The 57,671-nt window shown below is 44.9% G+C and carries 58 protein-coding genes, 2 pseudogenes and 1 riboswitch (1 of these 61 running past the window's edge); of the genes and pseudogenes, 11 read left to right on the top strand and 49 right to left on the bottom strand.

Annotated features, from left to right (window positions below; all coding sequences use genetic code 11):
* The 6 genes from A7D23_RS04395 to A7D23_RS04370 form a co-directional block, all read right to left on the bottom strand.
* Nucleotides 1-1,150: the 5' portion of a diaminopimelate decarboxylase gene (locus A7D23_RS04395; protein WP_068883340.1), read on the bottom strand. Its footprint begins 104 nt before the window's first position; the window shows 1,150 of its 1,254 coding nt (coding positions 1-1,150); the start codon lies at nt 1,148-1,150; its stop codon lies off the left edge, out of view.
* Between the two features lie 166 nt (nt 1,151-1,316).
* A riboswitch (Lysine riboswitch) is annotated at nt 1,317-1,487 on the bottom strand.
* Between the two features lie 80 nt (nt 1,488-1,567).
* Entirely contained in the window at nt 1,568-2,104 is a 537-nt protein-coding gene (gene scpB, locus A7D23_RS04390; RefSeq protein ID WP_019225540.1) for an SMC-Scp complex subunit ScpB, read from the bottom strand.
* Nucleotides 2,101-2,877 carry a segregation/condensation protein A gene (locus A7D23_RS04385; RefSeq protein ID WP_019225541.1) on the bottom strand — a complete coding sequence of 259 codons (777 nt, stop codon included), beginning with the start codon at nt 2,875-2,877 and terminating at the stop codon, nt 2,101-2,103. The genes scpB and A7D23_RS04385 overlap by 4 nt, the downstream gene beginning before the upstream one ends.
* Nucleotides 2,877-3,851, bottom strand: coding sequence for a tryptophan--tRNA ligase (trpS, locus tag A7D23_RS04380; RefSeq protein WP_019225542.1), 975 nt, complete (start codon nt 3,849-3,851; stop codon nt 2,877-2,879). The genes A7D23_RS04385 and trpS overlap by 1 nt, the downstream gene beginning before the upstream one ends.
* Nucleotides 3,852-3,895: 44 nt before the next feature.
* Nucleotides 3,896-6,499, bottom strand: coding sequence for a CBS domain-containing protein (locus tag A7D23_RS04375; protein WP_019225543.1), 2,604 nt, complete (start codon nt 6,497-6,499; stop codon nt 3,896-3,898).
* A 30-nt stretch (nt 6,500-6,529) separates the two neighbouring features.
* Complete coding sequence (locus A7D23_RS04370) at nt 6,530-6,877, bottom strand: hypothetical protein (protein ID WP_019225544.1); 348 nt, start codon at nt 6,875-6,877, stop codon at nt 6,530-6,532.
* Nucleotides 6,878-7,088: 211 nt separating this feature from the next.
* Between A7D23_RS04370 and A7D23_RS04365 the strand changes: the two genes are divergently transcribed.
* The gene (locus A7D23_RS04365; RefSeq protein ID WP_019225545.1) at nt 7,089-8,423 is read left to right on the top strand and encodes an ArsB/NhaD family transporter; all 1,335 of its coding nucleotides are present in this window, start codon (nt 7,089-7,091) and stop codon (nt 8,421-8,423) included.
* 126 nt (nt 8,424-8,549) lie between these two features.
* Here A7D23_RS04365 and A7D23_RS04360 read toward each other — a convergent pair whose 3' ends face one another.
* A complete protein-coding gene (locus A7D23_RS04360; RefSeq protein WP_019225546.1) occupies nt 8,550-9,878 on the bottom strand; it encodes an MFS transporter in 1,329 nt (442 codons plus the stop codon).
* A gap of 606 nt (nt 9,879-10,484) precedes the next feature.
* Between A7D23_RS04360 and A7D23_RS04355 the strand changes: the two genes are divergently transcribed.
* Nucleotides 10,485-11,408 carry a DUF3102 domain-containing protein gene (locus tag A7D23_RS04355; protein WP_038603193.1) on the top strand — a complete coding sequence of 308 codons (924 nt, stop codon included), beginning with the start codon at nt 10,485-10,487 and terminating at the stop codon, nt 11,406-11,408.
* Nucleotides 11,409-11,643: 235 nt separating this feature from the next.
* Here A7D23_RS04355 and A7D23_RS04350 read toward each other — a convergent pair whose 3' ends face one another.
* The 9 genes from A7D23_RS04350 to A7D23_RS04310 form a co-directional block, all read right to left on the bottom strand.
* The gene (locus A7D23_RS04350) at nt 11,644-12,210 is read right to left on the bottom strand and encodes a YdcF family protein (RefSeq protein ID WP_025205531.1); all 567 of its coding nucleotides are present in this window, start codon (nt 12,208-12,210) and stop codon (nt 11,644-11,646) included.
* 425 nt (nt 12,211-12,635) lie between these two features.
* On the bottom strand, nt 12,636-13,442 hold the full coding sequence (locus A7D23_RS04345; protein ID WP_025205523.1) for a dihydropteroate synthase: 807 nt from the start codon (nt 13,440-13,442) through the stop codon (nt 12,636-12,638).
* A 42-nt stretch (nt 13,443-13,484) separates the two neighbouring features.
* Entirely contained in the window at nt 13,485-14,603 is a 1,119-nt protein-coding gene (locus tag A7D23_RS04340; protein ID WP_025205521.1) for a uroporphyrinogen decarboxylase family protein, read from the bottom strand.
* 1 nt (nt 14,604) lies between these two features.
* Nucleotides 14,605-15,225 (bottom strand): cobalamin-dependent protein, encoded by a 621-nt coding sequence (locus A7D23_RS04335; RefSeq protein WP_025205519.1) that lies wholly within the window; start codon nt 15,223-15,225, stop codon nt 14,605-14,607.
* A gap of 53 nt (nt 15,226-15,278) precedes the next feature.
* Entirely contained in the window at nt 15,279-15,734 is a 456-nt protein-coding gene (locus tag A7D23_RS04330; RefSeq protein ID WP_019225551.1) for a hypothetical protein, read from the bottom strand.
* 4 nt (nt 15,735-15,738) lie between these two features.
* Nucleotides 15,739-16,347 carry a GTP-binding protein gene (locus A7D23_RS04325; protein WP_025205517.1) on the bottom strand — a complete coding sequence of 203 codons (609 nt, stop codon included), beginning with the start codon at nt 16,345-16,347 and terminating at the stop codon, nt 15,739-15,741.
* 111 nt (nt 16,348-16,458) lie between these two features.
* Nucleotides 16,459-17,199 carry a GntR family transcriptional regulator gene (locus A7D23_RS04320; RefSeq protein WP_019225553.1) on the bottom strand — a complete coding sequence of 247 codons (741 nt, stop codon included), beginning with the start codon at nt 17,197-17,199 and terminating at the stop codon, nt 16,459-16,461.
* A gap of 27 nt (nt 17,200-17,226) precedes the next feature.
* Nucleotides 17,227-17,865, bottom strand: coding sequence for a cobalamin-dependent protein (locus A7D23_RS04315; protein WP_019225554.1), 639 nt, complete (start codon nt 17,863-17,865; stop codon nt 17,227-17,229).
* A gap of 288 nt (nt 17,866-18,153) precedes the next feature.
* Nucleotides 18,154-18,426 (bottom strand): DUF4229 domain-containing protein, encoded by a 273-nt coding sequence (locus A7D23_RS04310; protein WP_025205516.1) that lies wholly within the window; start codon nt 18,424-18,426, stop codon nt 18,154-18,156.
* Nucleotides 18,427-18,597: 171 nt separating this feature from the next.
* Between A7D23_RS04310 and A7D23_RS04305 the strand changes: the two genes are divergently transcribed.
* Nucleotides 18,598-19,023, top strand: coding sequence for a hypothetical protein (locus tag A7D23_RS04305; protein WP_025205514.1), 426 nt, complete (start codon nt 18,598-18,600; stop codon nt 19,021-19,023).
* 96 nt (nt 19,024-19,119) lie between these two features.
* On the opposite strand, the gene A7D23_RS04300 is transcribed toward A7D23_RS04305, so the two are convergent.
* The 4 genes from A7D23_RS04300 to spoVAC are packed head-to-tail and all read right to left on the bottom strand — an operon-like array spanning nt 19,120 to nt 22,529.
* Nucleotides 19,120-20,643 carry a spore germination protein gene (locus tag A7D23_RS04300; RefSeq protein WP_025205513.1) on the bottom strand — a complete coding sequence of 508 codons (1,524 nt, stop codon included), beginning with the start codon at nt 20,641-20,643 and terminating at the stop codon, nt 19,120-19,122.
* Between the two features lie 4 nt (nt 20,644-20,647).
* Nucleotides 20,648-21,010: a stage V sporulation protein AE gene (spoVAE, locus tag A7D23_RS04295; protein ID WP_025205511.1), complete on the bottom strand. Its 363-nt coding sequence runs from the start codon at nt 21,008-21,010 to the stop codon at nt 20,648-20,650.
* Between the two features lie 13 nt (nt 21,011-21,023).
* Nucleotides 21,024-22,034, bottom strand: a complete 1,011-nt coding sequence (gene spoVAD / locus A7D23_RS04290; protein WP_025205510.1) for a stage V sporulation protein AD — start codon at nt 22,032-22,034, stop codon at nt 21,024-21,026.
* Nucleotides 22,035-22,058: 24 nt separating this feature from the next.
* The gene (spoVAC, locus tag A7D23_RS04285; protein WP_025205509.1) at nt 22,059-22,529 is read right to left on the bottom strand and encodes a stage V sporulation protein AC; all 471 of its coding nucleotides are present in this window, start codon (nt 22,527-22,529) and stop codon (nt 22,059-22,061) included.
* A 191-nt stretch (nt 22,530-22,720) separates the two neighbouring features.
* On the opposite strand from spoVAC, the gene A7D23_RS04280 reads away from it, so the two are divergent.
* The 3 genes from A7D23_RS04280 to sigF are packed head-to-tail and all read left to right on the top strand — an operon-like array spanning nt 22,721 to nt 24,303.
* Complete coding sequence (locus A7D23_RS04280) at nt 22,721-23,038, top strand: anti-sigma factor antagonist (RefSeq protein WP_019225561.1); 318 nt, start codon at nt 22,721-22,723, stop codon at nt 23,036-23,038.
* A gap of 30 nt (nt 23,039-23,068) precedes the next feature.
* Nucleotides 23,069-23,506 carry an anti-sigma F factor gene (gene spoIIAB / locus A7D23_RS04275; protein ID WP_015042555.1) on the top strand — a complete coding sequence of 146 codons (438 nt, stop codon included), beginning with the start codon at nt 23,069-23,071 and terminating at the stop codon, nt 23,504-23,506.
* A gap of 14 nt (nt 23,507-23,520) precedes the next feature.
* Nucleotides 23,521-24,303, top strand: a complete 783-nt coding sequence (gene sigF / locus A7D23_RS04270) for an RNA polymerase sporulation sigma factor SigF (RefSeq protein ID WP_019225562.1) — start codon at nt 23,521-23,523, stop codon at nt 24,301-24,303.
* Between the two features lie 79 nt (nt 24,304-24,382).
* On the opposite strand, the gene A7D23_RS04265 is transcribed toward sigF, so the two are convergent.
* The 5 genes from A7D23_RS04265 to A7D23_RS04240 all read right to left on the bottom strand — a co-directional run bounded on the left by A7D23_RS04265 (nt 24,383) and on the right by A7D23_RS04240 (nt 28,882).
* Complete coding sequence (locus A7D23_RS04265; protein ID WP_019225563.1) at nt 24,383-25,555, bottom strand: D-alanyl-D-alanine carboxypeptidase family protein; 1,173 nt, start codon at nt 25,553-25,555, stop codon at nt 24,383-24,385.
* A 92-nt stretch (nt 25,556-25,647) separates the two neighbouring features.
* On the bottom strand, nt 25,648-26,136 hold the full coding sequence (locus tag A7D23_RS04260; RefSeq protein ID WP_019225564.1) for a CoA-binding protein: 489 nt from the start codon (nt 26,134-26,136) through the stop codon (nt 25,648-25,650).
* A gap of 422 nt (nt 26,137-26,558) precedes the next feature.
* Nucleotides 26,559-27,026 (bottom strand): hypothetical protein, encoded by a 468-nt coding sequence (locus A7D23_RS04255; RefSeq protein ID WP_025205506.1) that lies wholly within the window; start codon nt 27,024-27,026, stop codon nt 26,559-26,561.
* Nucleotides 27,027-27,630: 604 nt separating this feature from the next.
* On the bottom strand, nt 27,631-27,849 hold the full coding sequence (locus tag A7D23_RS04245) for a hypothetical protein (protein WP_025205503.1): 219 nt from the start codon (nt 27,847-27,849) through the stop codon (nt 27,631-27,633).
* Between the two features lie 640 nt (nt 27,850-28,489).
* A complete protein-coding gene (locus A7D23_RS04240) occupies nt 28,490-28,882 on the bottom strand; it encodes a pyridoxamine 5'-phosphate oxidase family protein (RefSeq protein WP_025205501.1) in 393 nt (130 codons plus the stop codon).
* A gap of 157 nt (nt 28,883-29,039) precedes the next feature.
* On the opposite strand from A7D23_RS04240, the gene A7D23_RS04235 reads away from it, so the two are divergent.
* Nucleotides 29,040-29,381, top strand: a complete 342-nt coding sequence (locus tag A7D23_RS04235; protein WP_025205499.1) for a helix-turn-helix domain-containing protein — start codon at nt 29,040-29,042, stop codon at nt 29,379-29,381.
* A 691-nt stretch (nt 29,382-30,072) separates the two neighbouring features.
* Here the strand turns inward: A7D23_RS04235 and A7D23_RS04230 are convergent.
* A complete protein-coding gene (locus tag A7D23_RS04230) occupies nt 30,073-30,540 on the bottom strand; it encodes a hypothetical protein (protein WP_025205498.1) in 468 nt (155 codons plus the stop codon).
* An 8-nt stretch (nt 30,541-30,548) separates the two neighbouring features.
* Nucleotides 30,549-31,601 (bottom strand): CHAP domain-containing protein, encoded by a 1,053-nt coding sequence (locus A7D23_RS04225; RefSeq protein WP_025205496.1) that lies wholly within the window; start codon nt 31,599-31,601, stop codon nt 30,549-30,551.
* 21 nt (nt 31,602-31,622) lie between these two features.
* On the opposite strand from A7D23_RS04225, the pseudogene A7D23_RS04220 reads away from it, so the two are divergent.
* Nucleotides 31,623-32,192: pseudogene (locus tag A7D23_RS04220) on the top strand (tyrosine-type recombinase/integrase).
* Between the two features lie 109 nt (nt 32,193-32,301).
* Here A7D23_RS04220 and A7D23_RS04215 read toward each other — a convergent pair.
* The 6 genes from A7D23_RS04215 to A7D23_RS04190 form a co-directional block, all read right to left on the bottom strand.
* Nucleotides 32,302-33,603 (bottom strand): pyrimidine-nucleoside phosphorylase, encoded by a 1,302-nt coding sequence (locus A7D23_RS04215; protein ID WP_025205494.1) that lies wholly within the window; start codon nt 33,601-33,603, stop codon nt 32,302-32,304.
* A 582-nt stretch (nt 33,604-34,185) separates the two neighbouring features.
* The gene (locus A7D23_RS04210) at nt 34,186-35,019 is read right to left on the bottom strand and encodes a purine-nucleoside phosphorylase (protein ID WP_025205493.1); all 834 of its coding nucleotides are present in this window, start codon (nt 35,017-35,019) and stop codon (nt 34,186-34,188) included.
* The gene (locus A7D23_RS04205; protein ID WP_019225569.1) at nt 35,012-36,196 is read right to left on the bottom strand and encodes a phosphopentomutase; all 1,185 of its coding nucleotides are present in this window, start codon (nt 36,194-36,196) and stop codon (nt 35,012-35,014) included. The genes A7D23_RS04210 and A7D23_RS04205 overlap by 8 nt, the downstream gene beginning before the upstream one ends.
* Nucleotides 36,165-37,136 (bottom strand): site-specific tyrosine recombinase XerD, encoded by a 972-nt coding sequence (gene xerD / locus A7D23_RS04200; RefSeq protein WP_019225570.1) that lies wholly within the window; start codon nt 37,134-37,136, stop codon nt 36,165-36,167. The genes A7D23_RS04205 and xerD overlap by 32 nt, the downstream gene beginning before the upstream one ends.
* 101 nt (nt 37,137-37,237) lie before the next feature.
* Nucleotides 37,238-37,837: a stage II sporulation protein M gene (spoIIM, locus tag A7D23_RS04195; RefSeq protein WP_019225571.1), complete on the bottom strand. Its 600-nt coding sequence runs from the start codon at nt 37,835-37,837 to the stop codon at nt 37,238-37,240.
* A gap of 78 nt (nt 37,838-37,915) precedes the next feature.
* On the bottom strand, nt 37,916-38,440 hold the full coding sequence (locus A7D23_RS04190) for an NUDIX hydrolase (RefSeq protein ID WP_025205492.1): 525 nt from the start codon (nt 38,438-38,440) through the stop codon (nt 37,916-37,918).
* A gap of 137 nt (nt 38,441-38,577) precedes the next feature.
* Here A7D23_RS04190 and A7D23_RS04185 point away from each other — a divergent pair, with 137 nt between their 5' ends.
* Nucleotides 38,578-39,144 carry a hypothetical protein gene (locus tag A7D23_RS04185; RefSeq protein ID WP_019225573.1) on the top strand — a complete coding sequence of 189 codons (567 nt, stop codon included), beginning with the start codon at nt 38,578-38,580 and terminating at the stop codon, nt 39,142-39,144.
* Nucleotides 39,145-39,245: 101 nt separating this feature from the next.
* Here A7D23_RS04185 and spo0A read toward each other — a convergent pair whose 3' ends face one another.
* Both spo0A and spoIVB read right to left on the bottom strand, forming a co-directional pair.
* Nucleotides 39,246-40,055 (bottom strand): sporulation transcription factor Spo0A, encoded by an 810-nt coding sequence (gene spo0A / locus A7D23_RS04180; protein ID WP_034362028.1) that lies wholly within the window; start codon nt 40,053-40,055, stop codon nt 39,246-39,248.
* 216 nt (nt 40,056-40,271) lie between these two features.
* Nucleotides 40,272-41,372, bottom strand: a pseudogene (gene spoIVB / locus A7D23_RS04175) (SpoIVB peptidase); the annotation flags it as partial.
* A 231-nt stretch (nt 41,373-41,603) separates the two neighbouring features.
* Between spoIVB and A7D23_RS04170 the strand changes: the two are divergent.
* Nucleotides 41,604-42,623 (top strand): lysylphosphatidylglycerol synthase transmembrane domain-containing protein, encoded by a 1,020-nt coding sequence (locus tag A7D23_RS04170; protein WP_019225574.1) that lies wholly within the window; start codon nt 41,604-41,606, stop codon nt 42,621-42,623.
* A gap of 80 nt (nt 42,624-42,703) precedes the next feature.
* On the opposite strand, the gene recN is transcribed toward A7D23_RS04170, so the two are convergent.
* The 11 genes from recN to xseA form a co-directional block, all read right to left on the bottom strand.
* Nucleotides 42,704-44,374: a DNA repair protein RecN gene (gene recN / locus A7D23_RS04165; protein ID WP_019225575.1), complete on the bottom strand. Its 1,671-nt coding sequence runs from the start codon at nt 44,372-44,374 to the stop codon at nt 42,704-42,706.
* 52 nt (nt 44,375-44,426) lie between these two features.
* Nucleotides 44,427-44,876 (bottom strand): arginine repressor, encoded by a 450-nt coding sequence (gene argR / locus A7D23_RS04160; RefSeq protein ID WP_019225576.1) that lies wholly within the window; start codon nt 44,874-44,876, stop codon nt 44,427-44,429.
* Nucleotides 44,873-45,511, bottom strand: a complete 639-nt coding sequence (locus A7D23_RS04155) for a class I SAM-dependent methyltransferase (protein WP_242871495.1) — start codon at nt 45,509-45,511, stop codon at nt 44,873-44,875. The genes argR and A7D23_RS04155 overlap by 4 nt, the downstream gene beginning before the upstream one ends.
* Nucleotides 45,471-46,289, bottom strand: a complete 819-nt coding sequence (locus A7D23_RS04150; protein ID WP_019225578.1) for an NAD(+)/NADH kinase — start codon at nt 46,287-46,289, stop codon at nt 45,471-45,473. The genes A7D23_RS04155 and A7D23_RS04150 overlap by 41 nt, the downstream gene beginning before the upstream one ends.
* A gap of 4 nt (nt 46,290-46,293) precedes the next feature.
* Nucleotides 46,294-47,112 (bottom strand): TlyA family RNA methyltransferase, encoded by an 819-nt coding sequence (locus A7D23_RS04145; protein WP_025205487.1) that lies wholly within the window; start codon nt 47,110-47,112, stop codon nt 46,294-46,296.
* Between the two features lie 59 nt (nt 47,113-47,171).
* Entirely contained in the window at nt 47,172-49,046 is a 1,875-nt protein-coding gene (gene dxs / locus A7D23_RS04140) for a 1-deoxy-D-xylulose-5-phosphate synthase (protein WP_019225580.1), read from the bottom strand.
* 1 nt (nt 49,047) lies between these two features.
* Nucleotides 49,048-49,626, bottom strand: a complete 579-nt coding sequence (locus tag A7D23_RS04135) for a hypothetical protein (protein ID WP_019225581.1) — start codon at nt 49,624-49,626, stop codon at nt 49,048-49,050.
* 76 nt (nt 49,627-49,702) lie between these two features.
* A complete protein-coding gene (locus tag A7D23_RS04130) occupies nt 49,703-50,161 on the bottom strand; it encodes a divergent PAP2 family protein (protein WP_015042532.1) in 459 nt (152 codons plus the stop codon).
* Between the two features lie 87 nt (nt 50,162-50,248).
* Nucleotides 50,249-51,115 carry a polyprenyl synthetase family protein gene (locus tag A7D23_RS04125; RefSeq protein WP_019225582.1) on the bottom strand — a complete coding sequence of 289 codons (867 nt, stop codon included), beginning with the start codon at nt 51,113-51,115 and terminating at the stop codon, nt 50,249-50,251.
* A 15-nt stretch (nt 51,116-51,130) separates the two neighbouring features.
* Nucleotides 51,131-51,367 carry an exodeoxyribonuclease VII small subunit gene (xseB, locus tag A7D23_RS04120; RefSeq protein WP_019225583.1) on the bottom strand — a complete coding sequence of 79 codons (237 nt, stop codon included), beginning with the start codon at nt 51,365-51,367 and terminating at the stop codon, nt 51,131-51,133.
* Nucleotides 51,364-52,611, bottom strand: a complete 1,248-nt coding sequence (gene xseA, locus A7D23_RS04115) for an exodeoxyribonuclease VII large subunit (RefSeq protein ID WP_019225584.1) — start codon at nt 52,609-52,611, stop codon at nt 51,364-51,366. The genes xseB and xseA overlap by 4 nt, the downstream gene beginning before the upstream one ends.
* 179 nt (nt 52,612-52,790) lie before the next feature.
* Here xseA and A7D23_RS04110 point away from each other — a divergent pair, with 179 nt between their 5' ends.
* Nucleotides 52,791-53,309 carry a DUF2148 domain-containing protein gene (locus A7D23_RS04110; RefSeq protein WP_019225585.1) on the top strand — a complete coding sequence of 173 codons (519 nt, stop codon included), beginning with the start codon at nt 52,791-52,793 and terminating at the stop codon, nt 53,307-53,309.
* 155 nt (nt 53,310-53,464) lie between these two features.
* On the opposite strand, the gene A7D23_RS04105 is transcribed toward A7D23_RS04110, so the two are convergent.
* The 3 genes from A7D23_RS04105 to A7D23_RS04095 form a co-directional block, all read right to left on the bottom strand.
* A complete protein-coding gene (locus A7D23_RS04105; RefSeq protein WP_025205486.1) occupies nt 53,465-54,418 on the bottom strand; it encodes a magnesium transporter CorA family protein in 954 nt (317 codons plus the stop codon).
* Between the two features lie 627 nt (nt 54,419-55,045).
* Nucleotides 55,046-56,434, bottom strand: coding sequence for an NADPH-dependent glutamate synthase (gene gltA / locus A7D23_RS04100; protein WP_019225587.1), 1,389 nt, complete (start codon nt 56,432-56,434; stop codon nt 55,046-55,048).
* Nucleotides 56,435-56,436: 2 nt separating this feature from the next.
* Complete coding sequence (locus A7D23_RS04095; protein ID WP_015042523.1) at nt 56,437-57,279, bottom strand: sulfide/dihydroorotate dehydrogenase-like FAD/NAD-binding protein; 843 nt, start codon at nt 57,277-57,279, stop codon at nt 56,437-56,439.
* Nucleotides 57,280-57,671: the final 392 nt, after the last annotated feature.

Genomic DNA, 57,671 nt, shown 5'->3' with positions numbered 1-57,671 from the left:
ATCTGAGCTTGCCGTTATAATTGAATCCCATGGCATGTCCATGGGCACCCGTATCATGAATGACCACAAGATCCCCGATATCCATTTTGGGCAAAATCCTGTCTACCGCAAATTTATCGTTGTTCTCACAAAGCCCTCCGGTCACATCATACTGATGGTCCGGTATCAACTGTTCTTTCCCAACAACCGTGATATGATGATAAGCCCCGTAAATCCCCGGACGCATCAGATCAGCCATGCTGGCATCGAGTCCGATGTAGTTCTTGTAGATTTCTTTTTTATGAAGCACTCTGGCGACCACATAACCGTAAGGTCCTGTAATCATCCGTCCGCACTCCATGGCGACCTTCAACGGGTCCAGTCCTGCCGGAACAAGCAGTTGTTCGTAAACCTGTTTGATCCGTTTCCCGACATATTCCAGATTTACAGGATCCTGACCCAGCCGGTACGGAATTCCGATCCCACCGCCAAGGTTAATGATCTCAATCCGGATACCGAGCTTTTCTTTCAGTTCCACCGCCAGTTCAAACATCATCCGGGCCGTCTCGACAAAAAACTCCGGATCAAGTTCATTGGAAATTACCATGGTATGAATACCGAATCTTTTGGCACCGAGACTTCTCACTTTGGCATACGCTTCAAAAAGCTGCTCTCTTGTCAGTCCGTATTTGGCATCTTCGGGTTTTCCGATAATCGTATTGCCCTCGCGCAGCGGACCGGGGTTATAGCGGAAAGAGATCATTTCAGGGATTCCGGCTTCTCTGTCCAGAAAATCGATATGGGTGATATCGTCCAGATTGATGATCGCTCCGAGGTCCCTGGCCTTGCAGAATTCGGCTGCCGGCGTATCATTTGAGGAGAATACGATGTTTTCTCCTTTCAACCCGGCCTTCTCGGCCAAAATAAGTTCTGGAAGAGAACTGCAGTCTGCGCCTGTTCCCTCTTCGGCCAGAATTTTTAAAATATACGGATTTGGTGTTGCTTTTACCGCAAAATACTCCTTAAATCCTGGATTCCAGGCAAAGGCAGCCTGAAGCCTGCGTACGTTCTCCCGAATTGCTTTTTCATCGTAAATATGAAAAGGCGTTCCATACTCCTGGGCAATTCTTTCAATTTCCTGACTGGAAAAAGGCAATGATTTATTCGACATGGTCGCATCCTCCTATTAAGGTAAATTGGCGGCAGCCTAAGCTGAAATTCGATGTATCAGAAAGCGCTTACCGTATTTTCAAATACACGAAAAAAGTTTACGGATACTACCCGTAAACCTGAAAAATCCTATTTTCCCGGCATATCAAACGCCGGTAATTTGAAAGGTTCCGAATAGCGCTTCATTCCGTTTCAGAATGACAGTTTTATACTCTTTCAGTATAAACCCAGCCCGACTCTTGGCCATCATCCGGCTTCGGCAGTGTTTCCTTTCTTTATTCGTCATCGACTGGCATCTCGGAATCATTACTCTTAAGCACTGCGCCTCTATCCCTAAAAATATTCAATTTGCCCAATTATTTTAGCACATCCGACAGAAAAGGACAACTTCCGATAAGAATAATTCCTGTCTGATCGATTAAGCTTCCTCTTCCTCTTCTGCCGTATGCTCCAGCGGCGGGAGATCCTGAATAGATTTCAGGCCAAAGTGGATAAGGAAATCTTCGGTTGTCCCGTAAAGGATCGGCCGTCCCGGACCATCCTTCCGTCCCAAGTCTTTGACCAGCCCTCTTTCAACCAGCGTGGCCAGCGCCCGGTCGGATTGGACGCCGCGGATGAAATCAATTTCGCCGCGGGTAATCGGCTGTTTGTAAGCAATAATCGACAGGACTTCCAACGCTGCATTCGATAGTATCTGAGAAGGATGTTTGTACAAGACTTCGATGTAACCGGCAAGTTCAGGCTTCGTTCCGAGCCGGAAACCCTGTTCCAGCTCAATAAGCACCAAACCGCTCGCGGGATCTTCATATCTGTCTTTTAGTGCCTGCAGAAATTCAGGCACATGATCGGCCGGTATCTCCAGTATCTCTGCAATTTTCGTCATGCTCAGCGGTTCCTTGGCCACAAAAAGCAAAGCTTCCAGGGCAGCAATTTCCGTATCCTGAAACAGCATCATCCCGATTCCTCATTTCGAAAGTCCCAAGCTTTTTCGGTTGGAACCAAAAATATTTCATTGGCCTCCTTGCTTTGCTCCGCCCTGACCTTTCCTTCTTTGAGCAGCTCAAGCAAAGCGATAAAGGCTACCACAATTTCTACCCTCGATCCGTATCTTAGAAGCTGACTGAACTTCAGCCCTTTGGGATGTAGGATCATTCTGCGCATGATGTCGCTCGTCATCATCTCCACAGGGATTTCTTCGACCTGTACATACTGGATATCCTCACCTTTTTCAACCCGCTCCAGAACAGCTTGGAACGCCTTGAACAAATCCTCCATGACAATGCCCTGCAAAGGGTTCGGCGGCGGGATTCTGGAAAGGATCTCTTCAAGATCGATTTCCCGGAAATACCTGCTGCCCAGTGTTTCGTCCCTCGAACTCAAAAACGAGGCAATGTTTTTAAAAGCCCTGTAGGTGACAAGCCTTTCCACAAGGTCTTGTTTCATCTCTTCTTCCAGCAGCAGTTCCTCTTCGGTCTTTTGCGGTTTTGGCAGCAGCTGCCGTGATTTCAGATACAACAGATGGGCCGCCAGCACCAGAAATTCCGAAGTCACTTCCATATCCAGCGCTTCTAATCTGCGGACAGTAGCGATGAATTGATCGGCAATGAGCGCGATCGGAATATCATAAATATCAACTTTATGCTCCTGGATCAGATGAAGGAGTAAATCCAAAGGGCCTTGAAAATTAGGGATTTCAACATAAGGGGCACGTTTTAGAGCATCATCCATCAGATCCCCAGCGCTGACCGGACTTCCGCCATGGTTGCTGCAGCGGTAATCCTGGCTTTTTCGGCGCCCTCCTGCAGTACTTTTTCAACCTTGCCGTCTTCATCCCAGAATAATCTTCTTTCCCGATAGGGGGCAAGCACTTTATCGATGTTTTCAGCCAGATACTTCTTACAGGCGACGCAGCCGATTTTGCCGGCGCAGCATTCTTCTTCGACCCGCTTTATATCCGGCGTATAAATATGATGAAACTTGGAAACCACACAGACTTCCGGATGTCCCGGGTCGTCCTTGCGGAGGCGCTCGGGATCCGTGATCATCTGTTTGACCCTGATATTGATTTCTTCCGTTGAGGCTGTAAGCGAGATTGCGTTGTTATAGCTTTTGCTCATTTTTCGACCGTCAACACCCGGCAGCAGCGGCACTTTGCCGATAAGGGCCTGCGGTTCGGGAAAAACGTTCCCATACAGGTAATTAAAACGGCGTCCGACTTCCCGGCAAAGTTCGATATGCGGGATTTGGTCTTCTCCTACCGGGACGGCTTTGGCCTTGTAGACGAGAATATCCGCCGCCTGCAGTAAAGGATAACCGAGAAAACCATACGTATGCAGGTCTTTGCCTTCGTTTCCGAGCTGCTGGAGCTGATCCTTATACGTCGGCACTCTTTCCAGCCACGAAATCGGCGTAAACATGGAGAACAAAAGGTGAAGTTCCGCATGTTCTTTGACCTGGGATTGAATGAACACCGCGCTCTTTTCAGGATCTATTCCGACACTCAGCCAGTCCAGAGCCATTTCTCTGATTAAAGCCTTAAGGTCAAGCTTATCTTCATAACCAGTGGTCAGCGCATGCCAGTCGACAATGCCAAAATAGCATTCATATTCATCCTGGAGCGCAGCCCAGTTCTGCAGAACGCTTAAATGTCCTATGTGCAGCGAACCTGTCGGCCGCATACCGCTAAAAATTCTGTTTCTCAAAGTCATTTCTCCCTTCAGAATTTTACAATTCATAAAGATCTATTTTATATTGGTTTATTATCTATGCAATCAGCTCTATCATTCTTTTCGAGCAGGATTTCGAGATACCTTTTTTCTTCATCCGGAGTCCGGATTTTTCCTTCGAGCCAGGCCAGCCGAATTTGTTTCAGGATGCTGCCGATTTCCGGTCCTTCCCTGACGCCTGATTGCCGCAGATCTTTTCCGGTTGTTTTCATCTGGATTCCCTCGCGCAGCAAACGGTATTTTTTCAGAGGGTCCGTATAGGCATCATCACTGCCAAGAATATTAAACAACAATAACGGAACTCCTGCAAGTAATTCATCAAGGTTTTTCAGATCGCTAAGATCTTCCAGTTTCAAGGCTTGCTTCAGCCGCAGGTATTCCAGCGTAATCCTTTTGAGAGATTTAGGTAAGGTCAGTCTGTCCAAAACAGCGGAAATCTCATTACTGTCCAGATTTTTCAGGCTGATGAGCCATCGTTCAGTCAATGACCTTTGCTCACCGACGGACTCCGCCTCCTCAAAATTCCAGGCATAATCTGCTTTAAACCAGGCTTTGAAAATACCGTTCCGTATTAATTCGCGGCCCATGCGCTGAAACTTGGCTTCCTTATAGATCAGGATCAGTTCTTCCGTAAAGCGTTCCGCACTGATTTTGGCAAAAACGTCCTCTTTTAAGGCGATTGGTATCGCATCCACCGTCACCTTGGCAAGTTTGAACGCATACCGAACGGCAAACTTTATCGCTCTGAGCATCCGGGTAGGATCGTCAATAAAGCTGAGGTTATGCAAGAAACGAATTTCCTTTTGCTGCAGGTCACGAAAACCGCCATAATAATCAATGATATCGCCAAAGTTGTCTTCGTTCAAACATAAAGCCATGGCATTAATGGTGAAATCTCTCCGGAGCAAATCCTCTCTGAGGGTTGACTCCTCCACAACCGGCAAAGCTCCGGGAAAATCATAATCCTCCCGGCGGGTTGAAGCAATGTCCAAATGTGTGCCGTTGCAGAAAATCAGACTGGCCGTGCCAAAGGATGCATGCAAGACCAATTTGTCGCAAGTCAGTTTTTTACTCAGAATCCTGCCCAGCTCAATCCCGTTGCCTTCGACAACTATATCCAGATCATTGTTCGGCATATTCATTAGTAAATCCCTGACAAAACCGCCAACCAGATAGACCTGGTTCCCCATTTCCGAAGCGGCTTCCCGAATTACCGCCAGATCATCCTGAATGTACTGGGGAAGCCCTGTAATATGCCGCAGGATCTCTTCCCGTCTGGCTATGCTTCTGTCTCTGGCAAGCTCATTTAAGGTCGGTACGACGCTGCCATAAATGAGCCGCATCACATCGGATCTCGACACAATGCCGGTAAGGATCTCGTTTTCCACCACCGGGATTCTGCCGATATCATGTAAAACCATCAGCTTCTGGACTTCTTCCCAACTTAAATCCGGCTGGACCGTGATCACGTCCCGGGTCATAAACCCCTTCACCGGAGCGTGCTGCAGCCCGTGTTTCAAGGCCTTGTCCACGTCCCTGCGCGAGATAATCCCGACAAGTTTTTCATCCTGGACAACAGGCAGACCGGTATGCCCGTACTTTAGAAGCATCTTGCCTACCTCTTCGATCGAGGTATCCGGGAAAACCGTTTTAACAGGATAACTCATGATGTCGCGTATCGTCGTTGGTTTCTCTGCCCTCAGCTTGATCTCTTCTCGTAACAGCCTGATGATGCTGTCTATATTGCCATTTTTGATTACGGCTGAAGCGGCTTTTTCATGGCCTCCGCCGCCAAAAGCCTGAACAATTTCATTGAGTGGCAGGCTGCTGCCTCCTCTTGCTCTGCCGACAAGATAGACCCGGTCTTCCATCTTCACGACGAGGAAAAAGATCTCCGCATTCTCAAATTCACCGATCCGGTGCGCAAGCAAAGCCAGCCCTGAAAAATACTCCCTGCTTTCGGCATAAGAGATAAAAACCGGCATTTCATTATATTTTTCGATCACGCCGTTATCCAGTAACTGCTGGAATAAGTCCTTTTGCTCCGAGGTAAGCGGTCTCTGCAGATACTCCGCCATAACGGCAAGCTCAGCCCCTTCTTCCACAAGATAGGCGGCTGCCAGCAGATCCCTCGGTGTTGTGTTTGCAAAAAGCAGGCTTCCGGTGTCATCATAAATTCCCAGAGCCATTAACGTCGCATCGAAACTGGTCAGGTTTATGCCTCTTTGCTGAATCTGTTCGACCAGAATCGTCGTACAGGCTCCGACCATTTCAATAATCTGGTTCTGACCATCCGGTTCGACGACAGGATGATGGTCAATGATCTCAATTGGGATGGTCCGAAGCCTGTCCATAAGCTTTTTATTGCCGATGGACCGTTCGATTTCCTGTGTATCCACGAGAATGATCTTTTCTACCTTGTCCACGTCAATATCTTTGAAGCGGTAGTAAGGCAATTGTTCTTTGGCCAGCGATAAAAATTCCTGTACATAAGAACTGTATTTGCCGTCGATTACCAATACGGCTTCCGGACATAGCTTTTGGGCTGCGGCCATCGCTGCAAGCGCATCAAAATCAAGAAATTGATGTGATAGGATAATGATCATCGCTGATTCTCCATCCATGCCCTTTTCGCCGATAAATCCAGAACGTCTTTACTGCTCAGCATCCTTATTTATCTCACCCATTGCCACGTCAATTTCATTCTGCGTCATACCTTCTTTTTTCAGCCGATGATCAATCGCATCGACCCAGAACCCGCATTTGGCAGCCATTTTTTTGAAAGCTTTACCGTTCACTTTACTTCTCTGGGCACGAGATTCGGCATTGCCCTGAATGATACTGCAGATATACCTGGCTTGGAAACAGGCAGCCTGGTCCATCTCGCTATATGTTTTGTTCAGCTGTTCAATCACACCGGTATAATACGTCTTGAATTCTTCAAATGCAATCTCCGTCTCCATTTGAAGGTATTCCTTCAATTTGGCCATTTTTTCGTCCATTGTACCCTCCTGTATCTCCTCTTCAGATAGAAACGATCTTTTTGATCTTGATTTTAATCTCTATCTATCTTAATTCCTATCCTATTATATAAGAAAATAAAGAATTTGGAAAATAAAAATATATTGAACCTGTTAGCCGGATACTTGTTGATTAATTTGCCAGGAGTGCCATAATGTATTAGGAAAAAGTTTACTGTCGAAGCCGTACCCTATGTATACCGATGCAGAAAAGACGAAGGAAAAAGACGAAGGAGGCCTTTCAGCAATGGAATTCACACCTGCCATGACACTGTCTGTCATTATCTTTGCAGCTGCCTATCTGCTCATCGTTACTGAAAAGATCGACAGAGTGATCATCGCGCTCGGCGGCGGCGTTCTGATGGCGCTTACGGGGCTATTAGACCATGAGAATCCTTACGAAGCCATCGACTTTAATACACTTGCCCTGCTGATCAGCATGATGGTGATCGTTATGATCACCCAGCGCACCGGTGTGTTCGAATTTCTGGCCATTAAAGTTGTCAAGCTGGCCAAAGGAGAACCCTGGAAAGTGTTGGTGTACCTTTCCTTCATTACAGCGATTGCTTCAGCCTTTCTGGACAATGTAACCACAATTCTGTTGATTCTCCCGATCACGCTGGATGTAACAAAAGACCTTAAGATAAAGCCCATCCCGTTCGTCATCAGCCAGATCTTTGCTTCGAATATCGGCGGCACGGCGACCCTGATCGGCGATCCGCCAAATATCATGATCGGGACGAAAACAGGCTTAAGCTTTATGGATTTTGTTATTAATGTTGCGCCAATCATTGTTCCTATCCTGTTCGTCACCATTGGAGCATTTCTGCTGGTCTATAAAAAATATCTCCATACAAAAGAAGAGAATAAAAAAAAGGTCCTGCTGCTCAACGAATATGAAGCAATCAAGGATAAAAAGCTCCTTACTAAATGCCTAATCGTACTGGGCCTGACCATCCTGGGCTTTATCTTGCATAGCGTTTTAAATTATCCGTCTTCGGTCGTAGCAATGACCGGAGCAGTCCTTCTTCTGCTGATTTCCGGAGTCAACCCGGAGAGAGTATTTAAAGAAGTCGAGTGGAAAACGATCTTCTTCTTTGCCGGTCTTTTTATGCTGGTGGACGGTCTGGAACGGGCCGGAGTTTTGGAGGTGCTTGCGAAAAGTATTGTTCAGCAAACCAACGGTGATATGTTTTTACTCGGAATGGCCGTTCTCTGGGTTTCCGCGATCGCTTCGGCCTTTGTTGACAACATCCCGTTTACCGCGACCATGATCCCGCTGATTCAGGAAGTCGGCGTGCTGACCGGAATGGACATTACACCGTTATGGTGGGCGCTCTCACTGGGGGCCTGTCTGGGCGGAAACGGCACCATTATCGGGGCAAGCGCCAATGTCGTGGCTTCCGGTATGGCCGAGGAAGCGGGATACAAAATAACCTTCGGCCAGTACTTTAAAGTCTGCTTCCCCATAATGCTGATCACCGTCGCCATCAGTACGGTTTACCTTGTTCTGCGCTATTTGATTTAGTTTAATACAAGATGCCTCTCAACAATTATTACCCTGTATCCCTGCTTTTTTAAAATTAAATATCTAGATATGCTTCCTGACTCCGGAAATTCTTGCAGACAATTGATTGCTGTTTCAATCGACTATCTATTCCCTATTAATGGGAGATGCAGCTTTCTTAGCGATTAGTTGAGAAACCACAACACAGATCACTATCAAAAGAAACGGTACCGTTGCGAATACGATAAAGTTTGTTATCAAAGACGCCTCTTGGGCTATCAACATTCCTCCAGTCATCGGTGCGAAAGATCCGCCGAAACGCCCCACTGCATTAGCCCATCCTAATCCGGTCCCACGGAAGGCAAGTGGATAGCTGACTGATATGAATGTAAAGATCAATCCCAATAACCCATACATACCAGCTCCAAGGACAAACAGAACAATTGATACCAGAATTGTATCTAGTTTCAGCATCAAGAGCAGAACAACAAGGGCAGGAACCGCTGCATATAAGGATAGTGTATTTTTAAGTCCAATTTTATTGGCTAACGGACCCGATAGAAGGATACCAGGTATTGACCCGAGGATGAAAGTGAAAAAGAACGTGAGACTGGATCCTAAGTTATATCCTGCACCCATCATCATTTTAGGCAGCCATGTTACTAAGCCGTAAATGATAAACATACATAGTGCCATGATTAACCAATATAAAATAGTATTCACAGCCATGCCATTTCTAAATAGACTTAGGAATGATCCTTTGTCGGAAGGTCGGATTTCTGTTTCGTATTGCTCGTCTATGCTAGGAGTGTATTCAGGGGCAACTAATTTTAAGATCTTTTGAATTTTTTTTCTTTTATCGTCTTTTATCAATTTTTGCATAGATTCAGGTAAGTAAAAAATACAAAAAACAATTAAAATCAGGGGAATAAAACCAATCAGAAACATTGGTCTCCACCCAAACGATGGCAAAATAGCCATACCTGCCAAAGTGCTCAACATTCTTCCAAGCGGCATTCCCAGAGTCGTCGTGTTCATCAATTGAATACGATTTTTTAAAGGACTATATTCAGCAAGCATAGCAAAGGTAACTGGGGCAATTCCGGCAGCACCCATTCCTGTTAAAACTTGGTATAAAGAAAACTGCCATACTGTTGTTGCAGTTCCCATCAGACCTGTGAACATCGCGTAAAAGCCAATAGCTAACATGAATACTTTTTTATTACCTATTTTATCAGCTAACATTCCAAATATTATTCCGCCGGCAATCATTCCATATAGTGTATAACTACCAATTAGGCCAAAAACTGTTGGCTCAATACCAGTATCTTGAATCAGCGAAGGAAGGGAAGTACTGTAAACCCCCTGAGCGTATCCATCAAATAATAGACCCAAGAAAGCTAATACCGCCACGATAACAAAAAATCTATTCATTTTGCTTTGGTCGATGGTTTTTGGAACATTTACAGTACTCAATTAACTTATCTCCTTTTTATTAATCCTAATCTTTAAATTGCGTTCTTAAAAGTAAAACCTCGCAAAAACATACAACATCACCGTAACCGCTTAATTTCTGACTATTTCTTCTCTATCAAAATCAAAACGCAGCTCTCAACATGCCTTGAATATAAAAATTTTTATACACTTCATGCGTATCAAGATCCTTGGCAGCAAACTTGCTCAGCACCTCAGTTATACGGTTATTCTTCCCACAGGCTGGATCATGTAGTCTTTTAAAAAGAGCTTTGAACCGTCATCGGCACCATCTTCACCATCACCATTCCGACGCCGAAACCGGACTTGACCGGCAAGCAAGATATCAAGATCATTGATACCACAATCAATGATCTGTATGAGAGGACAAGCTAAACCAGGGTAACGTTACCTCAGCCAAATTAAAACAGGCGGCCGCAAGGCCGTCTTTATTTATGTATTTATTTACTTCCTTCAATAACTGAAGCGTTTGAAAGCGCTTTCAAATTCTTCGATTTCAGAAATTTTACCGCATGGAAGATTCACATCGCAAGGCTTGACAACATATCATACGAAATAAGAGTACAACCAGTAGGAGGATCATTAACCATGGATGCCAATAATATAAACGATATAAACGATATAATCGAAAGGACGCCGGACATTATCGCCGCTGAAATAACCATGATCAAAGAACAGGCCAAAAAATACATGTTAGTCAGCGCCATTGAAATAGGCCGACGCCTTTTGGAGGCCAAAGAAAAGATCCCTTATGGTAAATATGGTTTATGGCTGGAGAACGCCGTGCAGTATACCGAGCGCACAGCCTATCATCTTATGCGCATAGCGGAAGAATACGGTCCTGAGCTGCACGGCATCCCCGACTCAAGCGCCGCCGCCTCCGGCATCAGCGCGAAAACAGAGCCGTTTGCCAAGATGGGTTATACCCAGGCAATCATTCTCCTGGGGCTTCCGGCGGAGGAACGCGCGGAGTTCATTACCCAATTTGATCTTGAGAATATGTCCGTCCGCGAGCTGCAGCAGGCGGTCAATGACAGGAAACAGGCCCTCGCTGAGAAAGAGGCGCTGCAGAAAGAGAGTGGTGCCCAAAAGAGCGCCATCTCCCAATTATCCAATGAGCTTGGCCAGGCGAAAAAAGAAGCCACGGATAACCTGCAAGCCGTATGGGCCGAGCAGGGAAATGTTTTGAAGCTGCAGCGGAAGCTTGACGTACTTGAAAATGGAAATGCAGCAGCCAAGCGCATCGCCGAGATAGAACTTGAAAGCAAGATCTTAAAGCTCAACCTGTCCATGACCCAGGCAGACGCCCGCTTCGATCTGATAGCCAAAGGATTCGACGATCTGTTTATCGCCATCAAAGAAATGGCCGCAGCGGACCCGAATGCTTTCAAGTTTTATTTAATTCAGACCAACCAGTTTATATTAAAAACATCGGCGAAATTAAAGCGAATTGAGAGAGCTGTTCTCGCCGCTCCCAAAGTTCCGGCAACTCCTGAAGCTCCCACCCCATGAGCGCTCTTAAAAAAGCTGTCGGTCGGTGGGATGATCCCACGATTGGCAGCTTTATTTCTTTAAAACAAAGAGCTCAGTTTTCGGAAATAACAAACTAAACAATAAGAAAATTAAACAATCTTCATACGTTCTGCCAACATAGGTTCGTACATCATAATTGCATGATTTTCCGTGACAAAATCATCACCTATTTGATTATCATCAAGATCAAACACTTTACACGTCGGCAAATATCCTACTTTATTAGAAGATACATATAATATCCAATAAATTCTCTTGTTAAGGAGTATAAATCACGTAGTTCAAAGGTTGTTGCATGAGCAGAATAAACCTTGTTAATACCAACCTTGTGCATTGCTAATGTCGTTCTGGTTATATGGTAGTACTGGGTAATAACCATTGCACTTTGAAAATTATTCCGATCCATAATAACCTTAGAATTCTTAGCGGTCATAAATGTATCAACACCATGGCTGTCTTCAATGATCACATTTTCAGGTATTCCTGCTTTTACCAGGTAATTTTTCATTACTTTGGCTTCGTCAAACCCTTCCTTACCTGTGCCCCCACTGACAATGATATATTGAAAATATTTGTCTTTATAGAGTTCTGCGGCTTTATCTAATCTACCCTGCAATCTTTGTGACGGAGTTCCATCCAATTCAACCTTATTTCCTAAAACGATCCCAACATCACACTGACCCAGGTTATTGGCTAATCCATCAATCGTGATCAAAATAGTATGTGATAGAAACCATAATAGACCGGCAATTATTATTACTTTAAAAAACCTCTTCAGCATCATTTACCTCTCTGTAAAGCTTTAAGCTCATCCTTTCTGATATTCCTCAGCGAAATATCCGTCTTTTTCGCTTGCATACTTATAACTGGTATTTATTTCTAATATAACATGGTGCGTGACCAACTTCCATGTTTTTATGACCATTTCGTTTGTTTATAAAAATTCTCTGATTCTAACCCAAATCTTACTCAATAATTCAAAAAAGACGCTGTTTGAATCTGGCATCTCCTTGACGGCAGGCCATATTAAGTAATGTCCAAATAAGATAAAACTGCGCACATATTTGCGTTAAGAAGACACCCGCACAGTTTTAAAGAGATTCTCACCTGAGACTCAGGTTGAAATAGCCCAGATTAAGGAAATTGGCAAGCAAAAAAATGCCTGAAAGTATCAACCAATCAGACATTTTTTCTTTCAGTCCAGTTCTAGTTTTTTCTGCTGAAATTCGTTTTTGAGGCTTTCGTATAGTTTCTGCAGAAACGGTCCCTGCCCAGCAGAAGCTCTGTGGCATATAATGACTCAATCAGCTGCACATTACTCGGATTGACAACCGCCGAATCCATTCCGGCTTCCAGGGCCAGTGTCAAAAAGGTCCTGTTGATCAAGGCGCGTTCGGGCAGCCCGAAAGAAACATTGCTGAGCCCTCCGCTGATATGGGCTTCCGGGTAGGTAGCCTTGATTGTCCGGATACATTCAAACACCGTCTTGGCTGCCGTCTGGTCTGTGGCTACAGCCATAATCAACGGGTCAATAAAAATCTTCTCATCCGGAATCGCCATTTCTCGTGTTGCCTTAAATATCTTTTCCAGAACGACCATTCTCTCTGCCACGGTCTTAGGCATATCGGATTTGGACTCATCCATAGCCAGTGCGATGACCGGGCAGTTTCTTTCTTTAATTAGTGGAAGGAAGCTTTCCAACCTCTTACTGTCGCCATTGATGGAATTGATCATGGGCGTTGCGCGGATAACCCCCATGGCGGCTTTAATGGCTGACGCTGTTGAACTGTCAATGCAGATGGGGACGTCAACCACCGCCTGAACCGTCTCGATCAACCAGAGTAAATCCTCGGTCTCCCGATTGGGGTCGGTCCCGGCATTAACGTCGAGATAATCTGCCCCTGCTTCCGCCTGGGATATGGCAATCCTCTGAATATATTCGGCATCCCTCTCTAATACTGCTTTTTTGATTGCGCTTCTTGTACCATTGATTGATTCACCGATAAATATCATGCGAATATACTCCCTATATAATCATTAGAATTCATCGCTTTATTAAAATTCTGCTGCCGCCTTAAACATTGCTACCATATTTTCGAACTTAGCATTGGCCGGGGCATCACATCCTGGAGTCACAAAAACCCCCTCAGTGCCGATATCATCCAGAAGTCTCTTCACATAGTCGCTGACTTGTTCCGGAGTGCCTGTAGCCAGCAGCTGGGCCGGTACGTCTCCCATAAACGCTATATGATCCCCTAATTTCTTCTTGGCGTTTCTTAAATCGGTCATGCCATCGGTATTCAGGATGCACTTTTTGGCCGGCACTTCCAGAAATCTCTCAATATCCCGATCCCAATTCTGATCGAGATGGAAAATCGGGGTTAGCCCATTATCAACCAAGGTTATTGCTGCATCATATATATAGGGCCATACTAATTTTTCCCATATTTTTGTTGACACTAAGGCACTGGCTCCACGCCACCCGCCTACCCAAGTGCCAACTCCCTGAGCCGCCTTGGCAATCCCGACTGCAGAATTTACAATATCAGGCAGCATAGCGTCCAAAGCTGCTTTTACTTTGTCCGGCATTTTATAGCAGTCCATATAGAACTGTCCCATAGTGCGGGCGCCACAAAGCATTTCAAAGGGCGGACTGATCATGGAAGCGGTAATGACCGGATAACCGGCATTAATATATTTCCCGGCATCTTTGGCTCCATTTTCCTGATTATACCGGATAAATTCCTGAAATTCCGCCATATCAGCCACTTGAGGAAATATTTTTTCAAACAGCCCATTGTAGCCCTTTTCAATAACCAGATCATAATCTGCGTCCTGCATTACCTTTTTTTCTTCGACTTGCCAGAGGGAATTCTCCGGAAGATCCCTGCCCGGTACCTTTATTTTAGAAAACCATGCTGTGGCCAGCGCTATGTTGGGCTTTGGCATGTATCCACTGTTCAGGCAGTCAACAGGTGCGGTGGCATTAATCTCATTGACATAGTCAATGAATATGTCCAGCCCCTTTTCCTGATCGTTTATATACTCCGCCATGGTTATCCCCATGTGTGCCGGAGGAGTTGCCGTTCCAATATAACAAGAGGTTACTGAATCATTTTCAAAGACAATGGTTTTCTTGGCTTTTTCCAGGCGTTCAAGATATAACGGATTCATATCAGATCAACTCCTTACATACTCTTACCGCATCCTGGGCATCTTTGCCGAATGCATCCGCTCCTGTAAATTCCACAACTCCCTGGTCAACCGGTCCGCCGCCGATCATGATCTTCACTTTATCCCTTAGCCCCGCAGCTTCCACTGCCGCCACCGTAGCTTTGACTGAGTCGTATGCGGTGGTCAGGAGGCAGGAAAGCCCAAGTACCTTGGCGCCGCTGTCCTGCAAAGCCTGGACAAAAGCCTCTGGCGTTACATCAACGCCCACATCCACAACATCAAAGTTTCCGGCCTTAAGCATGGCAACCACCAGATCCTTGCCGATATTATGAATATCCCCCTGAACTGTGCCGATGACAACTTTTTCCGCATTGGAGCTTCCTAACACTTTGAGAAAAGGAGTAACAATTTCATTGACGCTCATAAAAATTGCCCCTGCCATCATCAGGTCGGAAACAAAGTATTCCCCCTTCTGGAACCGTTTGCCGATCTCCACCATACCTTCCTGGCATGCCCCGAAAATTTCTACCGGGTCAATGCCTGCGTCAAGTTGTCTTCGTACCTCAAGTATAACCTTTTCGTCTTCCAGGCCTGCAGTCATCTGGATCAATACATTGCTCACGTCAATTTTCCCCCTTTGTCCTTTAAATATTATTAAATTTTATCTATAACCACTCAGTGGTTATGATTATGGTTGGGGTCCTCGTGGTGATGTGCATGATGCCCGTGATGGTCATGAGCAGCTTTTTCAAGATTGAATGTGCTTTCAAGCAGAAACTCTTTTTTTATTTTCTTGGAAACTCGCCTTAAGACTTGAACTGCGTCTTCCTCCGCAACTCCATAGACCAACGAATTCAGGATTAGAGGAATGCTGTGATAAGATGATTCCCCTACGGATACAACCTCTGCAGGTATGTCGCACTTAAACTTGCTGAATTTTATGTACTCTTTTTTATTAAGGATGGAAATTGCTTTAATATGCCCTATATACACCTTTGGCCTCTGGCACAGTTCACTGGAGTATTGCGAAAAATAATAGTTGACAATATCCGCCCACCGTTTGACGGATGCTTTATCCTGAAGGATCAGTCTGATGCTGAATGTAACCGGATGAAAATGATCTTGATGCATTTACTCACCTCTTTACGATCAGATCCGCAATATACCCAGACAATTCCCCCGACAAGGATTGACTTGCATCAATCAGGAAGTTTGGTGAATGTGGTCCATGGGTCAAGGCCAATTCCCGGCATTTTTCAATGGACTCCCCGTCTGCCAGGTCTATTTTATTGATCAGTACACAATCCGCTAGCTCAAGACTGGAAATCAGGAGTGGCGTTAATATCTCCAAAAACATCTCAATCCGGGTGGGATCCAAAATAAAGAAGTTTGCAATTCTCTCTTTCTCGATGCCAAAACTGATCAGGGAATTGTAAACGGTTTCCGGATTGGCTGCTCCACTGGGCTCAATGATAATTACATCCGGATGATAATTCTTTTCCAGCTCCTGAATCGTATGTTCCAGGCTGACGGATAACGTGCAGCAGATACACCCGCCGAAGATTTCCCAGACGTTATATCCCAGCTGCTTCATATATTGGTTATCGATGCCGATTTCCCCGGCTTCATTGACGATAAGAGCCGCTTTGATATTTCTTTGCGCTAAAGATTCCACCAGCTTTACGATAAATGTCGTCTTTCCTGAACCCAAAAAACCAGACACAAATACGATTCTGGTGAACATCTTCAGCTCTCCTTTTTAAAACTTCAATATGTACCTGTACGTACTAGTTAATTTAATATTATACCCTGTTATTGAGAATGTCAATCGGCCAAATGATAATTGTCTGTTAATTCAAAATATTTTTTTACTTGCATCTTCCTCCGGAGTTTTCGCCGTAAGCATAAAATACTCCTTACGAATATAAAACAAGCTGTAAGTCAGTGGAGAATGGTCATCCTTTTTCATGATCCTCTCGCTGATTTCAAATACATCCTCGCCCGGGGCAATACTCAGTCTCATGCAGATGTCTTCACCGGCCTTTACCACTTTGATAACCAGCTCTTTAGTTAAGCCAAAGGTTTCTTCCCCAAAAGCCAGCTTCTTATCCAAGTTATATGCATAATTGGCAAAGTTAATTCTGTCCTCAACCACTGGAGTATTGGGTATGTATTGGGTATTGACAACTTCGAGAGCCACCGGCTGATCATCGCTGTAGACTAATCGTTCGACTCTCACCACCCGTCCGTTCTCCTGCAGCAAAAGGTTATCCATTACATCATCCGAAGCGGTATTCACTGTAACCGATAACAGTTTGATCCGGTCAACTTTGGACAGCAGATTATCGTAACGGTTAAAACGGAATTGATAAACATCGGTATCTGGTTTTTTGACAAAATTGCCTTTACCTGGAACGGAATAAATATAGCCCTGATTGGATAATAACGATAAGCTTTTTCGTAAGGTCATTCTGCTTACGCCGTATTCTTTCATCATTTCCGATTCCGACTTCAGCATATCCCTAGGAGAAAGATGCCCGGAAACTATTGCTTTCTTGATTTCTTCAACGACTGCCAAATATAAAATATCAGCCAACGATCATTCATCCTTCCTGTGAAAAAGCTAACTGTTTTTCCCGACCCATTCCTGGCATATTTTAAGCCCTTTATACGCATCGTTGACAATTTCGTCCGCCAGGTTAATGTTGGAATATTTTTTACTGATCGCAGTCCCGCCTATGATTATTTTCAGGTTATCTCTTAACCCTGCATCTTTGATGACATCAATCGTCTTAAAAATATAATTGATTGAGGTGGTCATGGTGCAACTTAAGCCCAGAATATCCGGGTTATATTTCCGTATGCCTTCCACAAATTTTTGAGGAGGAACATCCACCCCCAAGTTGATTACTTCAATGCCCCCGGAAGCCAATAACTCCGTCATAATATCTTTGCCGATATCATGAATATCATCGCAAACCGTACCAATTAAGATCCGTCCCTTGTTTTGAGGACTATTGGCACTGGAAGAATCCTTCATTTCTTCCAGTGCCAGGACTTCTTTGACGAGCATACCGGAAACGATCAGATCCCCGATGAAATACTCTCCTCTTTCATACTTTCTCCCGACTTCTGTAAGGCCTAAGAATATCTGATTTCGGATTTCCTTGGGCTCAATCTTCTGAGACAGCATTCTCTCTACCTCTTCTTTTGCGCTGTTAATATCGAGCATCTTTACGTATTCACTCACTTTATAATCCAAAGTATCCCCTCCTTACGTACCTGTACTTACTTACATTATAAATAAACACTAAAGGTATTTCAATTATGCAAACCGTCAAAAATATCACTATTAGCAATCGCTTCAACCCGCTCAGGTATTGCTACCGATAATAAACTTGTCACTTGTTCTATATATAAAGTAACAGGAGTTATGAGTTGATGGAAATAAGTAACGGTTCATAATCCAAGAAAAAAGTTAAAAAACATCATCCGCCTTTTAGAGCAAAGACAGACAAGCCCTGATAATTATTCAGGGCTTCGTACCTCATTATTTTTCGTCTAATTCCCGGTTAATTCTCTCCTCTATCTCCTGATCGGTTAGATCATACGCGTCCATCAATTCCCTGGCCCTTTGTCTCTGTTCATAGTAGTAGGCGCGTTTTCTCCGCCTGAGTTCTGAGATATCACTGCCCCTATCATCGGTCCAGTCAACGTTCCGTCGGCGTCTGATCGCTTTAAAGAAAAAATACGAAAGCGACGCTGTGACGACCAGCATCAAAAGCGCCGTAAGCGGACTTCCAAAACCAAAACCTATGATCACGATTAACCTCTCTCCATAAATTACCATGATTGTATCACAATGGCAATTTATTTCGTATAATACCTTAGCATGGTCAACGCTATATCTTCTTTCTTTATCATATCATATTTTTGTTGAGTTTTAATGCCTCCAAATCAGGTATCCGGTACGAATTAATTGAGGGAGATCAACATGAGCAATATGTTGTTTACCAACCATATATCTTTGGCAGCAGCTGCAAACGATCCGCGTTATTTTTCTATGGCCAGAGGGAATTACGCTAATCCCCGGACAGTTTCATACCCGTATTCCCGTACAGGACAGACAGGACAGCCAAGGGCCGTACTTCCGGCGGCATTTTTACCCGGTACCGTCCTACCGGCTGCAAATCTGCCTGGTACACTCCTGCCGGGACCGGTTCTGCGAAGTCCTGTTCCCCCCTCTTCTATCCTTTCAGGTTCTTATCAAAACGGCTATCTGATGCCTGCCGCCCGGCAGGTGACTGTCTCTGCAAATAATCTGAATAAGATCCTAATCGCCATTTTACTTCTTGTTTCCCTGGACTTGGTGTTTGTCCGGCCGGGCCGCTCTTTGCCATCCATGGCATCGCGGCACTAGGCCATCCGTAGCCGTCGCCGCTCTTTGCCATCCATGGCATCGCGGCACTAGGCCATCCGTAGCTGTCGCCGTTCCTTGTCTTCTGTGACCATCCGTCTAGGGATTTGTTCTTTCTTTAGGCTGACTTTCCTTAGTCTGTCTATCCTTAGGCTGTCTGATTCGGTCCTTCGGTTTGAAGATGCTCGGTCTAAGGTTGTTAATCGGGACCGGATTACGTATCAGGATTGTGGACAGCGCCTTGATATCCATTGGAATCAATGGCCAGAGATACGGTACACCAAAAGAATTGGTCCGCAGCAGAACAAATAGAACAAGCAAAACGCCTGCTCCAAATCCCCAGAAATTAAACAGCCCGGCAGCCAGGACAAGGAATAGGCGGACAAGCCTGTTAGCCTGAGCCAGTTCATAACTTGGTGTCGCAAATGTCCCGACTGCCGCAATAGCGGTATACATTACAACCTCCGGTGTAAACAGCCCGACCTGTATAGCCACATCACCCATCATGAACACCGCGATTAAACCCAGGGCTGTAGCCAGAGGCGACGGGGTATGAATTGCCGCCATTCGCAGCATATCGATTGACAATTCTCCCATTAGCACCTGAAACAACAAAGGAATTCTAGCCGGTTTTTGCACTCCAATAAACTGAAGTCCTTCGGGAAGCAGCTGCGGATTCAAAGCTGCAGCGAGCCAAAGCGGCGTAAGAAACACGGACAGAAATATCGCGATAAACCTGACCCACCGCAAATACATACCCACAACCGGCTCTTGGCGGTATTCTTCCGCATGCTGGACATGATGCCAGAACGTACAAGGTGCGATAATAATACTCGGAGAAGTGTCGACCATCACAATAACATTGCCTTCAAGCAGATGTATTGCTGCTACATCAGGCCTTTCCGTATACCTGACTCTTGGAAACGGGTTCCAGAATTTACTGCCGAGGATGAACTCTTCAACCGTTTTTTCCGCCATGGGTATACCGTCAATTTTTATATTTTTGATTTCTTTTTCAATATACTCCACCATTTTGGGATTCGTTATATCTTCAATATAAGCAATGCAAACATCCGTCTTGGAACGGCTGCCTGCTTTCACGAGCTTCATCCGCAGGCCCGGATCACGCAGCCGGCGGCGGATCAATATTGTATTAAAAACCAGTGTCTCCGTGAACCCATCGCGTGAACCCCTTGTTACCCGCTCAATATCCGGTTCCTGTGGCATGCGGCCCGGATAAGTCCTGAGATCTACAATGATAGCCTGCGTTCTTCCCTCAATCAGTATCGCCATTGTTCCGGATAACAGAAAGTAGATGACTTCATCCATGGCTTCGACTTCCGAAACCTGCAGGTCAACTATTTTAGACTTTACAAGCTTGTCTACCGCATTCACGGCGAGTTCCACACGTTCAATCTTCGAAAGCACTTCCAGAATCATATTGCTGGCAGGTCTGCTGATCATTCCATTGACGGAATAGATTGCAATCTTTTTGCCGCCGATGTTCATTTCCCGAAGTACAATGTCAAAGCTTTCAGGTACGCCGAGTTTTTGATTCAAATAACTGACGTTTTCCTGATAGTTTTTGGAAATGCTCATTGTCGTTTCTGCTGTTGAGCTCATATCATCAACCTTTCGGATTAAATATAATTGCTGTCAGATAGCCGAACAATACCGCAACAGCAATTCCTGTTGCACCGGCCTGAACACCGCCGGCCAGAACCCCAAGTATGCCGCCGCTTTGTGCTCCTTCGATCGCACCTTTGACCAGCGTATATCCAAAACCGGAAAGCGGCACGGTTGCACCGGCACCTCCGATTCTAACCAGAGGTTCATAAAGCCCTAGTCCGCCAAGAATAACTCCGCCGGTCACGTACCCGACCAGCACATGTGCCGGCGTGATTTTGGCTTTCGTCAGGTCCATCAGCAGCTGTCCGGCGACGCACAGAAGTCCGCCAACCAGAAAAGCAGATAGAATGTTATTCAGCATCAAAAGACCTCCCTTAACTCATTTCAATCGACACGGCATGACCAATTGCCGGCATGGATTCACCCTGTTGGGATGATACAGAACTATGAAGGCTTCCGCTTCCGACAAATAAGATTTTTTGCAGTTCTCGGCTTTTCAATTTATTCAGGAGATGCCCTGTCAGCACGACCGCGGAACAGCCGCACCCGCTCCCACCGGCATGCGTATCCTGTTCGCTGCTGTAAATCATCACGCCGCAATCCGAGAAGTTATTGGACAGCTGCAGGCCGCTTCGTTTCAAAACCTCAAGTAAGAGTTGAAGCCCGACCGTCCCGAGATCTCCGGTAATGATCAAATCATAATAATCCGGCTGACGACTGAGGTCCTGAAGATGATTCAGGATGGTGTCGGCAACAGCAGGCGCCATGGCCGCACCCATATTATTGGTATCGGTTTCACCGTAGTCTAAGACCCTGCCAATCGTTGCACTTGTGATTTTGGGTCCTTCTCCTTGAGCAGCCAGAAGGATGCTGCCTGCTCCTGTTACCGTCCACTGGGCATACATTGCTCTCTGGTTGCCCTGCTCATTTGGAAAACGGTATTGTCTCTCTGCTGTCTCATGATGACTGGATGCACTGCAAAGTACTTTAGACGCGAACCCGCCGTCGATCAGCATTGCACCGAGGGCCGTGGAAAGCGCCATCGTCGAGCAAGCGCCATAGAGGCCGATAAACGGAAGACCGATTTTTCTGGCAGCATAGTTCGACGAAATAATCTGGTTCAGCAGATCCCCTGCCAGGTTATAATCCACGGAATCCAGCGGAACATTTGCCTTGGCCGCAGCTCTCGTCATGGAAGTTTCCAGCATTTTTATTTCCGTTTTTTCCCAGGTCTTTTCCTGCCCATAACTGTCTTTTAAGACCATGTCAAAAGTATCTTTTAGCGGACCCTGTCCTTCCTTGGGTCCGACAACGTTATACCCAGCCAGAATAACCGGCGGCTGCTTAAAAACAACCGTCTGATTGCCTGCTCTTTTGGAATGCAACATGATTTCCTTCTTTCTCCGTGATTATCTGATCAATAAATAGATCAAGCCAACAATGATTGAACTTGTAATTCCATAAACCAAAACTGGGCCGGCAATCGTAAAAAGCTTCCCGCCTACACCGAACACATAGCCTTCTCTCTTATATTCAAGTGCCGGTGAAACCATCGAGTTTGAAAAACCGGTCACGGGAATGATCCCTCCGGCTCCTCCGTATTTTACAATCGTGTCATAAACACCGAGACCGGTCAAAATAGCCCCTATCATTATCAGCGTTGCTGTTCCGGCTGTCTGAGCAGCCGTTTTAGCCAGCCCGAGGTAATTCATGTAAAAATTGACAATCATCTGGCCGAAACTGCAGATGATTCCGCCGACAACAAATGCCGACAGCGCATTTTTCAAAACCGTTGGTTTTGGCGAAAGCTTTTCTGTTAATTGTTTATATTCCTCCTGGGTCACCGCAACGGATGGAGAACGGAGCTTTGATTCCGACAATGATTTTCACCCCTTTTTTTGATTAATAATTCCCGATTTTTCGCTAAGAAATTCAGGTATTGTCAATTGTTTTATTTGTTTATCGACTTTATACCAGAATCAGTCAATAATTTCAGGACCAAGCACGAAGGAAATATTTGGGTGATGTCGAAGATAGATTTAACGACTTGTAATATAGGAGCGTGGCATCAATGAATAAAAGAATTGAACGACAAACCCTGCATTTATATCTTGAAGGCGAACTAGATATGAAGAATGCCAGTGAGCTAAAAAGCGTGATTGATCTGGATATAGAGAAAAAAGGAGTCAGGACGGTGATCTTGCATCTGGATGATCTCCGTTTCATAGACAGTTCCGGTCTAGGGGTTATTTTGGGACGATATAAAAAACTGCTTCCTCTCGAAGGAAAACTTAAAATTGCCAATGCTCCGCCGCATATTTACCGGATCATGGAACTGTCGGGGCTTCCCAAAATTATAGAATTTTTACCAAAAGAACCTGCCGTATAAATGAATTTAGAGTTGAAAGGAGAATAATCAATGGAAGTCAATAAAATAATCCTGACATTCTCGAGTCTGCCGCAGAATGTAACAATCGCCCGCATGCTGGCCTCTTCGCTCGGAGCCCAAATGGATTTGGCCTTAAGCGAGCTTGAAGAACTGAAGGTCGCTGTCTCTGAAGCAGTTTCCAACGCAATTATCCATGGTTACAGCAATGCACCTGATCAGTTTGTCACGTTAGAGCTGGAGGCAGATGAAACGAAAATTTCCATACAAGTAACCGATAACGGCTGCGGTATCCCCGATGTGAATCAGGCCATGCAAGCTTCTTATTCTACGGACCCTGACAGAATGGGACTTGGTTTTATCTTTATGCAGTCCTTCATGGATGAACTGCGGGTTGAGTCTGAAGTTAACAAAGGAACCAAAGTATTGATGGTGAAATACTTAAGCCACAACCGTCCGTCCTCTCATTAAGAGGGGGTGTGAAGATGATTCAACGACTTTCAGATATGAACCTGCCCCGTTTTCCCCTGCTCTCCGACCAAGAATTGATGGAGCTTTTACACAAAGCCCAAAATGGCGACATCGATGCCCGGGAGCGTTTGGTCAATTGTAATTTGAAGCTCATTTTTAATATGATCCAGCGTTTTTCCCACAGGGGATATGATCTGGAGGATCTCTTTCAGATTGGCACCATTGGCCTCATCAAAGCCATCGATAAATTTGATTTCTCGTACGGTGTTAAATTTTCCACGTACGCCGTACCGATGATCATTGGAGAAATCCGAAGATTTTTGAGAGATGACCATCCTATTAAAGTTCCACGTTCTTATAAAGAGCTGGTTTACAAAATCAACCGTTCCCGGGAAAAGCTTTCCTCGGAATTAAATAGAGAACCCACGCTGAACGAAATTGCCGAAGATATCGGCACACCGAGTGAAGATATCATACTCGCCATCGAAGCAGTGCAAAGCCCGTCGTCGATTCATGATACGCTTTATCAGGACGATTCTGATCCTATTTATGTTATTGATCAACTTCCGCAGGAGAAGGATGCCGATCCGGGATGGTTTGAAAAAATTGCCCTGCAGGAAGTTCTCGATAAACTGCCCGGAAGGGAGAAAGAGGTTCTGTATCAGCGATTCTTTGAGGACAGAACGCAAAATGAAATTGCTAAAGTCATGAACCTCTCCCAAGTCCAGATTTCCAGGATCGAACGCGCGGCCTTACTCCATTTAAAGCAGATTTTGAACGACAGTCCTTATGAGTAGATCGCTTTGTAAATCCCGTTAACAACAAAGATAAAGTGGCTTTGCTCGGATTAGTCAACGTTATGTTGGAATCGAGCTACTAGTTGGCATAGATCGGCGGGATCATGCTGTAGGACTGCCGGACCGTACGCTTGAACATCTCCAGCAGTCCTGCTTTTCCAACTTCTTCTCCAGCTACAAGCTTTATGCTGTCTGCTTCTTTCTGACCGCAATAAATGATCATCTCTCCGAGCTGCTGTCCCTTGGCAATTGGTGCGGATACCGGGTTTGCAAAATACCTGGTTTCAATCCGGCATTCTTTCTCCTTCCCTTTTTCAATACACAAGCCGACAGCTTCCTGACTGACAAGGTCAACTGTTTGCAGCTTCCCTTTATGAACAATGACTTCTCCCTGTTTGGAACCGGCAGGGGCAAATTCTTTATAAACATAATTGGCAAAACCATAATTGTACATCTTCATAGACTCCTGAAAATGGCCTCTGACCTGCGGGACTCCCATGACAACACAGATCAGTCTCAGGCCATCTCTTTTTACAGTTGAGGCCAAGCAGTATTTTGCTTCCTGCGTCCAGCCGGTCTTAAATCCATCGGTTCCCTCATACCACCATAAAAGTTTATTGGTGTTCCACAATTTAAAATCACCGTTGCGCAGTTCATATTCCTTCATGGATGTCAGCTGTGATACCAGCTGGTATTTGAGTGCTTCCCTGCCTAAAATCGCCAGATCATAGGCACTCGTGTAATGCCCCTCAGCCGGCAGTCCGTATGCGTTGGCAAAATGGGTATTCTTAAGTCCTAATTCCTTGGCCTTTCTGTTCATCGAATCCACGAATTCCTCATGGGTTCCGAAGATATGTTCCGCAACAGCCACGCAGGCATCATTTGCCGACCCTACTGCGATCGAGATCAAAAGTTCTTTCAGGGTGAACTTCTCTCCTGGTTCAAGATATATTTGCGATCCGCCGAGAGAAGAGGCATTCTCACTCGCCGTCACCGTGTCGGTCAGTTTGACTTTGCCCTCTTCAACAGCTTCTGCTGCCAGCAGCATTGTCATCAGCTTCGTAACGCTTGCCGGAGGCAGTTCCTTGTGAGCATTCTTTTCATAAAGAATTTTGCCCGTTGCCGCATCCATAAGAATGGCACTTTCAGCGGATGTCTCAATATTTGCGGCCTTTACCGGCACCGCAATCCATCCGAGCAAACATGCCGCGGCCAGAACCACTGTCAGCATCCGTAAACAAAATTTAGGCATACTAAAACCTCCCAAGCTAAATTGTGTTTGTTGTTTTAGTATGCCCTTATAAAATTAAATCATGTTATGTTTCCAATATTCTTCAGATTGGATTAACTCCTCTGATACTTTCCCGGTACTTTATTAACCTTCCAGCCGTGCCAATAACAAGGATTCAAATACGCAAATGGTCTTGGATAGATTTTATGTTTCAAAACGCAACCGCGAACCACTTCGATTTCATTCTCCACACACGCTGCGTCAAGTTCAGGCGTCCAATTCTGTTCCTGAAACCAGATTGCTTTGGCCCCGCATTCCACTGTTTTCCTGACAATGTCCTGAATCAACTCCGCCCTAAGGCACGGAACCACAACATCAACTCTACCCTGAAGTGCGCTTAAATCCGGATAAACCTTGCTCCCTTCAAATGTTTTTAGATCCGGAGCAACCAGGTAGACCCTGCAGCCAAAGTACTTAAGACAATGGGCTGCTTTCCAGGCATGCTTATGCTTCAGAAAACGGTCAGAACTGGCATAGACAGCATACCGCATGCTTGTATCCAGACTGCCGGAAAACGCATAGATCGTCTTGGCTTCTTTCATCGGTTTCACTCCAGTCAGCGTCAGTATTGGGTTAGACCCCACGCATGAGCGTAATATTTACAAATGATTGATCAACAGGTATGTAAAGAACCGTTAAATAGCTATTATTTAAGAATAGTCTATGAGATGAGCATCTAAAAATTGCCTGAAGACACAAAAAGACCTGTAAGCGATGGAACACATACCGTATGAGATAAAAAAACAACTCCCCTGAATTGGTGTGGAGTTGTTTTAATAATAATCCTTCTCAGTTAACTTTTAATGCGATGTAGTTATACTGTCTCCGTATCAGCTTTCTGAATTGCCCATCGGATAGCTCATTAAACCGTCATATTTCTTCTTGACCCGTATCCAGTTTATCGGACACAGGTGAGTTAGAATAAAATAAACCTGTGGAGGACGAAACAATTCGTACTAATTCCTTATTTTGTAGGCGTATATTGGTCAAGTAACTTTTTCATTTCTTCTTTAGTATTTTCATCTGGAAGAGAATTATCAATTTTAAATGATCCAATTACAGTTTTCCCGTCAACAGCATATAATGGTATTTTCCGACTGGTCTTAGATTTATTTTTATTTTGTATTGCTATTGCTTCCTCTGGGGTTTTTGGCATTTCTCCATTTAAATCAGCAGACAAAACATATCCTTCAGTACCGTCCTCCCCAACAGCAGCAATTAAATCAGGTGTTTCCTCTGAAGACTTAGCATAAAGCTCAGAACCATATGTCTGTCCAGATTTATTTTGGGGATATACATGAACAGATGTTTGATTGCTTTCATTTGATATTTTAGCTAACACAGGTTCGAAACCTAAAGATCCTACTAATAAACCTGTTATTAATGCAATACTTGTGATTATTGTTCCTATTCCAAGATGTTTAAAATTCATGAAAACAACCTCCTAAATATTAATGCATGGACTTTGATATGTATATCCATAAGTATATCCATTACCATTATATGCCGCACACCGACCATAACTATAGTATCCATCACTAGTATAAATTGGTAAGGTTACTGTTGATATAGCCGACGTACTCGTAGCATTATATTCCCAATCTTTAGATGCACATAAACTACCAGAATCATTGTACAACCTAGGCATTGCGCCCATATACCCTGCCGGTACATTAGAGCTTGCGTATATTGTAGTATAAGCGACTGCATCATTATTATAACTAGCAACTATAGCCACGCTCTGGTAATCCTTCCCGTATATAGTGTAAGGCTTATAGGGGCTAGACGCAGAAACTGCAAAAACAGCTGATGTACTCATCGCCAATAAAATTCCTACAGTAAACCCTAGAACCGCTTTCTTTAGATTGCTTTTGATTAACATATTATCTACCTTTCTTTACTGAATTTTCTATACGTATAGAAGACCTTCTAGAAGATACCCTAGTAAATATATACCAAAATAATCCATATTTCAATGCATTCGACAGTATTTAGCAAAAAGCGAATAAATTTATTATATTACATAAAATTTATAATTATCTTAAATTCGGGATAAAGGGTCTGTTGATAAGTAGCATTTTTACCAAAATTGCCGGGTCAACTGATGATCGTCCTATGTCGCTGTACACCGGTCTCATAATTTCATATATGAAGCTGAAATCGATTGCCGCATCCAGCTTCCGAAGTTCAGGTACAAGGTCTTCCATCAATACGCACAACATCCGGTTTTGTCTGCTTTTTTGCTCTGTCATCATCGTCATCACCCTATTTAATTATACCATTTTAGACATTGATATTGCTTGATTCTACAAGACCAATAGAGTGAGTTTAAAAATTTGTCGTTTTAGATTTTGAGTACACCTGTGTAGTAATTTCAAAAATAGCCAATTTTTAATTTGGATTGCGAATTGTCTTACACCCATTTGTCAACAGACCCTAAACTAACAATTTGGAGTCACGGTACAACTGTTATTCGATTTATTACTTGAACTTCCGCTTGATTTATTAGCGTTATTGGTATTATTGGAGCTGCTACTTAAGTTGGCGTTAACATCATTGGACGACTTTAAAGATGAATTTGAACTTCCCGATGACGAGCTTGAAGAACGATTTTGCGGGCGATACTTAGTTACATCAATCCAAGTCCCTACGGGCATAGTTCTGGGATTATACATGTTCCTGTCAAGCCTATTACGTTATACGCTATGCCCAATTATAACATTTTTGTTCATATCTTACATAAAAATACCCACATTCTAATTAAAAAAATATAGGTATTCAACTTATTATTTGACCTTTTCAGTATCTTTGAACCTTGTACAGTTCAAGTCTTTATCCGTTTTTAGTCTTGGTTTCGTTTAAGTCATATTAGTTTTTTAGGTGATATTGAAATTCTCAGAACGTGATCTCCACCGGATCTGCGGTAAAGGAATAAATCGCTGCTGTGGCTTGCGTAAAGTACAAAACCTCACAAAGGCCGTCATCGCACTTGTACATATTTCTTAAACTCGGATTGGCTTCGAACATCGCTTCACGTGCTTCAGGGCGCGGATCAACGGCAACTTCCCCGACGAGACGGATCCATTTGTCTCCAACCATTCCGGAAATTTCAACTTTCGGGTTCTTAAGCAATTGTGCAAAGATATTTTTTTGATTATTGGTGCAAATGTACGTTTTCCCGTCATACTCTGCGACGGCGCCGAATGGACGGACATGCGGCTGATCACCGTCTACTGTAGCAAGGTAAAATGTCTTGGCATCGGCCAGAAACTGGACAATTGGATTCATGTTCTTGACTCCTTTCAAAATGACGCGTTATAATTGTGACATATCATCATAATAACAGATATCCCATATCGAACAAGTACGATTTTTTTCTATTCTAAGTATCTAAATAGATACTATAGACACTAACCATGTTATTACAAGAAGTGGAGCAAAAAAAATGGAACAAGAAATCAATTTGTTTGGCAAATGTCCGTACTTTACCGCCCAAAAAATTTTTTCCGGAAAATGGTCCATTCTGATTATTAAGCATCTCAGAGAGAAGACCCATCGCTTTGGTGAATTGCAGCGCAAGATTCCGGGCATAACCCAGGCCACACTAACCAAACAGTTGAGATTTCTCGAAGAGTTCGGTATGATTGACCGCTATGTTTATCCGGAAGTACCACCAAAAGTCGAGTATTCTCTTAGTAAGATCGGCCAGGAATTTATTCCGGTATTAGAGCAGTTTGAAGTTTTCGGCAATAAGTTTATCGCCCAGATGTCCGAATATAAAATATAACAGTCTTTTTAGGGGTAATCCCAGCGAAGCTGTCACCAGAGGCAAAGTAGACGATTAACCGACCAGGGTCGGATCTGGATGCGAAGAACACGTAAGTATAGAACACCATAAAAATTACTTTTATGCTCCCGGCACATCCCGTCTTAGCTACCGTGATAGTATAAAAAAGCCAGGTGTCATAAGGTATCATCATCTCCGTAGCGCGCAATAATTTTCTAAAAATTTTATGAGAGCCTTTCGTGAAAAGGCTTTCATAATAGTACTATTGCTATTTAACTTGTTTGCTTAGTAATTTGCATAATATGCATCAGGAAGAGGTTCAACGATTCAATCGCTACCCGAGGTGCTGTAAACATAAATAACTGTGCCCGTCCACATTGCTCCATTCTTCTTGCCCACATGTTCATGTGCGCAAGAAGAACTCCCGGTATTTCCGTATCCAACAGAATCTCTTGCGGCAACTGTAGATATCGTCTATTTCTATTGAATAAGATGAGTACAAAAGATGCAGATTTAAGAAACTCTCCATAATAGTACCCTTTTTTAAAATTATTGGAGATTGGTAATATATCCCAGGCTAGACCGGTGAAGATGAGGGAGAAATATGCCCCAGCCGATTGCGGAAAAACAACAAAGAAAAACCGGGAGTTGTCCCGGTAGCAGTTTGAAATTGATATATCGTATGATAATGTTATGACTTTGGGAGCAACCCCTTACTCTTTTTGAGATAAAATGTATTGACCGCATCGAAGGTAATATCCTTCGATTTGTATTTTATTCCGTCAATATCTACAATGTCATTTGCGTAAACAAAAAAGCTGATTGAGCCACTGTCGTTAGAAAAATTAATGTAAAGTAAGGGTGTTTGTATACTATCTGTACATTTGATAAAAGAGGTTTTATTGAATAAACTCTCCATCTGATTAATGATTTCCGGGTCTGTGATATGGACAATACAGTTGCTACTACTGCTGGCTATGTCATGAATACTGATGCTTTTTGTATTTTCAATCTTCAAAGAAATATTATCTTTATCTTTTGAAATCGTGATTTCCCCTTTGTTTAATAAATTAGGATTCCCGCATGCTGCCAAGATGATTACCAGTATAACCAGGAAAAGAATACCACATACAATCCGGTATTTTTCTATTTTAATCATTTTCCTTTTTAACGTCTCCAGAAGGTTTTGACAATTATAACAGAATATGGACAATCATTAATAGGATGACGATATAAGCCAGCAGCACCCCATTTGGATGTAACTGTTATATTGGAGCCGTTTACAGAATAAACGATTCCGGAATGCGTGTTTGTCCAATATACCTTGTCCCCGGCCTGGGGGGGCGTTACTTGTGTATAACCACCACCAGACATATATGCAGATGGATCATTCATCCACCACGTATTGCCAGTTGAGGCTAAATACCAGGCATATGAATGACAGTTGTAGTTATAAGTGGCAGTACCTAGCCTTGTTGCTGTTGGATATGCCGCATCATAAGATGCATTTATTGATGCTTTATCAGCAGAAGTCAAATCCTGCAGTCTAAGGACTAAAACCTGTTGTAACATCGGAGTATAAACATAGCCATAGCCTAAGATATCTCCAGGTGCTGCCGCCGTTACCGCTGTTCTTTCCATTACAAGGGGCGATGTCTGAAACTTATTAGATATTTGTTTCGAAAGTTCCACTATGGCATATTTTTCATCCTGACTCAGCATATTGGATACTTTAGGATAGACAAATAGCGACTCCATAAACTTTTTTTGCATAATTTCTTTATCGCTGATATTGTTTTTTGTTTCAACGGCCATCATTTTTTCTATGGTATTCTTGTAAATAGTTTTAAGGTTTTCCGTCAAGTCTGCTCTCTGCAAAAGAACCGCAGCGCCGTTAAACTCTAAAGAAAGACCTTCAAACCCTTGCGTTGTATTGTCATAAGCAAAAATATCAATCATGAATGGGTAGTCTAGTACTGTCTTTAACAATGTTGCCGTATCCATTTTTTCAGCTGTGCTTAGCGGGATATTCAACATTTCCTTCAATTGCACTGATGAGTAGTTTTTCCATTCCTTTGATTTTGGTGTCATAGAAAAATTGAAAGAATTTTGTGAATCGTATACCAAACTAGTGGTAGCGTCATCAGCAAACACTGTAGTTGCTCCAACACTTAACAACATCGTAATAACAAGAATACAGGCCATTAGTCTTTTTTTCATTTTAATTTACCTCCTAATTTTATGCATATAAACATGGATAACCTTTTTAGTACCAAAAATCCTCCTTTCAATTTATATACATATTTTACCATATATAAATGGAGAATTTTGTTGGAATTTGCAATATTTACGATGTGGTTTGGAAATCCAAAAACTTCCTTCCGAGATATGATGATAGTTAAAACATTACTTTATACCGGCGCAAGGGTTAGTGAATTAATAAATATCAAGCTTGCAGATGTTGATTTTCATTACTGCCAAATACGAATAAATAAAGGGAAAGGGAACAAGGATCGCATTGTCCCGTTCCCTCAGTCATTTAAGGAGTTACTGGCCATGCACGCTGATTTAATGTCCAAAAAACAAGCCGTTTACCTGTTTGAATCTTCATGAAAAAAGAAATATTCATCAGACCGTGGTATCCGAAAAATCCTGGCTAAGTATACAGAAGAAGCAGAGCTGGCACAAAACTTATCACCGCATAAATTAAGGCATTTTTCGTTAACCTGGTTAAAAAAGCAAGGCATCGATGATGCACTGATTCAACCTTATTCTGCCTACGAGAGTCGAAAGTCATTAGAAGTATATTGAAATTAGCAATAACAGACGCACAAGCAGAATATAACGATGTTATCAACAAATTCCCCATATAACACCATTTACTTTGCCTCTGGTGACAGCTTCGCTGTTACTACCCCTTTTACCGGATCACTGTCGAAACCGTTGGCTTAAGCAGCGGCTTTTCTTCGCCAATTGTAATCGCCTCTGCAGCCTTTGCCAATCCAAGCGAACTTTTTTCGGCAGAAGAAGTATGCAGCATGCATAATGGCTCACCGGCTTGAACTGCGTCACCGGCCTTTTTCAACAGATAAACGCCTGCGCCAAAGTCGATCTCACTGTCTTTGTTTTCCCGGCCGGCTCCAAGAACCATGGCCAGAAGTCCAATCTTCCGGGCATCAATATGCTGAATATAACCTGCTCTTTCGGCTTTATAAACGATTTTCTCTGAAGCCAAGGGCAGGTTTTTGGCATGCAGCACGGCCGTATCGCCTCCCTGGGCTTGAACAAACGCCAAAAATTTCTCCCAGGCCCTGCCGCTCTGCAGTGTATCTTTCAGGATCTCGCCAGCTTCCGTGATTGTAGCAGCTTTCTTCCCGAGCACAAGCATCCAGCTTGCCAGTTCCAGACACACTTCCATTAAATCATCAGGTCCGTTCCCCTGCAGACACTCAATCGCCTCGAGAACTTCAATACCATTGCCGACGGCCCTCCCGAGCGGCTGATCCATACTGCTCAGTACCGCCACCATATCTCTGCCCAGATTTTTACCGATCCCAATCATGATTTCCGCCAGTGTTTCAGCTTCTTCCAAAGTCGCCATAAAGGCACCTGAGCCGTATTTTACATCCAGCACAACTCCCTGGGCACCCGCAGCAATCTTTTTGCTCATGATCGAAGAAGCGATCATCGGAATCGAATCGATGGTTGCCGTAACATCCCGTAAGGCATAGAGTTTTTTATCTGCTGGAACCATCCTTCCGGTCTGAGCGATAACCGCTAAGCCGATCCTGCCGACCTGCTGCAGGAATTCCTGCTCTCCTAACTCGACCCGGAATCCGGGAATAGCAGAGAGTTTGTCGATGGTTCCCCCAGTGTGTCCGAGTCCTCTACCGGACATCTTGGCAACCGGGACGCCGCAGGCCGCCACCAGCGGAGCGACAACCAGCGTAGTCTTGTCCCCGACACCTCCGGAACTGTGCTTATCGACAAATACTTTCCCCGGAAGGGACAGTTCAAGCTGGTCTCCGCTCTCCGCCATCGCCATGGTCAGCTCCGATGTCTCCTGAACGGTCATTCCCTTAAAATAGACCGCCATCGCCCAGGCCGAGACCTGATAGTCCGGGATTTTTCCTTGAACATAACCCTGAACGATAAACCTGATCTCCTCCCGCGTCAGCGGATAGCCGTTTTTCTTCTTTTCAATCAGCTCAACCATTCTCATCGTATTCATGCCGCCTTATAACTATTTATTTGGGGCTGGTCTGTGTGTCACAGCACCGCTCTTCGGCTATTGCGCCCTCCGTGGCGCAAAAAGCCGCGCTCCGCATCGTGCTCCGCTTCTCGCGGAGTTGTGACACCCAGACTGATTACAAGTCTAAGTCTATTGTGCATGTCATGATGTAAGAAGCGTTTTATCATGGCATTGTCGCAAGCATTTCAATACGAAAGCGACAACCCTACATCCACAGATGAACAAAGCTCACAGTTAATAGATGAGGCTTCCAGCTAAAGAAATGAGTTATCATTGGAACAACTGTATTTTCAACAATCATCTGCGATTATCTGCGCTGAAATAAAACCCTCAGATCAGTCAGCGTGCCACGGCTCCGCGAAGAGCGGAGCAGGATTGCGTAGCGCGGCTTTTTGCGCCACGGAGGGCGCAATAGCCGAAGAGCGGTGCTGTGGCACGCTGACCTACCCAAATAGAATTTTTACACGGAGATCTACCCCTAAAGTAATTTGGAAACCCAGACAGCCCCTGAAGAGGTTTCCAGGCGTGAAAGCATGCCTATAATGCATACCGTTAGTCCAGCAACGCGATTAGCTGCCCCATGTACCGCAGAAACGTCTCCTCAATTCGATCCGCCGTCGCCAATACCTCCTGATGGTCGAGCTTTTGCTCCAAGATCCCGGCGGCCATGTTGGTCACACATGAAATGCCGAGCACTTTCATCCCGCCGTGATTCGCAACAATGACTTCCGGTACGGTGGACATCCCAACAAGGTCGGCCCCAATCGTTCTCAAATAACGGATTTCCGAAGGCGTCTCATAGCTCGGTCCGCTGAGAGCCGCATAGACTCCCTGCCGTGGATTCAAGCCGTGCTCCGTCATCAGGGAGAGCGCCAGCTCTCTCCATTTGCCGTCATAGGCTTCACTGAGATCCGGAAAACGCGGTCCAAGATTGCTGAGATTCGCTCCGCGCAGCGGATTGCTTCCAGTCAGATTGATATGGTCTTTGATCACGATCAGATCACCGGGACGGTAGTCCGGATGGATGCCGCCGGCGGCATTGGTCACGACCAAGCCTTTCATCCCGATCGTTTGCATCAGACGGACGGGGAAAGTCACTTCATGCATCTCATAACCTTCGTAATAATGGAAACGTCCCTGGAGAGCCATGACCTTTCTGTCCCCCAGTGTTCCGACAATCAGCTTGCCGGAATGCCCTGTAACGGTAGACACAGGAAAATGCGGGATCTCACTGTACGGAATAACGACCGCATCTTCCACAAGTTCGGCCAGCTTGCCAAGACCTGAACCCAGAATGATTCCTAGTTCAGGAATATATGGGATTTTCTTGAGCAGAAAATTTTGGGCATCATTCAGCCATGTCGTCATGACTTGTTCATTAATCATGCTGGTTCTCTCCTTTTAATTCCGTATAAAAACTGGTTCCGTTTTCAAGCCACTGTACCCCTAAATATTCGGCAATGGTCGCTCCAAGATCTGCAAAGCAGGCTCTCTGTCCAAGATTCACTCCCTGCTTCAGCTTCGGCCCGTAAACAAGCAGCGGAACGTATTCCCGGGAATGATCTGTGCTTGCTGTCGTCGGATCACAGCCATGGTCGGCCGTAATAAACAGGATATCATCCTGCCTGAGAATGCCGGTAATTTCCGGAATTCTGGCATCAAAGGCCTCAAGGGCCTCGGCATAACCCCTGACATTATTGCGGTGTCCATAAACCATATCAAAATCAACAAGGTTTGTAAAAATCAAGCCGGGGTCATCCCGCCGCAGATATTCAAGAGTCTTGCTGATTCCATCGTCATTTCCACGGGAGCTGACATGCTCACTGACTCCTTTGCCATTAAAGATATCGTTGATTTTGCCGACTGCCAACACCTTCTGCCCGGCTTCAGTAATCCTGTCCAGCAGTGTTCTGGCAGGGGGGTCAACTGCAAAATCATGCCTGTTGGTCGTTCGTTGATAATTGCCTGCTTCACCGAGAAAAGGACGCGCAATAACGCGGGCAACCCGTAATTCACCCTGCAGCATTTCCCGGGCAATTCTGCATATTTCCATCAGTTCGCTTAGCGGGATGACCCCTTCATGCGCCGCAATCTGGAATACCGAATCGGCTGAGGTATAAACAATCGGTTGTCCAGTCCTGACATGCTCTGCCCCGAGGCGCTGCATAATTTCCGTGCCGGATGCCACCTCATTGCCTAAAGTCAGCCGGCCGATTCGTTCTTCAAACCTTCTGATAAAATCATTTGGAAAGCCGGACGGAAAAGTTGGGAAGGCCTGATCCAGAATGATACCGGTCATTTCCCAATGGCCGGTGATGGTATCCTTGCCTTTTGATCTTTCAGCCATGAACCCGTAATTTGCGGCAGGATTGCTTTGGGGAGAAACAAAAGGAATTTCGCGTGCGTTGCCAAGACCCATACGCTCAAGATTCGGGATTTTCAATCCGCCTGCCTGCTTGGATATATTCGCAAGTGTATTGCTTCCTTCATCGCCATATTGGGCTGCATCCGGCATTGCTCCGATGCCAACACTATCCATTACGATCAGTATCGCCCGAACCATCTGTATTTCCTCCTTTTTTAGCCCGCGGATGAGATTTGCGGAAAACATCCAGCAGGCGTTTTTTTGTTAAATGCGTATAGATCTGAGTGGTCGATATATCGGCATGTCCAAGCATTTCTTGAACCGAACGCAAATCAGCGCCATTATCAAGCAAATGCGTTGCAAAACTATGTCTTAACAGATGCGGGTAGACACTTGATCCCAAGTTGTTTTCCGCTGCCCATTTTTTCAGAATCAGCCAGACACCCTGACGTGTCAGCGGTTTGCCGCGTGAATTGAGAAAAAGGATATTCCTGGCTTCTGCTGTTGGTTTCGGGTTGCGGGCGAGCAGCATTTGCCTTGTGGAATCAATGTATGCCTTTAAGATAAGGATACCGGGCTCACCCAAAGGTACGATTCTTTCTTTATTCCCTTTGCCGCGGCAGCGAATATATCCTAAATGATAGGAAATATCGTTCAGGCTGAGTCCAATCAGCTCTGAGACCCTGAGCCCGCTTCCATAGAGCACCTCGACAATCGCCCGGTCCCTGCTGCTGAGATCATTTTGACTATCGTTCTGGTCAATTGCCCTGGTCAGATTGATTTCCGACAAGACGTGGGGCAGCTTTTGTTCGAGTTTAGGGGCCGCCAGAAAGACCGTTGGATCGTCATTTCTTTTGTCTTCCTGAAGCAGATACCCGTAAAATCCCCTTAAGGCTGCCGTATACCTGGCCAGTGTTCTTGCAGATTTCCCCTGCTTCTTTTCATCCAGAATGAAAGTGATCAGGTCTGAGGTACTGCACTGCAAAACTGTCCTGCCATTTTCCTGAATAAAAAGCACAAATTTATAGAGGTCCCTGCTGTAATTGGAACAGGTATTTACGGAAAGCCCTCTTTCAACACGCAGATGGTACAGATAATCTTCTAACAGATCATCCCTTAATTTGCTATCTTTAGACATAAATATCCTCCCCGCAGTTCATTTCTACGCAAGGAGGAATTATCCTTTTCTTTAGGGATTATCGTTCATATTTAATTTAAAAAATAAGACTCGTACCCTGTCTATAAACCAAAAAGGCGGGCCCCCAGTATGGTGAAATATCCCTGTATCACGCCTGTGGCTAAAGCCGCGATGGAGATCAATAAGGCCATGCCACAGTAGTGGAGAAAGTTATTCTTCAAAAAATCGCCCCGCATCCTACCCTGCAGCAGAAGAAACGAAAAAACAGTCGCTAGACCGGCTCCGAGCAGAAGACACGGAACTGCCAGAAGCGATGGAAAAAGGACCGTAAACAGAACCAAGCCCAAGCCCATCATTTTTTTCAACTGAATAATAAACACAACGGTAAAACCGAAGATAAATCCTCTCGTAAAGACGATCAGGTACACCAGCGGAGCTCCGATCACCGTCAAGCCGAGGACCCATATCCCTGCCATCATAATAAAGTTATCCCTGGCCAGCTGCTGAAGGAATGACGTGTCGATGGCGGTTGGTTGTTCTCCGAGCAGGCTGTTAAAAAAACCGGTTAGTTCTTTCGCTTTTTCTATGCCCAATGAACCGACCCCAACTGCTCCGAAAACACCTCCTGCCAGAAATACGCAGCAGAGCGTCAGATAGATAACCCAGTACTGCTTGATATGATCGTACAGCATTTTCTTCATCATTCTACCTCCCCGAAGACTTGTCCTCAAGAAAATCATATTCAGGAAGGCAGAAGACTATGTCAACTAGGACAATGTTTATAAAGCCAGAAGCAGACCAATGGCAGTTTTGGCATCAAAGAACCCGCTGCTCCCTGCCATTTGCAGGGCCTGTTCCCTCGGAACAGCTACCACATTCAGAAACTCATCCTCATCACAGTCCAGAGGGGACCAGCTCAGATGCTGTGCCCGGTAGATATGGATAATCTCATCGGTAAAACCCGGTGATGTATAAAAGGAGCCAAGATAGTTCAGTTCTCCTTCATAACCTGTTTCCTCTCTTAATTCTCTTAAGGCGCAGGTTTCCGGGTCTTCACCCGGGTCCATTTTACCGGCTGGAATTTCCAGCGTCTCTTTGTCCAGCGCATAGCGGTACTGGCGAACCATCAGGATCTTGCCTTCGTGTTCAGGCACGATGGCTACAGCACCCGGATGCCTTACAATTTCCCGAATAGACGTTTTTCCATTCGGTAGTTCAACGGTATCCTGATTGACACTGATGAACTTTCCGGAATATACGCTCTGTTCGGCAATACATTTTTCTGTCAGGCCGATTTTGTCCATGCTAACCTCCTGTATTCGTATTCCATAAAATCTGTGGATTGCACTCTTCATAATGTTTTTTGTACCGGCTTCCGGCATATTATCGTCTCCCTCCATACTAAGATAGAATAGGTTTGTTTGGTCTGGGAGGCGTAAATATGTCGACTGAATCTCATCATAACACCTATCTGCTGCTGGTAACGATAACAACCTTTATCTTTGCTGTTACCTCCATGATTACCGTCTATATTTCCCTGACAGCCTGGAAGGAAGAACGGGAATCAGTCAAACCCTACCTTACCTTTACGCAATCTCCTTCTGTGGAGATCCTCCATAAAAATGATCTGACATTCAGCTTTCATTTCACCAACGTCGGTACGCATCCGGCAGCTTCACTCCATTGCCAGGCCATCTTTGCAGACAGTGATTTAAATGCCGAACCGCTCCAGGTTGATCAGATCTCCCTCGCCAATTATGTTTCTCCTGATTCCACTGTGGATTTAGTTGTCACCGTCGATATTCAGACCCAGGGAATTGATACCGGACAGGTCAATCAGCATTATATTATTTTAAATCTGAAATATTTTGATCCGGTATTTGAAAAACAATACGAACAAATTATCTATTTACGATGGGCCGGTATCTCCAAAGGCCAGCTTCAGCCAATTTATCATGCTTCCAGGGAAGACAAGGCTCAGATCATCCAGTATCTTGGCAAAACCTAGACCGCCATTCAATCGTATATAGCTGAACAATTTAAAACACCTCAGAATTTATTCGAAATTTATTCGAAATAAAATTCTGAGGTGCTGAGTTCAGCAGGCAATTAATCAGCAATTCTCAACTTATCTGCGACCATAGCGATAAATTCGGAATTTGTCGGTTTCCCGCGGTCAACATTAATCGTATAGCCAAAAAATTTGTTCATGAAATCAATATTTCCTCTGTCCCAGGCTAGTTCAATCGCATGGCGGATTGCCCTTTCCACTCTGCTGGGAGTCGTCCCATAATTTTTGGCGATCATGGGATACAATTCTTTGGTCACAGCACCAAGCAGAGAAACATCTTTGATCACGGAGACAATAGCATCTCTCAGATACTGATAGCCCTTAACATGCGCGGGTACTCCCATCTGCTGGATCATCTTGGTAACTTCAACTTCAATCATCTTGGAATTTTTGGCGTTAACCTGGATAACACTGCTCATATTCGAAGATAACATCGCATTTGAAATATTGTTAAACGAAGGAGCGGCTTCATAAACCCCGACCAGCTGCCGTATTCTTTTCCCTAACGTTTCCAAATCAAACGGTTTCAATATGTAATAATCAGCCCCCAGCTGAACTGCCCGCTGTGTCATATTTTCCTGGCCAAAAGAAGTTAAAATGATCACTTTGGGCCTTTTGATCGTGTTTATTAGTTTTTCCATAACGCCTAATCCGTCAAGATGAGGCATAATTATATCCAGGACCACGACATCAGGTTCCTCTTTTTTGATCATATCCAGTGCGTCGTTTCCGTTATAAGCTACACCCAAAAGCACCATGTCCTTTTGATTGCTTATATATTCCTTTAATACTTCAATAAAATCGCGGTTATCGTCAGCCAACAAAACTTTTATCGTTTTCGTTTCCATCGAACTATCCTCCAGTTTCCAAAGATACGCCGAAAAAACATATAAATCCAATTCTGTTACTCTTCGACAAGAATTTACCAATTCCTTCTGATCTATTGGAAAAATATATATATTCAGTATCAAGTACCATTTTTTATAATAAGAAAATATAAGCATGCATGTACTGAAGAAACCGCCCTCGCGGGCGGCTGCAGCTTTACTTATTATACCTGATTCGTCTATCATCTTCTCAATAAATATTCCGTATCCCCGGGTAGAATCATTGACAAATACATGCGTAACGGCGCCAACAATTTTGCCATTTTGAATAATCGGGCTGCCGCTCATACCTTGGACGATCCCTCCGGTTTTTTCCAGTAATTCCGGATCGGTGATCCGGATAATCATGTTTTTGTTGTCAGTCCGGTACTGCATAATTTTTTCTATTTTAATGTCAAATTCTTCGATGGTATTGTCTTTTAAAACCGTATAGATTTTGGCCGGCCCAACCTCAACCTCGGATTTCCAGGCTATAGGCACAATGGTACTGAAATACGGATTCCGGACTTCACCTTCATAAATACCAAATATCCCGCTGCCTGAATTCTTAGCAATTTTACCGGTGAAATTTGACTGAAGCATAAACGTACCAATTTTTTCTCCGGGGTCTCCTCTTTGACCTTTTTCAATGGAGTAGATTGTGGATTCGACGATTTTGCCGTCACTTAATTCAATTTGGTTATTGGTATCAATATCCGTGATGACGTGTCCCAAAGCCCCGAATATTTTCGTATTGGGTTCAATAAATGTCAGAGTTCCCACTCCTGCAGCCTCGTCCCTGATAAACAGCCCTACCCGATATCGTTGGGTTTCTGAGCAGAATACCGGCTGAATCTTTTTCTCCAGAATTTTTTCTTTGTGTTTGATCTCAAGCACAATGGTTTTGTTTTCTTTGCATTTTTTATCGATTTCCTGTGCTACCTGAAAATCATTCGTTGCTGTGATGCCATTAATTTTTAAAATGATGTCCCCGACTTCTATTCCAGAATCCTTTGCAGGATAAGACTGTTTGCCTTCCTTGTTCGTGATCGGAGCATATCCTACGACCAAGACTCCTTTGGTCTGCAAGGTCACTCCAATGGATTGTCCGCCTGGAACAACGGATGGCCGTGCTTTATTGACTTCCTTGCCTGCTGAAAAAAAATCGAGATAATTAATTACCGGGTAAAAACGACTGGTTTCTGTTTTCTGATAGAATCCTGCAATTTGTTGAATACTAAGGGTAAAAACGAGGAGAATTCCTATTCGGAAAATAATACGGGTTAGTTTTTTATGCAAACCGTTTTTTCCCTTCAGTTTTTCACCCTCCTCACGTATTTTTTTCTCTGCAGAGATACAATAAAATTTTTTATTGCAGTATTAGATTTCCCTTATAAAAAGGTTTCATCCTGTGAAATGTTTTCTAGGATTTCTTAAATTTATGGCGAAATAAACAAATGACAAAAGCTAGCACTCTTGTCATTTGTTGGGTTATAATAGGCTTTACAATGCTTATAAAAGGAAACAAACATGAAAAAAATATTTGTAAATTATTTCTTTACAGCCCTGGTCATTGCAGTGACCGTCTGGATATTGATTTCCAGTTCAAAATTTAGTATTATACCTCACCTGATCGCCATAACTGATGGAGGACTGTTATTCCTGGCATTTGTCTGCATGGTCCTTTTTTGGTTTTTTGATGCGTTAATTATTAAAGTGATTGTTGAGATCTCTGATCAAGGTATCCGTTTTTGGCAGTATATGAAAATAGCGCTGATCGGACAGTATTATAGTTCCATTACTCCTTTTTCTGGAGGAGGACAGCCTGTCGCGCAGGTCTATACGATGAAAAATGACTATAAAATCCCGCTGGGGCTGGCTTCATCCGTCACGATCAATAAATTTACGATCTATCATATTATTGTGACTGCCTTCGCCTTGGTTATGGCTATTTTTAAGTATGATTTTATCTTTGAGCAGGGTGCTGTCAGCAAAACCTTCATTGCTATAGGTTTTATGATCAATATCATATCGACGCTGGCTCTGCTTTTGCTCTGTTACAACAGTTTGATTGTGAAAAAGGTCTTCCTTCTGATCTTAAGACTGCTTCATAAAATCAAACTGGCCAAGAATATGAACGATCAAATCTTTTCCAGACATATTGAGGAATACAGAAGTTCTCTGCGCTTGTTCCTGAGAGACCGCAAAGCTCTGCTTCTAACCTGTCTCTATACGTTGATTCAAGTCATCGTGTACTTTTGCGTAACCTATTTTGTCTATCTGTCATTTGGTTTAAGAGACGCGTCCCTGTTTGATATTCTTGCTGTGCAGTCTTTGCATTACATGGCGATTAATTACATTCCGACGCCTGGAAATGCCGGAGCATCCGAGGGAGGATTTTACCTGATATTCGGGCTGGTTTTCCCTTCCAGTGTTATGATCTATGCGATCATGCTCTGGAGATTCATCATCTATTATTTAAACTTGTTCGTAGGCGGGATTGTCGTACTGATCGATTACCTTTATAAACAAAACTTAAGGAAGTCGTAAAGGAAGCCCGTATTTAAAAAGTACCCTGTTATCGCTTTTGTATGCGAAATAACAGGGCACTTTTTTTATTACATTTTTAACTATTTTTTGGCCTGCTGCCATAATTCCTCCGCAAGGCTTAGCGCGACTCTTTCACCGCCAAGCATTCGGGCCATTTCCTGGACCCTTTCACTTTCGCCAAGCCGATTGACTTTGGTCTGTGTCCGGTCTTCCACAACGACTTTATCAATGCCAAAATGGCTGTCGGCAAATGCCGCGATAGGGGCCGAGTGGGTAATGCAGAGCACTTGTCTGTTCTCAGATATTTTTTCAAGCTTTTCAGCGACCTTCATGATCGTTCTGCCGCCGACTCCGCTGTCCACTTCATCGAAAACAAACGTATCCACAGTTTCCACTTTCGATAATAAGCTTTTGAAAGCCAGCATGATCCTGGCCATTTCTCCGCCTGAAGCCACTTTGGCCAAAGGCTTGGGAGGTTCTCCGACATTCGCGGAAAAATAAAATTCGATCTGTTCCGCACCTTCGGGCGACGGTTCGGTGACTGGTGAGAATATGATTTCAATCCTGGCCTCGTTTAGTCCCAAATCGAGCAATTCGTCTGCCAGGCCCTTTTCAATTCGTTCAGCCTGGATCCCGCGGTTCAGGCTAAGTTCCTCCGCCAGATTATTATACGTTGTCAGCGCTTCTTTCTTTTCGCGCCGGATATTTTCCTTTTCATCCTGAAGATGGGTAATTTCTTCAAGTTCTTCTTCCATTTCAACCCGTCTTTCCAAAACAGCTTCAATCGTATACGCGTATTTTCTGAGCTTCCCGAGATCAATCAGGCGGGTTTCAATTCCGTCAAGCCTTCCCGGTTCAAAATCCAGCTTGTCTTTATACGACCGCAGTTTGGTCACATAATCTTCGAGACTAAAATAGATTTCTTCAAGGTTCTTATGCAGCTCCTCAATCTCAGGATCAAGCGCCGAGAGTTCCCCCATTTTTTCCGTGGCTGACCCAATCATATCAAAAGCAGAATCAGAGGCTTCTTTGGTTCCGGCATATAGTTCATCATAGGCTTCATTGACAAGACTGACGATCTTCTCGGCATTCAGCAGAAACTTTTTCTCCTGTTCCAGAGATTCCTCTTCCCCGGAAACCGGTGCAATCCGGTCAATCTCCTCAATCTGGTAACGCAGTATTTCTTCCCTTTTCTCCCTGTCCCGCTCCGAACGCAGGAGTTCTCTTTCTCTGGACATGGTGTTCCGGTAATTGACAGCCGCGTCCCTGACTTGTTTCAGCAGTTTTAAATGCTCCTCGCCGCCGAAACTGTCTAAGAGCTCCCTTTGGGTTTCGGCCTGCAGCAGTGACTGGTGCTCCATCTGATCGTGAATGTCTACGAGTCCTTCACAGAATGTCCGGTACAGGGATAACGGGACGGTTCTGCCCTGAACACGGCAGACATTCCGGCCGGAATCATTGATTTCCCGATACAGAAATAGCAGATCATCTTCGAGCGGATATCCTTCGTCCTGCAACATTTCAGTCAATTTCAGCGGCAGATTGGAAAAAATCCCTTCCACACACGCTTTGTCCTTGCCATGCCGCAGAAATTCATTGCTGGCTCTTCCGCCCAGAAGCAAACCCAGCGCATCGACCAGCATGGATTTTCCGGCTCCTGTCTCCCCAGTAAAAACAGACAAGCCTTTATCAAAAACCAAATGGACATCTTCCATCAGTGCAAAATCTTTGATGCGAAGTTCTACGAGCATAGGTCTCCTCCTCTTTGCCATACGCAGTCAATCCATGATTTTAAGGCATGGTTCAGCTCAGTTCGGTTAGTCTTTCCAGAATGATTTCTATTTGTTCTTTAGGTTTGATCAGAAGAAAGATGGTATCATCACCGGCTACAGTGCCGATCACTTCTTTCCAGCCAATATTGTCAAGCAGCAACGCCATCGCCTGCGCATTTCCCGGTATGGTCTTGATCACAATGATGTTTTCGCTGCTGTCGAACGAGATCACGACTTCCTTGAACATTCGTTTCAATCTTTCCTGATACCCGGGAGGATGCGCTTCAGCCTGAATGGCATAGCGGTATTCATCGTCCGAGCCGGATATCTTGATCAGACCCATCTCCTTGATATCCCGCGAAACAGTGGCCTGTGTGACATGAAAGCCCTCTTCGAGCAGCCTTTGCGCTAATTCTTCCTGCGTTTTAACCGGTTCATTGGTAATCAGTTCCTGGATTTTTTTCTGACGGCGGCTTTTCATGAATGATCACCTCTGTTCTTCTGAATTGTTAGCCAATATGGAGATGTCTCACCTTGATTTAGATACATTCCCTGCAGGACATGAAAATCCTTCTTGGACAGTTCTGCTGCATAGGCATTCAGTGTATTTGCTTCTTCCAAGCTGCGGCTGTGTCCGCGATAGACGGTCAACATGATGGCCCCTTTGGCAACCAGCAGCTTCAATGTATCATTTACCGCCCGAAGCGTTGTCTCCGGCCCGGTAATGATTGTCTGACTGCTCCCGGGCAAATATCCGAGATTAAAAACGGCAGCTCTGATTCCTTGCGGAACAAGGCGCCCAATCTCTGTGTGACTCTCCTGGAATAAGGCTACCCTGTCGAGCATCTTATGCGCTGCGAGCAGTTCCCGGGTTGATTGGATAGCTTCTTCCTGAATATCAAACGCAAACACCCGGCCTTCAGGACCCACGCATTCCGCCAGAAAAAGGGTGTCCTTGCCGCGTCCTGCCGTAGCATCAATCACCTGATCTCCCGGCTGGATAAGGTGCTGCAGATACATTTTTAACATTGTCTGCGTATTTTCGATTCCCTTCGGATTAAAGACACCGTTCATCTCATGATTCATGCCAGCGGTCCCGGAGTTTCTCCCGGACAACCTTCGGGAAGCTCCTTCCTCCAAGCCGGATAAATCTTGCTTTGATCGGAGCCGTCTCAATCCGGACCGCATCTCCGGAATTCATGGTCGTCAGATACTTCCCGTCGACGGTCACCCGGCATTTATTGCCTCTGGTCAGACTGATATCTATTTTTTCCTTGTTTGATATGACCATTGGCCGGGACGAAAGCGCATGAGCAGCCAGCGGCGTGATCAGCATGGCCTGAACATCCGGACTCACAACAGGTCCGCCGGCTGAAAGTGAATAGGCGGTCGAACCTGTCGGGGTTGCAATAATCAAGCCGTCCGAAGGCGGACTCGCAATCGGTTCACCGGAAAGCTTGACCTGAAGCGTTATCAGCGTCTCTTCACTGTCCCGGATAAAAACGACATCATTCAGAACCATATCCTGCTGTTTCTGACCGTCTTTGAAATATGAAGTAATCATCATGAGTCTCTCATCGACCGTATATTCATTGCGCAGCACCTTTTTTAAGGCAGAATAGATTTCGCCGCGCTCAACCTCGCATAAAAAACCAAGCCGGCCGTAATTCACGCCGAGAACCGGGATGTTGAACCGGGCGGCTTCTCTGGCAGCTTTCAAGACTGTGCCGTCTCCGCCAAGGGAAAGTACAAAATCAACATCTTCCGTAATCTCCTGGTCCCATTCCGGTACAGTTTCCCATCCCTGACTGTTGAACCAATTAATCAGCTGAGGGGTGATGCTCTCTTTCGTAATTTTAGAATGGTTAATCCATATCCCTACCTTATTTCGCATCCGTTCACTCCGTTCCTGCCTGAGCCTTCAGAACAAGCTCATTCAGACAAGGATTCCAGTCGAATACCGCTGCCTCTTGCTCATTTCCCTTGCGGAGCCAGGCTAAAAATTCTATATTTCCTTCGGGACCGCGAATTGGCGAAAAATCTAGTCCCTTGACCAGAAATCCTTGTTTTTGAGCTTCAGACAGGACGTTTTGCAGAACCCCCCGGTGGACTTGCGGGTCTCTGACAACACCGTTTTTGCCGACATTCTCTGGACCGGCCTCAAATTGCGGTTTGATGAGGACCAGCCCCTGTCCGCTTTCTTTCAGAATCGCTGTCATCGAGGGAAAAATCTTGGTCAGGGAAATAAATGAAACATCACATACGATCCAGTCTACTTTTTCCGGGAGACTGTCAGCAGTCAGGTAACGTGCATTGGTTCTTTCCAGGCAGACCACTCTTTCGTCACTGCGCAGCCTCCATGCCAGCTGACCGTAGCCGACATCGACCGCATAGACCCTGGAAGCCCCATTCTGCAGTGCACAATCTGTAAATCCACCGGTAGACGCCCCAATATCGGCAATGACCTTATCCTTCAGATCCAGCTGAAATACGTCCATCGCCTTGGCCAGTTTCAGACCTCCGCGCGAAACGTAAGGATGGATCTCTCCCTTGACAATCAGGCCCGTATCTTCTTCCAGCATGATGCCTGGTTTGTCAAGACGAAGATTGTCCTTATAGACTTTTCCGGCCATAATTAAAGCTTTAGCTTTTTCTCTGCTTTCAACCAATCCTTTTTGGACCAGAAGAAGATCGAGTCTGGATTTATTTTTGGCCACGATATGCCCATCCTTGCTCTATATCTATTTAAAATCATTAATAAATCGTTAATAAATCATTAACATCTATTCTTCATCAGTTCTCTGGAAACACTGACAATATGCTCAATTGTAAGGCCGCAGTCTTGATGGAGAAGCGGAATTGCCCCGTGTTCAACATAATCATCATATCCTATCCGTTCGACTGCTGTACCTTGAATTCCTTCTTCTTCGAGAACTTCCAGTACCGCGCTGCCCATCCCTCCGGCGAGGATATGGTCCTCAACCGTAACCAGCCTCCCTGTTTTTTGGACCTCAGCAGTCACCATTTCCCGATCGATCGGATTGATAAAACGCAAATTAATCACACCGGCCTGAATACCTTCAGACTCCAGCTGCTTAGCAGCCTCCATACAAAAATTGACAACCGGCCCAAAACCGATCAGGGTAATATCCTGGCCCTCTCGCAGCAGTTCCGCTTTGCCTTTCGGCAATGTTTCGAATTCCTTATCAATCTTCACACCGACACCGGCCGACCTCGGGTACCGGACAGCTACCGGGTTGTCCAAGGTGAGCGCTGTATGAATCATATGTTTAAGTTCATTTTCATCTTTCGGTGCCATCAAGGTGAGGTTCGGGATCGTTCTGAAAAAAGAGATATCGAATATACCATGATGCGTCTTCCCGTCCTCGCCGACGACGCCGGCCCTGTCGACCGCAAACACGACCTTGGCGTTTTGCAGGCAGACATCATGCAGGACCTGGTCATACGCTCTCTGATAGAACGTGGAATACATGGAAACAACCGGTTTCAGTCCCTCCAGCGCGAGTGCCGCAGCAAAAGTTACCGCGTGCGGTTCGGCAATTCCGACATCAAAAAATCTTTCGGGGTAATTTTGGCCGAAATTGTTCAGACCTGTCCCCGATCCCATGGCTGCCGTAACTGCAACGATCCTGTTATCCTCTTCCGCCAATTCACAAATGGTCCGTCCAAAGACTTCCGTATAAGTCGGCGGCGCATTCTTTTTAACCATTTCACCCGTTTCTTTGGAAAATGGCCCTACCCCATGGAAGATATCCGGGCTTTGCTTGGCCGGCTCATACCCATTGCCCTTACAGGTCTTAATGTGAACCAGAACCGGACCTTTTTTTTGTTTGGCCTGATGGAGAACCTTTTCCAGTGCCGCAATATCATGTCCATTAATTGGCCCGAGATAGGTCAGACCCAGCTCCTCGAACAACAGACCGGGTACCAAGAAATATTTAATGCCGTCTTTAGCCCTTCCGGCTGCTTTGGCCATGGAGGAACCAATACACGGGATATTTCTTATGAACTTTTGGACATCTTTCTTCCTTCTGTCGTAAGATGGATCTGTCCTGATCTTGTTCAGATACGAGGACATTGCGCCGACATTCTGGGAGATAAACATTTCGTTGTCATTTAAAACAATAATTAAATTGCTGTCGCTGTTACCGGCATGATTCATCGCTTCATAGGCCATCCCGCCGCTCATTGCCCCATCACCAATCACAGCAACAACATGATAATTTTCCTTCTTAATGTCCCTGGCTTTGGCGAAGCCCAGTGCAGCTGAGATGGAAGTGCTGGCATGTCCGGTATCAAAACAGTCGTATTCGCTTTCCTCTCTCTTCGGAAAACCTGCCAAACCGTGAAATTGCCGGATCGTCTTAAAAGCGTCCTTCCTTCCGGTTAGAATCTTATGAACATAGGCCTGATGACCAACATCCCAGATAATCTTGTCGGTTGGGGTGTCAAATACTCTATGCAGCGCCAGGGTCAGTTCCACAACGCCGAGGTTTGATGCCAGATGACCGCCATTCACAGAAATAATATCTATCATCTCCTGACGGAGTTCTTCGGCCAGAACTGTCAGGTCACTTTCGTTTAAGCTTTTCAGGTCGGTCGGAGAATCAATTTTGTCCAGAAGCCGCAAATTATTTTCCTCCTCGTTTATTTTTTGTCATGCTCAGTCCAGTTACCTTTTCCACACTGGCAATCACTCTGCCGGTCATATCAACAATCCGATTTGCTTCGTTAATCGCAATGGTTTTGCCCCAGGCCTTTCCCGTCACAGTAAGCGAAGCAATCAAGGCCAAAATCAACACATTTAAAAGTACCTTCCAGGTACTTAAAACAGAAAATTTAGCGATTAAGCTTAAGATAATGGTCGCGCCCATCGCCCCGCTTAATGTTCCCGTGATATCACCGACAATATCATTGGCAAAATTGGCGACTTTATCGGCGTGTTTGATTAAATAGACAGACTGCTTGGCACCAAAAACTTTTTTGGCTGCCCTGGCATGGTGAGGCGCTTCATCAGCAGCTGTCACCGCAATACCGATGATATCAAACAGGATTCCGACCGTAATCACAACCATGAGCAATATCCAGGTCAGGCTTACCGAAAAAAACCTTAAAAAAGCCTCTGTTCCACTTCCCAGAAGTGAAGCAATAAAAAACGTGGCAATAAATACGGTAATAATATAGCGAACACTTTGTTTCTTGCGAACCAAAAGTCTATCCTGCCTTTCTAATCCTATACCCCGTGCTCAAAATAACGACATGAGAATGCGCTGCATTCTGGCGTCACTAAAAGATCAAACCGACTGCGCAGCCTAGAATTGCGCCGCCAAACACTTCAAAAGGCGTATGACCGATTAGTTCCTTAAACTTTTCCTCTTGAATATTATAACCTAAAAAATCTGTCGGGTGCTGCCGCATCCATTCCACAAGATAGTTGATAATTCTGGCATGATTTCCGGCTGCGCGCCGGACACCGGCAGCATCATACATGACAATAACAGCCAGCGTAACAGCAATCGCAAACAGAGAAGATTCCCAGCCATCGGTTTTGCCAATGCTGATGGCCAAGGCACAGACAATCGCTGTATGAGAACTTGGAAATCCACCGGAACTTGTCAGAAGATCAAAATCCCATTCCTTCTCAATCACAAAATTGATCAGGATCTTTAAAAATTGGGCAAGTATCCAGGCAAAAAGCGAAACCCACATGATATTGTTGTTCAATATCGAAGAGACTGGGTTCATGGAGATGAATCATCCTCTCTCATCCTGATTAATTTTTTCTATCATGATGATGTTTCTGTCATTGTTCCCGTCATTCGTCATTTTTATCTAGTTTGTTCTTTCAGCGGTGTAGTCAGCCAGCGATAATAAAAACGCTGCTTTCGGGCCAAAACAAGATAGGGATTCTTTCGCCAGAAAGATCGTTTTTTCCAGTTGTTCCCTGGCCCCCTCAAGCCCCAGCAGCGACGGATAGGTTGGTTTGCCGGATCTCTGGTCCTTACCGGCGGATTTACCGATAACCGCACTTTCTCCTACAACATCAAGAATATCATCTTTGATTTGAAAGGCTAATCCCAAGTATAAAGCATAGCTTGTCAGGATTTCAATCTCCGGTTCCGATCCTCCGCCTAGAATTGCGCCAAGACGAGCTGAAGCCTTCAGAAGAGCGCCGGTCTTTAAATGATGGACCTGCTCGATATCAGCCAGCGTACTGTTTTCTAGGTTTCCAAGCGTATCCAGGCTCTGCCCGCCGACCATGCCCTGCCAGCCCGCGGCTTGAGCGGTCTCTCTGATGACCCTTAATTTATTCTGAGCCTCTATTGCCGAAGGTCCGGCCAGCAGCTCAAAAGCAAGCGTAAGCAAGGCATCACCCGCCAAAATGGCTCCCGCTTCTCCGAACACTTTATGGTTAGACAGTTTACCTCGGCGATAATCATCATCATCCATGGCCGGAAGATCGTCATGAATCAGGGAATAGGTGTGGATAAGCTCGATCGCAGCTGCTTCTGACACAAGCTCTTCCGGACGGCCGCCGACAAGCTCCGCACAGGCCAGAGCCAATACGGGCCGAATCCTTTTACCTCCGCCGACCAGGGAATAGTTCATACTCCTGGCCAGGATATTCCGATCCAGCGGCAAATGATTGAGATATTGTTCAACCATCTCCAAATAGTCATGATAGCGTTCTTTAAACATTTTCTGTCTGTACTCCTAATCTTGATCGGTTACAACCAGTTCGCCTTTACTATTTTCCAACAACACTTTGACCTTTGCTTCGGCCGAATCCAGAAGGCCGTTACATTGTTTGATCAGCTTAACTCCTTCCCCAAACAAGTCCAGGGACTGCTCGAGCTGCACATTGTTCTGATCCAGATCATTAATGATTTGCTCCAGCCTTTCAATCCCTTTATCGAAGGTGAAGGCTTCTTTATCGCTATTCTTTTTCATGGTAACCCTCTCTTGACGTTTGAATCGTTTGAAGCTTGAAGTTCTTCTATATCTGTAACTTCGCAGATTAATGTCCCGTCACTGAGCCGCACGGATAAAGCGTCCCCTGCTGCGGCCTGTCTTACCGTTTTGATTAATTTCCCCTCGATATCATAGGCTAACGAATATCCTCTTCCCAGTATATTTAAGGGACTTAATAAGTCAATTTTCGCGCTTAACAACCTAAGTATACCATTTTTTTCTGTCAGAAATCCAGTCATTCCCTCGACAAGACGCGTGGAGAGATAATCCAGATTCTGTCTGGACTGTTCGACACGCCAGCCCGGGCGGGCCAAAGCAGAGTTGGACATCAGTTCTTCCACTTTATGCCTTTTGGTTCGCAGAACGCTTTGGATCCTTTGTGTGAGTTTTTCTTCATAATAACGGATACCGTCTTTCAATTCGTTAAGGACCGGAATGACCAATTCTGCAGCAGCTGACGGCGTCGGTGCTCTTAAATCGGCAACAAAATCCGCAATCGTATAATCGACTTCATGACCGACAGCAGAAACCACCGGTATGCTGGAAGCGGCAATGGCTCTTGCCACCTCCTCAGTGTTGAAAGCCCATAGTTCTTCCAGGGAACCGCCTCCCCTGCCGACAATCAGCAGGTCAATCTCTCCGTAATGATTGGCCCGCTGAATAGCTCGGGCGATTTCTCCCGGTGCTGCCTCACCCTGAACCGCAGAAGGAATAATGATTAAAGAAACCAATGGATTGCGTCTTCGGGCAATGTGCAAGATGTCCTTCAGCGCTGCTCCGGTAGAACTGGTCACAATGGCCACCCTCGAAGGAAATCTTGGAATCGGTTTCTTTTTCTCTGCGGCGAACAGTCCTTCGGCAGCCAAGCGGCTCTTTAGCTGTTCAAATGCCAGGTATAAAGCACCGAGGCCGCTCGGGTAGATTTCTTCCGCATACAGCTGGACGCTGCCGTCTTTTTCATAAAGACGGATACTTCCCCGGATCGACACCTTCATTCCGTTTTGAGGCTGAAAACCGGCCGTCAGATTCCTGGTTTTAAACATTACGGTTTTAATGCCGGCTTCTTTATCTTTCAATGTAAAATACCAGTGACCTGATGGAATATGATCTTTAAAATTAGATATCTCGCCTGTCACCCAGCAATTCCATAAACCGTTATGTTTTTTCAGCGCGTCATTGATTTCCCGGTTGACTTCCGATACTGTCAGTATTCTTTCAGTCAAATCAGTTCCACCTCATTTAAATACCCTTTAAATATCCTTGTCAATCTTAAAAATATGGATATAATGGCGTGCAGATTTTTACAAAGTTCTGGTAATTCGTTATAATAATAGTACTATTATACTTACAAAATACCAAAAACACTAGAACAGCGCACAATTTTGAAGGGAGAAGCAGAAATATGGAAATTATGAAAACAGTAGCAGAGCTTATGGCTTTGTCCGCAGTCACTGCTCCGAAAGCAAAAGGACAGGATTACATAAACGTAAAGGTCATTACAGAATCATCTGTACTGACTTATCTGGCCGATGAAATGTCGAAGTGCAGCGAGGAAAACGGGAAGAAATTTTTCAACCGTGATGCTGCCAATATACGTAATTCTCAGGCGCTGGTTTTACTGTCTCTGAAGAATGCCAAACATGCCGGCTTAAACTGCGGCGCCTGCGGCCATCCAAACTGCGCGATGCTCGAAGCTGTCGCGCAAGGGCCGGAATTTAACGGTCCGCTTTGTCCCTGGCGCCTGATTGACCTGGGTATTGCGCTCGGATCAGCCGTAAAGACAGCCGGAACACTCAACGCGGATAACCGCATCATGTATTCCGCAGGCGCCGTTGCGAAAAAAATAGGGTTAATTGAGGGGGATATCGCTGTCGCAATCCCGCTGAATGCGAGCAGCAAAAACATCTATTTTGACCGGTAATGTTCTGTTCTTACTTAGTCATTTTTGTAAAGAATCTTTTGTATTCGTATACTGCTGATAGCTCACAGACTATTGGTGGTATTTTTTTATCATTTTTCCCGAGCAATAGGAAAAGCGCCTCAAATGAAGCGCCATCTTAGACTGAATATCTTTTCTTATAATATCTTCCTCCGAATCAGGATATATACCGCAGTTCCCGTAACCAGCGCAGCAATCGCCACGACGAAGCCAAACCCATATGGATTTGAATCGCGGAAAGGGACATTGACATTCATTCCCCAGAAACTTGCGATCATCGTCGGAATCGCTAAAATAATCGTCATCGACGTTAAGAATTTCATGACCATATTCAAGTTGTTCGAAATAATGGATGCAAACGTATCTGTCAGATTCGTAAAGATCCTGCTGTACATCTCAACCATCTGAACAGCCTGATTATTTTCAATGATGACATCTTCCAGCAAATCCTCATCTTCTTCATGAATCTGAATGAGATGCCGGCACTGATTATTTGAGCGAATACGCAGCAGCCGGTCCATAACAATGCCATTGGAACGAAGCGAGGAAGTAAAGTAGGTTAAACCCTGCTGGAGATCCATCAGTTCGAATAGTTCTTTGTTTTTCATGGTTCTGCGCAGATCCACTTCAATTTGTTCACTTAACCTGCTGATTTGGCGCAGATATCTTAAATAATACGTTGCCGACTTGTAGAGGATCTGAAACAAAAACCTTGTTCGCTTGGCCGTATTGAAAGACCGCCGGTTATACTCATTAAATTCGAGAACAACGGGGTTATTTTCGAGACAGACCGTGATAATGTTTTCAGTCGTTATAACGATACCCAAAGGCAACGTGTCATAACTCGTCTCACTTAACATGACCGGTATATTAATAAGAATAAGCGCAGAATCATCTTCGATTTCAATACGCGGACGTTCTTCTTCATCAAGCGCCGCTTTAAGAAAATCAAGCGGGCAGTTGGTTTTTTCCGCAATCAGAACAAGTTCATCTGACGCGGGATTAACAAGGTTGACCCAGGCATTTCGCGTCAGGCTGTTCAGGTCATATTCCTGGTAATTAATTCCATCATTTTTATAGATTCTGAGCACAGCTTCCCCCCGTTTTCCGCAGGAAGAAAGTCTCAGAATCAAATGATCAACGCTATCTGCTTGATGACAGAACTATTTTCAATGTTCAAAAAATCGTAAGAAAACTAAGACTTTTTCCTGCTTTATACTATTGTAGATTTCTATTCCTCCGTAGGAACCGTCACCGTCCAGTTTTCTCACCTGCTCTCATTTTTAGAAAACTTGGCTGATGCCAAGCCTTTTGGCAGTCGCCTTCGTTTCACTGAAAAAAGACTCTAATGTTTCAAAAGTCTTTCGAAGCCTATAAAAAATATACTCTCTAATCAGGCATAAGTCAAACATTAATGAAAAATGACCGGCTGAACACGTACCGGCCATTTTCTATAATAATTTTTTGGACACCGAATTAAATAAAGTTTCCGTTCATCCTATTGTAACTTGTCAGGTGGTCATACCACCGTCCGACATGTACAATATATCACAAATCACATGAGTATACAAGTACTTTACGTGATAGTTTTTAAATTTTTTACATTTTTTTGGATGGTGCTAAAAGTGCACCTCCAAATGCTAGATTTTTTTGTCCAACATTTGGGGTGCACTTCAATATGACGTCTTTTATTTAGGGCTAAGTTGTGTTACAGTCAGCTAGTTTGTCATTAAATACGCGTCGATCGAAGCTGCAGCCGTTTTTCCAGCGCCCATTGCCAGAATGACAGTGGCTGCGCCGGTCACGATGTCTCCGCCGGCATACACACCCGGAATCGAGGTCGCCATGGTCGTCTCATCGGCTACGATGTTCCCCCACTTGTTCAGTTCCAAACCTGCTGTCGTGGTGGTCACGAGCGGATTCGGTCCCTGCCCGATTGAGACTACGACGGTCTGCACCGGCAGGTCAAACTCGGAACCTTCAATCGCTACCGGACGGCGGCGTCCGGATGCATCCGGCTCACCCAGCTCATATTTCAGACAGGTCATGCTCTTGACATTACCGTTTTCATCACCATTGATCGCAATCGGATTGGTCAGGATCTTAAATTGAATGCCTTCTTCCTCAGCATGATGCACTTCCTCAACACGCGCCGGCAGTTCGGTCATGGAACGGCGATAAACGATGTATACGTCTTTGGCGCCGAGACGAAGTGCTGTTCTGGCTGCGTCCATGGCCACGTTGCCGCCGCCAAGTACCGCGACCTGCTCCCCTACTTTGATCGGGGTCGCATGATTCGGGAAATCATAGGCTTTCATCAGGTTCGACCGGGTCAGAAACTCATTGGCGGAATATACGCCGTTGTAATTTTCACCCGGAATCTTCATAAAGTATGGCAATCCAGCGCCGGTGCCGATAAATACGGCATCATAGCCGTTTGCCAGCAACTCCTGAACAGAAGTGACTTTGCCGACAACCTGGTTAACCAGGATTTCGACGCCCATATCTTTTAAGCTGTTGATTTCTTTCTGAACAATGGCTTTCGGCAGACGGAATTCAGGAATTCCGTACATCAGTACGCCGCCGGCCACATGCAAGGCTTCCAGAACGGTTACGGCATGGCCTTTGCGGGCAAGCTCAGCTGCACAGGTCAGTCCGGCAGGACCAGCACCAATGACGGCTACTTTTTTGCCTGACGGCGTTGCTTTTTCTAATTTGCTTGTGCCGTTGGCCATTTCGTAATCCGCTGCAAAGCGCTCCAAACGGCCGATTGCAACCGGTTCGCCCTTTACGCCAAGGATACACTGGGCTTCACACTGGGATTCCTGCGGGCAGACACGTCCGCAAATTGCCGGCAGGGTATTTTTACCTTTTAAGATGGACGCAGCTTCGAGGTGTTCACCCTCGGCTATTTTATTGATAAACTGCGGAATATCTACCCCTACCGGGCAGCCTTCCACACATTTTGGCTTCTTGCACTGAATGCAGCGTTTGGCCTCTTCTGCAGCAGTCTCTACCGTGTATCCCAGCGCAACTTCGCTGAAATTTTTCCCCCGGACAATCGGGTCCTGACAGGGCATATCATGTCGTGGTGCTTTTGATGCCATGATTATTTGCCCTCCTTTGCACACTGGCACTTGACTTTACCGTAAGCGACAGCTTCTTCGTTTTTAAAGAAGGCCGAACGTTTCATGGCCAGGTCAAAATCTACCTTGTGGCCGTCAAATTCCGGCCCGTCAACACAGGCAAATTTGGTTTCGCCGCCGACATCGAGTCTGCAGGCGCCGCACATACCTGTTCCGTCGACCATGACAGGATTCATACTGACGATGGTCTTAATACCAAGAGGTCTGGTGAAATTCGCTACGGATTTCATCATAACGACCGGACCAATCGCCCAGATCGCATCAACTTTGATGCCCTGATCCAAAACGGACTGAATGCCGTGCGTGACAAAACCCTTCATACCATAAGTCCCGTCATCGGTTGTAATGATGACTTCATCACTTACAGCCCGCATTTCGTCTTCGAGGATCAGCAGGTCTTTAGTTCTTGCTCCGAGAATGGAGATGACCTTGTTGCCTGCTTCTTTCAGGCCGCGCGCAATCGGATGAACCGGCGCGACGCCCACGCCGCCGCCAATGCACAGAACCGTACCGTAATTCTCGATTTCGGTGGCTTGTCCGAGCGGACCTACAAATGTAACAAAAGAATCCCCTTCCTGCATCCGGGTAATCAGATTGGATGAATAGCCTACTTCCTGGATGACGATGGTGATTGTCCCTTTATCCCGATTAAAGTCCATGATGGTCAAAGGGATCCTTTCAGATTCCTCATTTTGTCGAACAATGACAAATTCGCCGGGTTGGGCTTTTTTGGCGACTTCCGGAGCTTCTACTTCCAGCAGTGTAATAATGTCCGCCAACTGCCTTCTTTTGACTACCTTATACACGTTGTCTCCCCCTCAGGATTATTCGTTGTACCGACCAAACGGATGCATGGTCCCTTTTTCCAAGCTATACAAGTATATACATCTATGTTTGGCACAGTAACACGTATTTGATACTTTACCTTGTTTATTATAAATGAACTTTTGCCTCGAAATCAAGTCTTTTAATTGTAAAATGTCCTTAGGGCACGAAAAAACTCATTATATATCATATTTTTAGTTTTATTCTAAAATCTTTTTTCTAAGGAAACACTGATTAAATCGCCCCCCGGACAAAAAAATGGTAAAATTAAAGAAAACAGTAACAGGTGGTAAAAATGGGGCAACAAACCTTTTCGGATATAGAATACTCAAACCGACGGAAGAAAACGAAACGAGAAGAATTTCTTGAAATA

This window comes from Dehalobacter sp. TeCB1, assembly GCF_001707455.1.
Classification (GTDB): domain Bacteria; phylum Bacillota; class Desulfitobacteriia; order Desulfitobacteriales; family Syntrophobotulaceae; genus Dehalobacter; species Dehalobacter restrictus.
The sequence above is the reverse complement of the archived record's forward strand: the minus strand, read 5'-3'. Positions and strand labels throughout refer to the sequence as shown.

What these genes read in the sequence shown, in the direction of transcription:
- scpB (WP_019225540.1), bottom strand. Translation starts at nt 2,104, where the DNA reads ATGATGCTGTTTCAGGATACGGAAATTGCTGCCCTGGAAGCTTTGCTT.
- A7D23_RS04385 (WP_019225541.1), bottom strand. Translation starts at nt 2,877, where the DNA reads ATGGATGATGCTCTAAAACGTGCCCCTTATGTTGAAATCCCTAATTTT.
- A7D23_RS04375 (WP_019225543.1), bottom strand. Translation starts at nt 6,499, where the DNA reads ATGGATGGAGAATCAGCGATGATCATTATCCTATCACATCAATTTCTT.
- A7D23_RS04370 (WP_019225544.1), bottom strand. Translation starts at nt 6,877, where the DNA reads ATGGACGAAAAAATGGCCAAATTGAAGGAATACCTTCAAATGGAGACG.
- A7D23_RS04365 (WP_019225545.1), top strand. Translation starts at nt 7,089, where the DNA reads ATGTATACCGATGCAGAAAAGACGAAGGAAAAAGACGAAGGAGGCCTT.
- A7D23_RS04355 (WP_038603193.1), top strand. Translation starts at nt 10,485, where the DNA reads ATGGATGCCAATAATATAAACGATATAAACGATATAATCGAAAGGACG.
- A7D23_RS04350 (WP_025205531.1), bottom strand. Translation starts at nt 12,210, where the DNA reads ATGCTGAAGAGGTTTTTTAAAGTAATAATAATTGCCGGTCTATTATGG.
- A7D23_RS04345 (WP_025205523.1), bottom strand. Translation starts at nt 13,442, where the DNA reads ATGATATTTATCGGTGAATCAATCAATGGTACAAGAAGCGCAATCAAA.
- A7D23_RS04340 (WP_025205521.1), bottom strand. Translation starts at nt 14,603, where the DNA reads ATGAATCCGTTATATCTTGAACGCCTGGAAAAAGCCAAGAAAACCATT.
- A7D23_RS04330 (WP_019225551.1), bottom strand. Translation starts at nt 15,734, where the DNA reads ATGCATCAAGATCATTTTCATCCGGTTACATTCAGCATCAGACTGATC.
- A7D23_RS04325 (WP_025205517.1), bottom strand. Translation starts at nt 16,347, where the DNA reads ATGTTCACCAGAATCGTATTTGTGTCTGGTTTTTTGGGTTCAGGAAAG.
- A7D23_RS04305 (WP_025205514.1), top strand. Translation starts at nt 18,598, where the DNA reads ATGAGCAATATGTTGTTTACCAACCATATATCTTTGGCAGCAGCTGCA.
- A7D23_RS04300 (WP_025205513.1), bottom strand. Translation starts at nt 20,643, where the DNA reads ATGAGCTCAACAGCAGAAACGACAATGAGCATTTCCAAAAACTATCAG.
- spoVAE (WP_025205511.1), bottom strand. Translation starts at nt 21,010, where the DNA reads ATGCTGAATAACATTCTATCTGCTTTTCTGGTTGGCGGACTTCTGTGC.
- A7D23_RS04280 (WP_019225561.1), top strand. Translation starts at nt 22,721, where the DNA reads ATGAATAAAAGAATTGAACGACAAACCCTGCATTTATATCTTGAAGGC.
- spoIIAB (WP_015042555.1), top strand. Translation starts at nt 23,069, where the DNA reads ATGGAAGTCAATAAAATAATCCTGACATTCTCGAGTCTGCCGCAGAAT.
- sigF (WP_019225562.1), top strand. Translation starts at nt 23,521, where the DNA reads ATGATTCAACGACTTTCAGATATGAACCTGCCCCGTTTTCCCCTGCTC.
- A7D23_RS04265 (WP_019225563.1), bottom strand. Translation starts at nt 25,555, where the DNA reads ATGCCTAAATTTTGTTTACGGATGCTGACAGTGGTTCTGGCCGCGGCA.
- A7D23_RS04260 (WP_019225564.1), bottom strand. Translation starts at nt 26,136, where the DNA reads ATGAAAGAAGCCAAGACGATCTATGCGTTTTCCGGCAGTCTGGATACA.
- A7D23_RS04255 (WP_025205506.1), bottom strand. Translation starts at nt 27,026, where the DNA reads ATGAATTTTAAACATCTTGGAATAGGAACAATAATCACAAGTATTGCA.
- A7D23_RS04245 (WP_025205503.1), bottom strand. Translation starts at nt 27,849, where the DNA reads ATGATGACAGAGCAAAAAAGCAGACAAAACCGGATGTTGTGCGTATTG.
- A7D23_RS04240 (WP_025205501.1), bottom strand. Translation starts at nt 28,882, where the DNA reads ATGAATCCAATTGTCCAGTTTCTGGCCGATGCCAAGACATTTTACCTT.
- A7D23_RS04235 (WP_025205499.1), top strand. Translation starts at nt 29,040, where the DNA reads ATGGAACAAGAAATCAATTTGTTTGGCAAATGTCCGTACTTTACCGCC.
- A7D23_RS04230 (WP_025205498.1), bottom strand. Translation starts at nt 30,540, where the DNA reads ATGATTAAAATAGAAAAATACCGGATTGTATGTGGTATTCTTTTCCTG.
- A7D23_RS04225 (WP_025205496.1), bottom strand. Translation starts at nt 31,601, where the DNA reads ATGAAAAAAAGACTAATGGCCTGTATTCTTGTTATTACGATGTTGTTA.
- A7D23_RS04215 (WP_025205494.1), bottom strand. Translation starts at nt 33,603, where the DNA reads ATGAGAATGGTTGAGCTGATTGAAAAGAAGAAAAACGGCTATCCGCTG.
- A7D23_RS04210 (WP_025205493.1), bottom strand. Translation starts at nt 35,019, where the DNA reads ATGATTAATGAACAAGTCATGACGACATGGCTGAATGATGCCCAAAAT.
- A7D23_RS04205 (WP_019225569.1), bottom strand. Translation starts at nt 36,196, where the DNA reads ATGGTTCGGGCGATACTGATCGTAATGGATAGTGTTGGCATCGGAGCA.
- xerD (WP_019225570.1), bottom strand. Translation starts at nt 37,136, where the DNA reads ATGTCTAAAGATAGCAAATTAAGGGATGATCTGTTAGAAGATTATCTG.
- spoIIM (WP_019225571.1), bottom strand. Translation starts at nt 37,837, where the DNA reads ATGAAGAAAATGCTGTACGATCATATCAAGCAGTACTGGGTTATCTAT.
- A7D23_RS04190 (WP_025205492.1), bottom strand. Translation starts at nt 38,440, where the DNA reads ATGGACAAAATCGGCCTGACAGAAAAATGTATTGCCGAACAGAGCGTA.
- A7D23_RS04185 (WP_019225573.1), top strand. Translation starts at nt 38,578, where the DNA reads ATGTCGACTGAATCTCATCATAACACCTATCTGCTGCTGGTAACGATA.
- spo0A (WP_034362028.1), bottom strand. Translation starts at nt 40,055, where the DNA reads ATGGAAACGAAAACGATAAAAGTTTTGTTGGCTGACGATAACCGCGAT.
- A7D23_RS04170 (WP_019225574.1), top strand. Translation starts at nt 41,604, where the DNA reads ATGAAAAAAATATTTGTAAATTATTTCTTTACAGCCCTGGTCATTGCA.
- recN (WP_019225575.1), bottom strand. Translation starts at nt 44,374, where the DNA reads ATGCTCGTAGAACTTCGCATCAAAGATTTTGCACTGATGGAAGATGTC.
- argR (WP_019225576.1), bottom strand. Translation starts at nt 44,876, where the DNA reads ATGAAAAGCCGCCGTCAGAAAAAAATCCAGGAACTGATTACCAATGAA.
- A7D23_RS04150 (WP_019225578.1), bottom strand. Translation starts at nt 46,289, where the DNA reads ATGCGAAATAAGGTAGGGATATGGATTAACCATTCTAAAATTACGAAA.
- A7D23_RS04130 (WP_015042532.1), bottom strand. Translation starts at nt 50,161, where the DNA reads ATGAACCCAGTCTCTTCGATATTGAACAACAATATCATGTGGGTTTCG.
- A7D23_RS04125 (WP_019225582.1), bottom strand. Translation starts at nt 51,115, where the DNA reads ATGTTTAAAGAACGCTATCATGACTATTTGGAGATGGTTGAACAATAT.
- xseB (WP_019225583.1), bottom strand. Translation starts at nt 51,367, where the DNA reads ATGAAAAAGAATAGCGATAAAGAAGCCTTCACCTTCGATAAAGGGATT.
- A7D23_RS04110 (WP_019225585.1), top strand. Translation starts at nt 52,791, where the DNA reads ATGGAAATTATGAAAACAGTAGCAGAGCTTATGGCTTTGTCCGCAGTC.
- gltA (WP_019225587.1), bottom strand. Translation starts at nt 56,434, where the DNA reads ATGGCATCAAAAGCACCACGACATGATATGCCCTGTCAGGACCCGATT.